General features: G+C 40.4%; 55 protein-coding genes (2 of these 55 only partly in view). 11 read left to right on the forward strand and 44 right to left on the reverse strand.

Going from position 1 to position 57,671, the window contains the following annotated elements; genetic code table 11:
- From NQ488_09570 to NQ488_09615, 10 genes are all read right to left on the reverse strand, one after another.
- Positions 1-240, reverse strand: partial view of a hypothetical protein gene (locus NQ488_09570; GenBank protein ID UWN94827.1) — the 5' portion only. The gene continues 102 nt to the left of window position 1, outside the view; 240 of the gene's 342 nt are visible here — the first part of the coding sequence; the start codon lies at positions 238-240; its stop codon lies off the left edge, out of view.
- Between the two features lie 14 nt (positions 241-254).
- Positions 255-446 carry a hypothetical protein gene (locus NQ488_09575; GenBank protein UWN94828.1) on the reverse strand — a complete coding sequence of 64 codons (192 nt, stop codon included), beginning with the start codon at positions 444-446 and terminating at the stop codon, positions 255-257.
- 10 nt (positions 447-456) lie between these two features.
- Complete coding sequence (locus NQ488_09580; protein ID UWN94829.1) at positions 457-855, reverse strand: DUF4406 domain-containing protein; 399 nt, start codon at positions 853-855, stop codon at positions 457-459.
- A 59-nt stretch (positions 856-914) separates the two neighbouring features.
- Positions 915-1,232, reverse strand: a complete 318-nt coding sequence (locus NQ488_09585; protein UWN97140.1) for an HTH domain-containing protein — start codon at positions 1,230-1,232, stop codon at positions 915-917.
- Positions 1,233-1,776: 544 nt separating this feature from the next.
- Positions 1,777-1,977, reverse strand: coding sequence for a hypothetical protein (locus tag NQ488_09590; GenBank protein UWN94830.1), 201 nt, complete (start codon positions 1,975-1,977; stop codon positions 1,777-1,779).
- A 16-nt stretch (positions 1,978-1,993) separates the two neighbouring features.
- Entirely contained in the window at positions 1,994-2,758 is a 765-nt protein-coding gene (locus NQ488_09595) for a helix-turn-helix domain-containing protein (protein ID UWN94831.1), read from the reverse strand.
- Positions 2,759-2,966: 208 nt separating this feature from the next.
- Positions 2,967-3,773 carry an ImmA/IrrE family metallo-endopeptidase gene (locus NQ488_09600; GenBank protein ID UWN94832.1) on the reverse strand — a complete coding sequence of 269 codons (807 nt, stop codon included), beginning with the start codon at positions 3,771-3,773 and terminating at the stop codon, positions 2,967-2,969.
- A gap of 9 nt (positions 3,774-3,782) precedes the next feature.
- Positions 3,783-4,169: a helix-turn-helix domain-containing protein gene (locus tag NQ488_09605; GenBank protein UWN94833.1), complete on the reverse strand. Its 387-nt coding sequence runs from the start codon at positions 4,167-4,169 to the stop codon at positions 3,783-3,785.
- A gap of 489 nt (positions 4,170-4,658) precedes the next feature.
- Entirely contained in the window at positions 4,659-5,954 is a 1,296-nt protein-coding gene (locus tag NQ488_09610; GenBank protein ID UWN94834.1) for a site-specific integrase, read from the reverse strand.
- Positions 5,955-6,114: 160 nt separating this feature from the next.
- Positions 6,115-6,732: a helix-turn-helix domain-containing protein gene (locus NQ488_09615; protein ID UWN94835.1), complete on the reverse strand. Its 618-nt coding sequence runs from the start codon at positions 6,730-6,732 to the stop codon at positions 6,115-6,117.
- 185 nt (positions 6,733-6,917) lie between these two features.
- On the opposite strand from NQ488_09615, the gene NQ488_09620 reads away from it, so the two are divergent.
- From NQ488_09620 to NQ488_09630, 3 genes are all read left to right on the forward strand, one after another.
- Positions 6,918-7,148, forward strand: coding sequence for a helix-turn-helix domain-containing protein (locus NQ488_09620; GenBank protein UWN94836.1), 231 nt, complete (start codon positions 6,918-6,920; stop codon positions 7,146-7,148).
- Between the two features lie 243 nt (positions 7,149-7,391).
- A complete protein-coding gene (locus NQ488_09625) occupies positions 7,392-9,110 on the forward strand; it encodes a MobA/MobL family protein (protein UWN94837.1) in 1,719 nt (572 codons plus the stop codon).
- A gap of 430 nt (positions 9,111-9,540) precedes the next feature.
- Positions 9,541-14,049, forward strand: a complete 4,509-nt coding sequence (locus NQ488_09630; protein UWN94838.1) for a bacterial Ig-like domain-containing protein — start codon at positions 9,541-9,543, stop codon at positions 14,047-14,049.
- 111 nt (positions 14,050-14,160) lie between these two features.
- On the opposite strand, the gene NQ488_09635 is transcribed toward NQ488_09630, so the two are convergent.
- The 15 genes from NQ488_09635 to NQ488_09705 all read right to left on the reverse strand — a co-directional run bounded on the left by NQ488_09635 (position 14,161) and on the right by NQ488_09705 (position 25,852).
- Positions 14,161-14,388, reverse strand: coding sequence for a DUF6061 family protein (locus tag NQ488_09635; GenBank protein UWN94839.1), 228 nt, complete (start codon positions 14,386-14,388; stop codon positions 14,161-14,163).
- Between the two features lie 247 nt (positions 14,389-14,635).
- Entirely contained in the window at positions 14,636-14,758 is a 123-nt protein-coding gene (locus NQ488_09640; protein UWN94840.1) for a hypothetical protein, read from the reverse strand.
- A gap of 157 nt (positions 14,759-14,915) precedes the next feature.
- Entirely contained in the window at positions 14,916-15,494 is a 579-nt protein-coding gene (locus tag NQ488_09645; protein ID UWN94841.1) for a hypothetical protein, read from the reverse strand.
- Between the two features lie 28 nt (positions 15,495-15,522).
- Positions 15,523-16,410 carry a GIY-YIG nuclease family protein gene (locus NQ488_09650; protein ID UWN94842.1) on the reverse strand — a complete coding sequence of 296 codons (888 nt, stop codon included), beginning with the start codon at positions 16,408-16,410 and terminating at the stop codon, positions 15,523-15,525.
- A gap of 67 nt (positions 16,411-16,477) precedes the next feature.
- A complete protein-coding gene (locus NQ488_09655) occupies positions 16,478-16,837 on the reverse strand; it encodes a hypothetical protein (GenBank protein ID UWN94843.1) in 360 nt (119 codons plus the stop codon).
- Positions 16,838-16,869: 32 nt separating this feature from the next.
- Positions 16,870-17,367 carry a hypothetical protein gene (locus NQ488_09660; GenBank protein ID UWN94844.1) on the reverse strand — a complete coding sequence of 166 codons (498 nt, stop codon included), beginning with the start codon at positions 17,365-17,367 and terminating at the stop codon, positions 16,870-16,872.
- On the reverse strand, positions 17,357-18,229 hold the full coding sequence (locus NQ488_09665; protein UWN94845.1) for a hypothetical protein: 873 nt from the start codon (positions 18,227-18,229) through the stop codon (positions 17,357-17,359). Before NQ488_09665 ends, NQ488_09660 begins: the two co-directional genes overlap by 11 nt.
- Positions 18,230-18,262: 33 nt before the next feature.
- Entirely contained in the window at positions 18,263-20,371 is a 2,109-nt protein-coding gene (dcm, locus tag NQ488_09670) for a DNA (cytosine-5-)-methyltransferase (protein UWN94846.1), read from the reverse strand.
- Positions 20,372-20,468: 97 nt separating this feature from the next.
- Positions 20,469-20,663 (reverse strand): helix-turn-helix domain-containing protein, encoded by a 195-nt coding sequence (locus tag NQ488_09675; GenBank protein UWN94847.1) that lies wholly within the window; start codon positions 20,661-20,663, stop codon positions 20,469-20,471.
- A 110-nt stretch (positions 20,664-20,773) separates the two neighbouring features.
- Entirely contained in the window at positions 20,774-20,968 is a 195-nt protein-coding gene (locus tag NQ488_09680; protein UWN94848.1) for a type I toxin-antitoxin system SymE family toxin, read from the reverse strand.
- Positions 20,969-21,043: 75 nt separating this feature from the next.
- Positions 21,044-22,018 carry a ComEC family competence protein gene (locus NQ488_09685; protein UWN94849.1) on the reverse strand — a complete coding sequence of 325 codons (975 nt, stop codon included), beginning with the start codon at positions 22,016-22,018 and terminating at the stop codon, positions 21,044-21,046.
- Between the two features lie 48 nt (positions 22,019-22,066).
- Entirely contained in the window at positions 22,067-23,011 is a 945-nt protein-coding gene (locus tag NQ488_09690; protein ID UWN94850.1) for a GerMN domain-containing protein, read from the reverse strand.
- Positions 23,012-23,027: 16 nt separating this feature from the next.
- A complete protein-coding gene (locus tag NQ488_09695; protein ID UWN94851.1) occupies positions 23,028-24,473 on the reverse strand; it encodes an ATP-binding protein in 1,446 nt (481 codons plus the stop codon).
- A complete protein-coding gene (locus tag NQ488_09700) occupies positions 24,460-25,164 on the reverse strand; it encodes a response regulator transcription factor (GenBank protein UWN94852.1) in 705 nt (234 codons plus the stop codon). The genes NQ488_09695 and NQ488_09700 overlap by 14 nt, the downstream gene beginning before the upstream one ends.
- A gap of 46 nt (positions 25,165-25,210) precedes the next feature.
- Positions 25,211-25,852, reverse strand: coding sequence for a helix-hairpin-helix domain-containing protein (locus NQ488_09705; GenBank protein UWN94853.1), 642 nt, complete (start codon positions 25,850-25,852; stop codon positions 25,211-25,213).
- A 191-nt stretch (positions 25,853-26,043) separates the two neighbouring features.
- Here NQ488_09705 and NQ488_09710 point away from each other — a divergent pair, with 191 nt between their 5' ends.
- The 5 genes from NQ488_09710 to NQ488_09730 all read left to right on the forward strand — a co-directional run bounded on the left by NQ488_09710 (position 26,044) and on the right by NQ488_09730 (position 34,125).
- The gene (locus NQ488_09710) at positions 26,044-26,484 is read left to right on the forward strand and encodes a GtrA family protein (GenBank protein ID UWN94854.1); all 441 of its coding nucleotides are present in this window, start codon (positions 26,044-26,046) and stop codon (positions 26,482-26,484) included.
- A gap of 17 nt (positions 26,485-26,501) precedes the next feature.
- Positions 26,502-29,084, forward strand: coding sequence for a YfhO family protein (locus tag NQ488_09715; GenBank protein UWN94855.1), 2,583 nt, complete (start codon positions 26,502-26,504; stop codon positions 29,082-29,084).
- Positions 29,085-29,176: 92 nt separating this feature from the next.
- Entirely contained in the window at positions 29,177-30,550 is a 1,374-nt protein-coding gene (gene argH / locus NQ488_09720; GenBank protein UWN94856.1) for an argininosuccinate lyase, read from the forward strand.
- Between the two features lie 51 nt (positions 30,551-30,601).
- Positions 30,602-32,359: an ABC transporter ATP-binding protein/permease gene (locus NQ488_09725; GenBank protein UWN94857.1), complete on the forward strand. Its 1,758-nt coding sequence runs from the start codon at positions 30,602-30,604 to the stop codon at positions 32,357-32,359.
- A complete protein-coding gene (locus tag NQ488_09730) occupies positions 32,359-34,125 on the forward strand; it encodes an ABC transporter ATP-binding protein/permease (GenBank protein UWN94858.1) in 1,767 nt (588 codons plus the stop codon). Before NQ488_09725 ends, NQ488_09730 begins: the two co-directional genes overlap by 1 nt.
- Before the next feature lie 119 nt (positions 34,126-34,244).
- On the opposite strand, the gene NQ488_09735 is transcribed toward NQ488_09730, so the two are convergent.
- From NQ488_09735 to NQ488_09790, 12 genes are all read right to left on the reverse strand, one after another.
- Positions 34,245-35,048 carry a hypothetical protein gene (locus tag NQ488_09735; GenBank protein UWN94859.1) on the reverse strand — a complete coding sequence of 268 codons (804 nt, stop codon included), beginning with the start codon at positions 35,046-35,048 and terminating at the stop codon, positions 34,245-34,247.
- A gap of 255 nt (positions 35,049-35,303) precedes the next feature.
- Positions 35,304-37,898, reverse strand: coding sequence for an ATP-dependent chaperone ClpB (gene clpB / locus NQ488_09740; protein ID UWN94860.1), 2,595 nt, complete (start codon positions 37,896-37,898; stop codon positions 35,304-35,306).
- A gap of 235 nt (positions 37,899-38,133) precedes the next feature.
- The gene (locus NQ488_09745) at positions 38,134-38,307 is read right to left on the reverse strand and encodes a hypothetical protein (GenBank protein ID UWN94861.1); all 174 of its coding nucleotides are present in this window, start codon (positions 38,305-38,307) and stop codon (positions 38,134-38,136) included.
- Positions 38,308-38,566: 259 nt separating this feature from the next.
- Positions 38,567-39,232: a DUF134 domain-containing protein gene (locus tag NQ488_09750; GenBank protein UWN94862.1), complete on the reverse strand. Its 666-nt coding sequence runs from the start codon at positions 39,230-39,232 to the stop codon at positions 38,567-38,569.
- A gap of 281 nt (positions 39,233-39,513) precedes the next feature.
- Positions 39,514-40,098 (reverse strand): cytidylate kinase-like family protein, encoded by a 585-nt coding sequence (locus tag NQ488_09755; protein ID UWN94863.1) that lies wholly within the window; start codon positions 40,096-40,098, stop codon positions 39,514-39,516.
- Between the two features lie 13 nt (positions 40,099-40,111).
- Positions 40,112-41,479 (reverse strand): MATE family efflux transporter, encoded by a 1,368-nt coding sequence (locus NQ488_09760; protein UWN94864.1) that lies wholly within the window; start codon positions 41,477-41,479, stop codon positions 40,112-40,114.
- A 262-nt stretch (positions 41,480-41,741) separates the two neighbouring features.
- Positions 41,742-43,208 (reverse strand): AAA family ATPase, encoded by a 1,467-nt coding sequence (locus NQ488_09765; GenBank protein ID UWN94865.1) that lies wholly within the window; start codon positions 43,206-43,208, stop codon positions 41,742-41,744.
- 30 nt (positions 43,209-43,238) lie between these two features.
- The gene (locus NQ488_09770; protein ID UWN94866.1) at positions 43,239-44,681 is read right to left on the reverse strand and encodes a VWA-like domain-containing protein; all 1,443 of its coding nucleotides are present in this window, start codon (positions 44,679-44,681) and stop codon (positions 43,239-43,241) included.
- Entirely contained in the window at positions 44,635-45,516 is an 882-nt protein-coding gene (locus NQ488_09775) for a leucine-rich repeat domain-containing protein (GenBank protein UWN94867.1), read from the reverse strand. The genes NQ488_09770 and NQ488_09775 overlap by 47 nt, the downstream gene beginning before the upstream one ends.
- Before the next feature lie 94 nt (positions 45,517-45,610).
- Entirely contained in the window at positions 45,611-46,249 is a 639-nt protein-coding gene (locus NQ488_09780; GenBank protein ID UWN94868.1) for an ABC-2 transporter permease, read from the reverse strand.
- Complete coding sequence (locus tag NQ488_09785; protein ID UWN94869.1) at positions 46,249-47,136, reverse strand: ABC transporter ATP-binding protein; 888 nt, start codon at positions 47,134-47,136, stop codon at positions 46,249-46,251. The genes NQ488_09780 and NQ488_09785 overlap by 1 nt, the downstream gene beginning before the upstream one ends.
- A 14-nt stretch (positions 47,137-47,150) precedes the next feature.
- Positions 47,151-47,522, reverse strand: a complete 372-nt coding sequence (locus NQ488_09790) for a GntR family transcriptional regulator (protein ID UWN94870.1) — start codon at positions 47,520-47,522, stop codon at positions 47,151-47,153.
- Positions 47,523-47,769: 247 nt separating this feature from the next.
- Here NQ488_09790 and NQ488_09795 point away from each other — a divergent pair, with 247 nt between their 5' ends.
- From NQ488_09795 to NQ488_09805, 3 genes are all read left to right on the forward strand, one after another.
- On the forward strand, positions 47,770-48,120 hold the full coding sequence (locus NQ488_09795) for a GntR family transcriptional regulator (GenBank protein UWN94871.1): 351 nt from the start codon (positions 47,770-47,772) through the stop codon (positions 48,118-48,120).
- Positions 48,121-48,191: 71 nt separating this feature from the next.
- The gene (locus tag NQ488_09800) at positions 48,192-48,569 is read left to right on the forward strand and encodes a hypothetical protein (GenBank protein ID UWN94872.1); all 378 of its coding nucleotides are present in this window, start codon (positions 48,192-48,194) and stop codon (positions 48,567-48,569) included.
- A gap of 54 nt (positions 48,570-48,623) precedes the next feature.
- Positions 48,624-49,619, forward strand: a complete 996-nt coding sequence (locus NQ488_09805; protein UWN94873.1) for a PH domain-containing protein — start codon at positions 48,624-48,626, stop codon at positions 49,617-49,619.
- On the opposite strand, the gene NQ488_09810 is transcribed toward NQ488_09805, so the two are convergent.
- The 7 genes from NQ488_09810 to ppk1 form a co-directional block, all read right to left on the reverse strand.
- Positions 49,537-50,907 (reverse strand): MATE family efflux transporter, encoded by a 1,371-nt coding sequence (locus tag NQ488_09810; protein UWN94874.1) that lies wholly within the window; start codon positions 50,905-50,907, stop codon positions 49,537-49,539. The genes NQ488_09805 and NQ488_09810 overlap by 83 nt on opposite strands.
- A gap of 145 nt (positions 50,908-51,052) precedes the next feature.
- Positions 51,053-52,102, reverse strand: a complete 1,050-nt coding sequence (locus NQ488_09815) for an FKBP-type peptidyl-prolyl cis-trans isomerase (protein ID UWN94875.1) — start codon at positions 52,100-52,102, stop codon at positions 51,053-51,055.
- An 89-nt stretch (positions 52,103-52,191) separates the two neighbouring features.
- Entirely contained in the window at positions 52,192-52,551 is a 360-nt protein-coding gene (gene rplT / locus NQ488_09820) for a 50S ribosomal protein L20 (protein ID UWN94876.1), read from the reverse strand.
- Positions 52,552-52,577: 26 nt separating this feature from the next.
- Entirely contained in the window at positions 52,578-52,775 is a 198-nt protein-coding gene (rpmI, locus tag NQ488_09825) for a 50S ribosomal protein L35 (protein ID UWN94877.1), read from the reverse strand.
- Positions 52,776-52,809: 34 nt separating this feature from the next.
- On the reverse strand, positions 52,810-53,304 hold the full coding sequence (gene infC / locus NQ488_09830; GenBank protein UWN94878.1) for a translation initiation factor IF-3: 495 nt from the start codon (positions 53,302-53,304) through the stop codon (positions 52,810-52,812).
- A 245-nt stretch (positions 53,305-53,549) separates the two neighbouring features.
- Entirely contained in the window at positions 53,550-55,676 is a 2,127-nt protein-coding gene (locus NQ488_09835) for a SulP family inorganic anion transporter (protein ID UWN94879.1), read from the reverse strand.
- Positions 55,648-57,671, reverse strand: the 3' portion of a protein-coding gene (gene ppk1, locus NQ488_09840) for a polyphosphate kinase 1 (GenBank protein ID UWN94880.1). It continues 64 nt past the right edge of the window; 2,024 of the gene's 2,088 nt are visible here — the last part of the coding sequence; its start codon lies beyond the right edge, outside the window — the gene reads right to left on this strand; it ends in the stop codon at positions 55,648-55,650. Before ppk1 ends, NQ488_09835 begins: the two co-directional genes overlap by 29 nt.

The raw sequence follows: 57,671 nt of genomic DNA on the forward strand, positions 1-57,671 counted from the left end.
GGTCTTTCCTGATCTGGACTTGTCCGCAAGGAAGGCACGGACTGTCTTTCTGTCAACGGCTGTCTCCTTCGGTGCAGCTTCTTCCTTCGGTGTATCTGCCACAGGAGTTTCCTTCTTTTCAGCCTTCTTCACAGGCTTCTCCTCTTTCTTTGGTGTATCTTTCTGTGCTGCAACCATCTTTCTGATTCCGGCAGCAATCTGCTCGTAGCCCTCGGCCACTAATAACAATGCCTCACTCATGGCGTTCTCTCCTTTCAAATGCGTGCCAGCTTCACATCACCTGTATACACATCGATCTTGTTTACGCTGGACTTGTACTTTCCCCAGTCCATCAGAATATGGAACGGGTACTCCTTTACTACGGTTGCTTTTTTCGTTTTCTTTCCTGCAGTGACCATAAGACGTTCACCCGGATACAGTCCGTAACGGACATTAACTACTGACATGGCGGACCTCCTATCTCATGAGCTTCTGCCCCTTGATCAGGGAACGGTACTCATCACTGGCACGGTCATCAATCGGAAGCGTTTTGACACAGATCTGTTCAAAATTTCTGTCATAAAGTCTTACAGGCTTCTTCATTTCCTTGGCATGTTCCAGTTCGAATCTCATGCCTTCCGTAATCTCAAAACCGAAAACATAGACCATATCGCATGTATCCATGAGTTCCAGTCCCATTTCAATTCCTGTCATTCTCTCGTTGGGATTCTTCTCATCAAGGAAGGTTGGAAAATAGATATGTGGTGCAACTGGGACATTCCCAGCTTTGGCAACGATCTTTGCGTAATATGCTGCCTTCTTTTTGTTCTCCTCGATGTTGCCCTGATACGGGCTACAGATAAAAATTTTCATCATAATAATTCATCCTTTCTCATTCGGCTCTCATGGCCGTGGGGTTCTCGTAAATATAGTTCTTACAAAGCAAAATCACGAAGGATACTGTTCATCACCTCAAGATCGTCACCCTGAAGGGTGCTTTGCAGCTTTTTGAGCAGTTCTTGCTGTTTCGGTTTCAGGTAATTGCGACCGACATAATATCCGTCTGCCACTTTTACACCTCCACCATATCTGCCTCGGACTGTTTCGATTGGGTAAGCGAGAGACAGCTCTTCGATATCGTTTTTTATAGTCCGGACTGAAACGTCAAACTCAAATGCCAGATTATCAATCTTGTCCTGTCTTCTCTGACACAGAACCTTTAAGATTGCTTCCCTGCGCTCACTTGGTGTCATGCTTTTCTTTGCCATCTCTCGCTCACCTCCTTTCTGTTCCCTTGCTTTGTGACTAAAGAATAATTTTTAAAGGTGCAGACTTTTTGCACGATTAAAAATAAATTTCAAAAATTTTTTCAGATACATCAAAACTTCATCTTTTTATGCCTAATGACTTATTCTCCTTGCCGTTTCATTTATTTCGCAAAATATAATCAGGCGAATGGAGAATATATAAGGGGGACTTTTTCATCATTAACGATTTGTTATTAGCAGCATAAAAAATGATCTGCTTAACCAACCTAATAATTTCTGACCGATTTATCTTGATACAAAATTTAAAATAGCCATTCGTGTTTCATAATCTGACGTGCATTTTCATCCTTCTGTGTAATGTAGAAACAACTCACGGTTTCAAAAACGATCTCAAAAAAGGACAAAAAAATAGCCAGGGCACATTACCAAGGGAAACAAGATCGTTCTTATTTCCTCTGGTAATCTGCTCTGGCTATGTGGTAGCTGTTTTTATTCAAACGCCCCTATTGCTCAGTCAGCAAATTGTTATTCAATTATTTACAACCATCTTATAGGCATTTTTACAGGCCTTATTTTCAACGGCTGTCATCTTATCCCAGTCAACCAACAGGTATCTTCCACAATTGTGACATCCTACTGATGATTTCCCTGATGCGCTTTCGTACGCTATTACTTTTCCTTTTTTACATATGGGGCAGGAAATTACCCCTTTTACTTTTTCTGTTACCATGTTCAGGCTGCACCTCCTAGTTAAATGGCAATTCTTCCGTATTATTACGATTTAAAAAGTCTCCAATTGCTTTTCGTGCTGATTCTCTTAACTGAATATCTTTATCGTGCCTTTGTACGCATTCATAAAAATCACTCAGAGCAAAAAATATCGCACCGTCTTTTTCCAATGTGGAACACAACGGAATAATATAGTTATTACTTGGTCCATTGTCCGTTGCAGAGTATAATTCATAAACCACTTTTTCTTCATTTTCAACTGTCTCTATGCACTTGAACAGAAGAACAATATGAAGTGTATCTACAAACGCATAAAAATTTTCTTTTGTTGCTTTAAGATTTCTTTGGGAATCAAATAAGGATACATATCTATCTGTAATATTTGATGTAACTATTTTTTCTTCAACATTGCATTCCAGATCATCCCATTCAGGTAAATCTAATGGATCCTTAACCGCATCGTAGCTGGAAAATTTACTCCATGTTATTTCATGAACATCTGTTTCCAGTTTCAATTCATGCAGGAATTTCACAAGATAAAACAAATTATCATTTGATTTGCTGAAATCACCGCCAACAAGCATATCTACACTTACACCAAGTTTTTCTGCAAGTTTCCATATTAAATCAATTCCCGGCATTGATTCATTTTCAGGCTTTGCCATTTTGGATAAATATCCAGTACTGATACCTACTGAATTTTCAAGCTCACCTATTTTTATATTTTTTTCTTTTATCAAAGTCGTTATATTGTTCATTAATCTGCTTCTGTCAAACTCCATTTTATCTACCTCCTGTTACATACTATTATACGTTATTTGAATTATATGTCAATATTTATTTATTTTAGGACTATATTTCTTGTATCGAAATATAATTCATATATTTTATTTATTTTCCTATTTTTCATGGTTTGTAGAATTATATTCGTCAACCCCTTGGTTGACACATTATTTATAATAGAAGCACCCCTTTTCGAGGTGCTTATGCTTACAGTGAGATAACACTACTCGGATAACCAATTGTAAAAAGCGTTTTCTGTTTAACTGGTGACTTTGCAAAATCAAATCCCAGCTGTTTAATTCTAATCTTTGCCGACTCTGATGATACATTAAAGATTTCTGCCACTTCTGTTGCCAGCATTTCCAACTCAAATCCCGGAAACTCTTCTCTGAGTCTTTTTCTTAATTCTTTATCACCACAGACCTGTCTCATTGCAGTTCTCGGCATAAGGATCGCTGCACTGAAATATTTAGCCTGATGTTCAAGCCAGTCATGATCTGAACATAACTGCTTGCGCCCATTGCTCTGCGCTGCTTCCCCACCTTCTATGTCTGTTTTTCTACAAGCAGTTGATGTTTGTTCCAAATTATCGAACAGAACCAGCTGATTCGGGTCTCTGTAAAAATACGACTGCTGATAAATCCAGTGTCCTGATTCGTGCCCCATCGTTGAACGGAAGCGGTGCTCGTCCGTCAGCAATGTGTTATCGATCATGACCGTTCCCCTTCCGGCAAATATATATTCTGCACGTTTTGCATCTGCATCATATACCGGAACCTTGTTGCTGTCATTGAAGACCATTCTTCCAAGAATGAGTCCGCAATGAGTCAGATTATTATACTCTGGTGTCAATCCCAGATAGAACTCTGCGAATTCCTCAATATTAACTTCTTTAGGATTGTTCAGTACATCCGGATCAAAATCTCGGATGAACATTTCTGCATCTGATTCAATATCCTCATGGGATAAAATGGGAACACCATTACTTCTGCATCTAAACTGTGGTTCATACATAGGCTGCTACTACCCCTTTCGAGCTCTTAATTCGTCAAGAAGTACCTGCCACTCTGCCTCCCCTGCTCCTGTTTCTTTAGATAATCTCAGTGCCTCAAGCACATAAGGATTTGATGCATAATCGACACAATCCTGTGGTATTAACACATCATTCGATGTTCTTGCTTCCGCTGCCATATCATAAAGTGTATAAGTCTGGGTTTCAGATAACATGAGGAATTTTGCCAGTTTCTCAATTCTCTCATTTGTCAGGGTACTTTTTCTACCCTTCTCCACTTCACTTAGGAATTGTGGAGATACTTCGATTGCTTTTGCTGTTTCTCTTAGTGATTTTCTTTTCTCTTTTCGTATCGTTTCAATATACTTTCCAAAACTTACCTTTTCGTTCTCATTCATACTATTCAACCGCACTTTCTAATTAATTTTAATATTCATTCTTATACATTGGTTTTCTTTACACTTTATTTGATTTAATGTGCGTCATCCATATTAATTATAATAATTTGGTAAGCTACATTTGGCATTGTAGAATGCTGTGTCAACTGTCAACTGAACGGTTGACACTATTAATATATCAAAAGGGGGTATTACTGTCAACCCCCTTTTGCGAATTTACATTTCAATGCCAGTAATCGTATGGAGAGTTAGCTTTTTTCTGAACTTTTTCTCCAGGCAGCGTTGCTTCTGCCTGTTCTCTTGTTGGAAAAATTCTGCCTTCTCTTAACTGGATGCCACCGCCTTCATCAAATCGTAATTTGTGGAGAGATTTCCTGAACTTTCCGTGTTTTTCAAGGCATGCAGAGCCTTGTATGATGAAATGATATGTATTTTCCCTTATTTTTGCCCTTGTGAGATAATCGTGAGGGAAATAAGGGAAATTTCTTTTTAGTCATTGCCTGCCACTTTGTCGAGAAGCCTTGCCGAATCTCGCTTAGCTTTTCTGGTGGAGTGAGCATAGACATTCATAGTGGTACTGACATCTGAGTGTCCTAACAGTTCCTGCACATCCTTTGGAGCAGCTCCGTTTGAAAGCAAGTTGCTTGTATAGGTGTGTCTTAACTGGTGAAAATGAAATCCTTCAAATCCCTCCAGCCTATTGGAAACTGACCGGCACACAAGACCAAGTGTGCTTGGTAATTCAAGGCAACCATCCGGTCTTAAGCAGACAAATGATATTTCCTTATATTCTTCAGGAACAGCCTGTGTTCCATCCAGATGATAATATTCATAATACACTCTGTTTTTGTCCTGTACTTCTTTGTAGTAATTGCGGTGATAGAGTTCACCATACTGCATCCGGTTTTTAAGCTGTTCTTTTCTTGCTTCTTTCAGTATGCCTGCTAGCGTATCTCCGAAATCAACAATTCTTACTTTTTTTCGTTTGGTAGGTCCAATGATGTTCTTGTGTCTAGCTCCATCATAACGGATACTTCTCTTGATAGTCAGGTATTGTTCCTCAAGATTAATATCCTGCCATGTAAGACCACAAACCTCACCGATGCGAAGCCCTGCGTAATATGCTATCTGAATTGGCAGTATTGCTGGGGGATTCTTTTCTTCAAGGTATTTTATTAACCTCTGGTAATCTTCGTGTGAAATTGGCTGAACACCTTCTTCAATGTCATCATCCGAAAATAAATCCACATCCTCCGCCTGTTTTTTCAGCTTGATATACTGCATTGGATTGAAAGTAATAAACTGCTTTGGAAATACTGCAAATCGGAAAGCCTGCTGTAATACAGCAGAAAATGAATGGATATAATCCTTGCTGTATCCCTTTTTGACAGTTCCATCCGGATATTCGCCACCAAATGTCAGTAAATCAAAGAATGACTGTAAATGTTCCGCAGTAACATTTTTTAACTTTCTGTCAGCAATAGGATGTTTCTTGATAACCCTTATTGCACCGAGATAGTTTTCAACAGTTCCATTGCTTAATGTCCCTGTCTTTAGTTCTTCCTCAGACCATAAATTAAGTAAATCACCTACAGTGAGATTATCTGTCTTAGCAACAAACTTTTTATTATCATAATCATCCATTGCCTGACGGAGCAGTTTTTCCGTTTCACTCTTGCTTTCTGTTCCAGCGTATTCTTTCTGAACCAGATTGCCGCTTTGATCTTCTACATAGAAGCGGTAGTACCATTTTTTTCCTTTTTTTCTTACAGATCCTTTTGCCATAATCGTGTTTCTCCTTTCGATATTCGACAATCGGAACTGATGAAATGCTTCTTGCGTGTAGGCATCTTATGGACAAGTCCATAAGCCAATTCGCCGCTCGTCAAATCTGTAAACAGCTTGACTCGCTTGTGCTCATTGTATCATAACTCCGGTTGTCGTTCTATACCGAATCGGAATTATCTTCTAAGAGATTGGATAGTCTCTGTGCCGCCACATCCGGATTCTTGGAATATGTTCTTATGATGTCAGCTATATCATTGAATGCGTTTACTGAGTGAGTAATCTCTCTCAGAAACATTATTTCGTTATATTCCTGATTGGATTCAAACCCCATCTTTGCTGCTACATCTGCATATTCTGTATTTCCCTTGAAATTATTGCAGGCATTGGTAAATGAATCAGCAAAGAGCTTGTATTCGTTTAATACTGCCAGCAACAGGTTCTTGGCAAAATCTCCTTCTGCGTTATCAAGGTTTGTTGGAAGGTTTTCGATAATACCTGTCATTGCGTCTTTTATAAGAAGTTCTTTCTTATCTGTTATATCTGTTTCGTAGCTGTCAGTTTCACCTTTGAGCCATTCCACAGATACATGAAGTGCTTCGGAAAGTCCTTCCAGTACCATCTTCTTGGTATTGTCGATTGTTCCGGCTTCATAACGCTGTATGGTGGAAGCGGTGACTCCCATCTTGTCTGCAACATAAGGTTGTGTAAGGTTTAATTCTGTTCTTCGGCTTTTAGCCCTCTCACCGATAATCCGGCGAAGTTCCTTATCCTTCATGTTGTCTGCCTCCTTTTTGATTATTCCTTTCGGTATGTTCATACTATATCATATAAAAATTAAAATTGCAATATGCAATACTATAATCATCTTTACAATTTCGTAACGCTTGACAATAAAATATAAATGCGATATACTGACAGAAAAAATAAATTGCATAATGCAATTTTAAAGGAGGCGGTTAAATGACGGAAAGAAAGATAGCTCTATCTATAGAAGATGCTGCCGACTATACAGGAATTGGAAGAAACACTCTGAGAAAACTTGTTGAGTGGGAAAAGCTTCCTGTTCTAAATGTCGGAAGAAAAGTTCTTATAAAAACGGATATGCTTGAAAAGTTCATGGAAGTAAACGAAGGTAGAGACTTGAGAGATAAGAGCAGCGTAAAACCGGTCACAAGAAAAGTGACAACTTAAGAGAGGCGGCTTCTAATGAAACCGCCTCTGATATATCAGACCGAAGCCATGATATACCTACACGCAAGAGGATTATAACATGTGCTTCTTCTGATATGCAACAACCAATTATTGGAATGGAAGGACAGGAAAATCACAAGATATCAAAGCCCTCGGCGTTTGAGAGCGAAATACACCCCTCGCACAAACCTGCGGTTTATGCTCAGCGTATTTCGCCCTTGCAGGGAGCAAAGCCACGCAGGCGTGACTTATACAAATGCTGTCGCATTTGGTTATGCCGGATACGGCAATAAGCCAACAACAATACCACTTATATTGTCTGTTCGTACTCCATTCCCACTAGCAGAGGAAGGAGAAGAAAGCACATTGACAACAAGACATTCATTTATACAGATGACCAAGCTGTCGAATGTCCGGGGAAGAATAACCTATATATCAAGCCATGCAAAGCAGGAACATCTGTATGCTGTCTATGAAACTACGGAAAGAAGTTACTGGACAGAACTTGCACGATGCAGCCAGCAGGAATTTAAGAAAAGCGGTGTTGAGGGAAATTGTATCGAGGCAAGAGAACTTATCATTGCCCTGCCTGAATCACTTTATGAACAGGGAATGCCCGATATGCTGCTAAAATCGTTTACGGATAAATTCAAAGAAAAGTATGGTGTGGAATGTGTTGCAGCACTTCACCACAATAAGCGTATGACAAATTTCCATATCCATCTTATCTTTTCCGAAAGGCAGTTATTAGCGGAGCCTGTTATAAAGATTGCCACAAGAAATATGTTCTATGATGAGCATGGTAATCATGTAAGGACTAAGAAAGAAATCCTTGATGAAGCTGGCAATATCCGCAAAAGATGTAAGGTTATAGGGAAAGGCGAGGTTTATGAGAAGAAGCTGTTTACCTCAAAGAATACGAGGTTCAAGCAGGAAGATTTTCTGGATGAGGTAAAACTATTCTATACCAGAATGATAAACCATTGGGTAACGGACGAAAAAGACAGATTAACAGTATTTGACCGCAATGGTCCATATCTTGCTACCAAGAAGATTGGTAGGAATAATCCAAAGGCAGAACAGATTGAGCAGGATAATAAGTTGCGGATGGACTGGAATCGGGAGGTTGACAGGGCAATCATAAGCAATGTTCCTATGGATGATATTTTACAGATAAAAAGGGAACATATCACAGAACCGATAAAAAGGTCGATTGAAATATATGGGAACAAACCTCAACGATTAGCATTGATACTTAATATGGCGATTACGGAACTGGTACTGCTGATATCGAAGGTGCTTGAAGCAGCCAGAGCTATTCGGAATAAGATACTGCATACAGATGTTACAAATGCCGAAAAAACAGATTTTACAAGCAATATAGTGGTAGATAACACAGATAATACTTCTGCTATTGAAGAATCTACAAAAGTTGAGAATAAAATAACAACGCAAGAAGAAACAATCAAGGAAGTTAATGTTACAAAACCAGACAAGCCTGTAATGACACCAGAGGCAGCCACATATCCAAAGCTTAAAAAAATAAAAGCAGAGCTTGATAATCAGAATAATCTTATCTTTCAGGCTGAACAGCAACGGGGTAATCTTGAGATTGAATTATCTGATTTGAAGGGATTGGCAAAGCTTACAAGAAAAGCTGAATTACAGAGAAAGATTGATGAAAAGACTGATTATATCAATCGATTGAAGATAGGACTTTCAAATATGGTTCGTAACTACGGATTTGAGAACATGAATGAATTTTATCTAAGCTACAAGGAATCTCAAAATGCATATGCAGAGTATCAGCAGGAAGTTGATGACTGGAAGAAATCCAATGACAATGCAGAAACACCAATGAATAAGACAGAAATGATGTCAGAGAAACTTGCCCGATTGCAGAAAGATGTTGGAAAGTTTAGACAAAACAATAGAAGAACATTTGACAAAGAGATGAGGTAATACTCCGCTTCTTTAGAAATGATGTCCAGCCAATATTACTATAATATCAGATTTAAATGATTGATAAATCCTGACATTTTTGCTATTCTAATTATTATAGAAATATTGCAACGGAGGTAGACAGGCATGGCGGTCAGAGAGATAATCTTAACAGCACAGCACAGCACAGCACAGCACAGCACAGCACAGCACAGCACAGCACAGCACAGCACTCTGACTGCGCCTTTTTTTCGACTGTTCATATTCATAAAAGGAAACGGATAAAAGCATCAATAAATATGTACATGGATAAGATGTATGTATTTAGTGGTGCTTTTTCTGTCTGATAAGGGGGGATCATTTGATTTGAATTTAAAGCATGGTCATACATGGAAATTAAGAAAACGTATCTATTTTAATACTATATTTACAAAAACAAAGGAGGATTCAGATGAGAAGATTAAAGCATAATTTTAAGAAAGGAATGGCGTTTGTTCTTACCTTTGCCATGATAGCAGGACTGGTTCCTGCTATGTCAGGCGGAGCAAATAAGGTGCAGGCAGCATCCGGTTCGGGAACGGAACCAAGTGTGTCAGCCTATGCCACAAAGACACAGTTGATGGATAATACATTTGCCCCGAATGCAGATGGAACTGCAGAAAATTATGGAATGATTGTATTTGGTAAAAAATCAGATGGAATAACAGCACAGGAATGGTATATCTTAGGAGAGGATAAGGGTGTATCAGGGGATAATACCATCATCTTTGCCACAAGCCCCATAGCAACAGGGCAGAAGTTTAATTCAAGCTATGACAATAAGTCTTTTGCTTCAAGTTTTGGTGTATATGAAAGTAATCCATCAGAAGTATATGCAAACCACTACGGAGCAAGTGACCTTCGAAAGGCATTGCAGGGTATGGCTGCGGATATAAACTATTTCACCAAAGCCGAGCAGCGCTTGATGAATGATACCGCAGTGAAAACGATGGACACGAAGAACAGTAATGTGACCTATACCACCAAAGACAAGCTGTATGCATTACAGGGAGATTTTAATGATAATAAACTGCAGGCAGGAACCAGTGACAGTACAGTACTTGCCAGGTATAGTTACTGGAACAGCTATTCTTCGAGCTACGATTTTTGGTTCTGGTCGCGCTCGCCTTACGCTGATGATGTTAGCATTGCGTTGATAGGTATTCCGGGTCTGATTGTCGGCAACCGCTATGTTGACTACGATTTAGCTGTTCAGCCCGCTTCCAATCTGAATCTGTCATCTGTTCTCTTCGCATCTGCTGCGACAGCAGCATCATCTGATCAAGCAAAGTTAGGAACAATCGCATTGGGTAAGGCGATGACTTTAAGACTTGACGGAACAGGTAAGAATATTGGTACAGTAACCTATAGTGCCACAACAGGTGATATTAAGGTGGTGAGGGGTGATACATCACAACCCGTGTCACTTGTCGTACAGGGCAATGATGGAACAAACGATTGGTATTACAGTAAACAGATTACAGGAACAGAGACGATAAATGTATCTGCTATTGAGGCAGAATCAAATACACCGGCATCAATCAATTTATCAGCCTGCAAAATCTGGCTGGAAATAACCGAGGATAATGTTTCATATGCAGTAAACGCAGAAAAAGAGATTGAAAAAATCAATACCACCTATGTAACCAAAGAACAGTTGATGAATTCATTTAAACCATACAGTAATGGAACTGCAGTAAATTACGGCAAGCTGGTATTTGGTAAGAAATCAGATGGAACAACAGCACAGGAATGGTACATCTTAGGAAAGGATGAGGGTGTATCAGGGGATAATACCATCATCGTTGCCGCAAGCCCGATTGCAAGAGGGCAGAAGTTTAATTCAGACATAAGCAATAAGAATGATGAAAATCTATGGTCAGATTGTGTTTATAGTGAAGCGACTATAACAGAAGTATACGCAAATCACTACGGAGCAAGTGAACTTCGTGATACACTGCAGGGTATGGCTACGAATACATCCTACTTCACCTCAGCCGAGCAGGGCTTGATGAATGCCACCACAGTGACAACGAAGGATACGAAGAATAGTAGTGTAACCTATACCACCACAGACAAACTGTATGCGTTACAGGGAGATTATGATAATGACCAATACTTGTGGGCAGGAACCGATGACAGTACAGTACTTGCCATGAGTAGTTACTTGAGGAACGGAGAGTGGTTCTGGCTGCGCTCGCCTTACGGTCGTAGTGGTGACACTGCGTTGTGCGCGGATCGGGGCTATTATGTCATCCTCGGCCGTGTCGACATCGACTCCGGGAGCCCTGTTCAGCCCGCTTCCAATCTGGATCTGTCATCTGTTCTCTTCGCATCTGCTGCGACAGCAGCATCATCTGGTACAGAATCGGGAACGATTGCAGAACGTACGGCGATGACTTTAAGACTTGATGGAAAAGATAAGAATATTGGTACAGTAACCTATAACACCACAACAGGTGATATTAAGGCGGTGAAGGGTGGTGCTACCTCACAAACCGTGGCACTTGTTGTGCAAGGCAAAGATGAAACAAATGATTGGTATTACAGTAAGAAGATTACAGGAACAGATGTTGTGAACGTATCTGCTATTGAGGCAGAATCATATACACCGGCATCAATCGATTTATCAACCTGCAAAATTTGGCTGGAAATAACCGAGGATAATGTGGCTTATGCGGTCAATGCAACTGAGACAAATATTAAAATAATTCATTCAATAGCAATTACAGATATTGATACTCCGATGCCTGATACTGCATTGGATACCGAAGCATCATGTACAACAGAAGGTGTAAAAAGCACCACACCACAGATTACATGGACACCAAGTGATACCACAGCGGGATATAATATGAGATACACGGCAAGCATTACACTTACAGCAGATACAGGCTATGAATTTGCAGATAATGTGACAGCTACCGTATCAGGCAATACCGCAACGAGTGTTACAAAGAATGCTGCAGATGATACATTGACAGTAACCAAAGAATTTACAACAGACAAGAGAAAGATAGAAAGTGTAGCTGCGCCGACAGTACCGGAAAATAATACATTTACAGCTTACTATGGCTATGATGGATATGATACAACGCCTATAAGCGGAACGAACACGGAGCTTGGAAAGACGGCAACAGTAACATTTGAAGGAACAACGTCACCAACTACAGAAGATATGGCTGTGACATGGACCATTGAGAGTGACGGAGGAGTTTATGACAAAACGCCGGAAGCAGAGAACATCTTTAGGTGGACAATCCCTGAATCTGCATTGACGAATTATAACGCTGCTAACTGTCAGGGCTATGATACAAGTACAGGCAATATCACAGGCACGATTACGGTTAAGAATAAAGCCGCAACCCCTGTCGCCATCACCGGAACAGACAGCAGTATAACATATACAGGTGAAACCGTTGATGTATCACAGTATTTTAGCATCGACAATAATGCAGGAGCTGCAATGTATACACTTGTTACTGGAACGAATGGCGGAACCGGAAAAGGCACGCTTTCGGGTACAACACTTACCGTAACCCAGACAGGAACCTTTAAGATTAAGGTAAGTACTGTAGCAAACGGAATCTTTGCGGCAGGAGAGAAAACAGTTACTCTTACGGTAGATAACGGAACCATCCTGTATACGGCAACGGATTACAGCACAACCTATGACGGACAGCCACACAGCATCAGCGTGAGCGTGACCAATCCTGAAGGAGCAGCCGTAACCTACAGCACCGATGGCATAACCTACGGCAGTGATAATCCTTCTTTTAGCAATGAAGGTACGTATACCGTATACTATCGGATTACGAAGGATAACTATACTACCGTTGAGGGTTCAAAGACAGTAACCATAAATAAAAAGCCTGTTACCATAACAGCACAGGAACAGGATATTGTCTGGGGTAAAGATATTAACCAAAGTCTGTATACCGTATCAGAGGATGGACTCATTACAGGTGACAGCATTAAAGAAATAACCCTTACACCAAGCACAACAGATCGTACAGAGAATGGAACAATCTCCGTAAGTGGTGTGAAGATTGAAAATGCTGCAGGTGTGGATGTGACAGCCAACTATGATATCACAATGGCTAATGGTAATTTGAAGATTACCCACAATACAGCCCTTGCTCCTGAGCGGATTGAAGCATCAAAGACAAAGACCACGTATACAGCAGGCGATACCCTGAATGTGGATGACCTTGCAGTCACTGTGTACTATGCAGACGGATACAGTGAACCTGTGCAGGATTATACAACCAATGTATTCGCAATAGATATGTCAGCGGATGGAGATAAGATACTGACAGTATCATATACTAAGAATGGCGTAACAAAGACAAAGGATATTACAATAAAGGTAAATGCAGCTCTGGCATCTTATAAAATTATATCTGGTGCAGACAGTGAGTGGAAGCAGAATACAGACAGAACCATCACTATCGGAGGAAATGGAGAATTTTCTAAATTTGAAAGCGTAAAAGTTGATGGAAGCATAATTGATGCAAAGAACTACATCGCAAAAGAAGGTTCAACGATTATTATCTTAAAGGCAGATTACCTGAAAACACTTTCTGTCGGAACACATTCATTTGAAATCGTATGGGCAGATGGCTCAGCAGTTACAAGCTTTAAGGTAAGCAAGAATACATCAGATAATGAAGGTAGTAAAGACAACAACGGTAATAAGGACAACAGCAATGATAATCCAAATAGTAATCCGGCAGCTGTACCTGATGACAAGAAAACTAATGACAGTAACAGTGGAAATAATACAGACGACAGCCAGCAGATAACAGCACCTCAGACTGGCGATAACAGCCATCTAATGCTCTGGGTGACATTATTGGCTGCTTCACTTGCAGGTCTGCTTGCATTGTTAAGTGTACGCATGAAAAAAGATGATGAATAATATGCAGCGTTAAGACTTACGGCATATATATTCAGTAAAGGGGATAGTTAGCACGAAAGAAATGCTGGCTATCCCCTCTGTATATATGGTGGTATATGCAGAGTGTTATTCTTATGCGTCTTCTGCATCTACCCACATCTGCATAGTTCCATCAAGATATAGCTTAACATACTCTAGTGGCTCATCAATCGCAAGAGCATTTAACGAACATTGTGAGCAGGGAGTAGTTTTTAGTCCATCCTCTGCCTTATTACAGTCAATGCGTAACATATATCCGGCAGATGTGTAGATATCAATGCTGTTGTGATACATATTGTATTCTGCGTAAATGGTATTCATGTTGTGTCTCCTTAAAATCAAAAAATATTGAAGCATTTCAATCAGTTCACCATGTCAGTTTTATTTTGTGTTATACTGTTTTATAAGATTTTCTTTCCCTTACTTTTTCCCTTATCAGAGTTCGTAAAAACCTGTGGGAAGATATAACACAAGGGAAAGTCTAAGGGAAAGTTCACCTACCACAAACTTAGTGTTTTCAATGGCTCGTGAGAAATTTAGTAACAAAATATAACAGTTATTAAATTCCTTAGAATAGGTGAAATCTCAATCGTGATATGTAAAAATCACCGCTTCTTCTGACCACGGTTGCCTTACGGATTATACGGTTGCTCTCAATGAAGAAAACTTCTGTACCTGTTTCGTATGTCATATTAAACGTGCCTCCTGCGATATAAGTTCGACCAAGGGAAATAGTCTGCCAAACACCATATCTCTGTAGACTGTTCAACACTCCTAATGTAGCGATGAGATAATTATACGAACATATGTTTGTTTTGTCAATAGAGACTTCCGCTATATAATCATTTTTATTCTGGGAACACGCTGTGGACGAATTTCTCCAGTATGGAATCAAACGTACCCCCGGCAACATCACCATTTATTATTTCTTTCCGCTTATCAGCATAAGTTATCTGAAGTTCATAACTGCATCCATCGCACACTTGACCTTCTACAATGTTCTTTTCCCACAATGGAGCACCTATGATTTTCTGTAGGGAGCATGCAAGTCTGTATGCCTTCTTTTCGGAGACCTTTTCATCAGTTTTAAACTGATATTTCCGGCTCTGCCCTTGATAGATATATTCTTTACATCTTCCATCCGGATATATTTCATACACCCATGACTGTTGGGAATCTATCGTACACGGACCATTCTCCACAACCTTATATCGTATTTTGGTAATCTGAGTAGCTGGAAGAAGTTCCTTTGACCATCGGTATCTGCAGTCAAGGCAGCCATAATCCTCGTGTGGCATTCCGTCTATCATCTCACATCCACCCAGGATAAGTTCTCCCTGTTCCTCTGCTTCAAAGGCTTCATGGGACGGATAACCATATAATATTGGTGCAGTCCTGTCCGATCTGCATTTTGGACAAATAACCATAATGTCATTACGCTCCGCTTACAAAATATTATTTTTCATTCATCATTTCATGATTTTCAATTTCTTTTAAAGTGCGACCATTTTCATCCTTCCATCGTGTCAAACCATTATCACTTTTACCGACAACAAACATTGCCGCACCTGATGGACTTGAAAAAAGCATATCTTCTTGTAATATACCATCTATGATATTACTGGTACACCTTTGTTCTTTTATTGTGTCAGGAACTGTATTGTCATCCACGGGAGATATCTGGCTTCCTTTTAATACAATAAATCCTTCAGATGTGATTGTACCCTGTGCCTCTATTTTTCCTACATTTTTTATGACACGCTCCAAATACAACTTTATATCTTCTTTTTTCTCCGTATCTCCAACTGGATTTTCTTTTGGAATAGCATTAGTATATGCATCCAAAACCTTATAGCCAAGTGCATTAATCAGTATCCTTACATTATCAACAAATTCTTCCATACTTGCAACTTGGGATTCCTTTAGCACAGTATTTTTATATGTATTTTTTGTAAGAACCTCATATCTATTACACTGTCGTGCAATTTCTACAAAACGGTTTTCAAGATATCTAATCAACGCTTTATTAAGGTCTCTCCCTATAAATATAACTGCAGTATTCCAGTAATATTTTTCCTTCTCAGCCTGTGCATCTCTTAGGTGCTGAATCAACCGCTCTTTTACATTCTCTGCCTCTCCTATATACACAGAATCTTTCCCGTTATCTTCTTTACAGAACAAAAAATAAACACCCGCTTGCTTTATATCTTCTCTACTGCATGTAGGCACTTCAATCCGTGGAATTTTAATAGCTTTACCATTCCAATTTGACAATTCTGCCGTTATTAAGCTATCAGCAGTGCCATTAACCAGAAATAATTCTATTGATTTACCATATGCCATATCTTAATGCCTCCGTAATTTTCGTTCTGTAACAGGAGATGAATCACCGATGTCAAAATGCTTTTGTCTAGTATTTCTTCAGTTCTTTAATCAAATCGGTCTCTGTAACTTTAGAATTTAAAACCTGCTTTCCTAAATATATAACATCCTTATCGCATGTATCAAAACATGATTTGACCCAGTTAGCCTTTTTATTCAATTTCAAATAATATAATACATGGGTATTGTCATCTTCACACAAAATAACATATGGAATAGAATTTCCGTCTATATACTCAAAGAAATCCCTTTCCACTTGAAATTGATTTCCTTTATTATGTATATAAAGCATATGTAATTTCCCATTTATTTTTATAATAGTTGTATTGCCCTCTCCATCAATAACCTTATATGCTATATTATTTTTATCTAAAATTTTTTCTATCATCTTCTACCTCTTGATATATATATTATAAATACCTACATTTTCGGAACAAGACTGTGATAATCAATTGAATTTTTCCCCACATCCCATTTACCAATTTGCATCTTTTTGATTTTCTTTCCGTCTCCAAACTCTAGTAAATCTGTTCTGTGCAAATTATTCATTATTTTATTTAGGCTACCAAGCCCTGCAGAGGATAACAGAAATGCTTCCATTGGATCACACAATTTACAGTAAGCCCATAACTGTCCTAAATCATGCAAATTCAACTGCGTCTTTTTAGCCTCGATAAAAAATATTTGTGGTTTTCCATTTTTCTTTACAATTCCAAGCACATCTATCTGTATATCGAGTCCTATTGTCTGTGGATAATAATCTATCACATCGTATTGTTCAAGAAATAAATCTAAAGTTCTTGCATGAGAATCTACTGTAATTACCGTTGCGTTTTTATATTTGTCTTCCAAATACTGCTGAAGCCATAATCTCATAGGCTCATATAATTCAAATTCTTTTTTTACATTATTCGCCATATCCTAAGAACCCCGCTAAATCAGTCCACGAGTCAAAATGCTTTCCTCTGATTTCTTCTGGCAATGACGGATCATTTTCGCCGGGATGGATAGGTTTGTTCGCCCTGCGTACTCTTTTTTCCCAATAGAATTTATGTGTTTTAACAGGATCAATGAATTCCAGCAACTCATCCGCATACTTCTCCAAAGCATCCTGCTTATGCTTAATGTTAAATCCCACAGGTAAAAACTCATTTGCAAATATCTTTACCTGATGTTCTTTCTTCCAGAAATTTGGCTTTCCGGCGTTATACTTAACCAAATTTCCATCTCTAAAATTCGGATGACCGAAATCAATTGTCTGGACTGGAACATCAACATCTTTTAGCATATTGGCAATATCAATTACCATATACCAATTTCCCGGAATCTCTATATAGACTCTATGTGCTCCATCCTGACCAAAAGCAATATTACTTTTTCTTATATATCCTGTTACATCTGCGATACCACGCAATAAAGCCTTCTTTTGATCTGTAGTAATAGAAAAAAGTTCGGCATTCATTTTCATAGTAGAATGGTGACGTCCACCGCCAATAAGTCTCAGCATTTCTCTTACTACATATTCTTCATTCGGCTTTGTAAATGACATTTTGGTAGAATGCGGTGCTTCAGTAATGTTTAACGCATGTCCTATTAAGGGTTCTACAATAGATCTAATATCTACTATACTTGCCTTAACATAAACAGCTACATCTTTTAAATCATCAGTATACAAATTTTTATATGGAATATCTATGGTCACTGTTGTTTCGGTAGCATTCTGCTGTATCTCACCATTTCCAAGAATCATTCCAAGCATATAAGCCATTTCAATATTCATAAAAGTCTCCTTTCATCCCAATACATTCGTGTACTATTTTTGCAAAATATTGTCTATTTGATCTGCAATTGCTTTTGCCATTAAAGGTGGCACTGCATTTCCAATCTGCTGCCTAATATATAACTTTTGTCCGATAAATACGAATTTATCATCAAATGATTGTATTCTTGCAGCTTCTCTTGGCGTAATTGCTCGATGCAGAAACGGATGATTATTCGTTCCATTTGAAGATGCATCAAATCTAGTATCTATAGTCGGTGACACTGCATCCCACTTTAGTCTTCCCCATGTTCCTGAAAACTGCTGATTACCAACCATATCCGATGGAAGATGTTCTTTCCCACACTCTGGCGGAATCATCTCAAGTTTTTTTATTGCAATCGCCGCATGATTTGATGCCTTGTGATTATATAATTTCTTACTTCCTCTTCGCATCTGTTTTTGATACTCGCTACTTGGTTCTGTGATATAATCCTGTTCAAATTCTCCCTCGCCTGAATTTAAATAAGCCAAGTCGTATATCGCATCTCTAACTGTAACAGGAGTTTCACATGTAGCTGCCGGAAGTGGAATACTTTTATTTTTTGAACAAATGAAAATTGCCCTTTGTCTCGCCTGTGGCACACCAAAATCTGACGCTGTTAATACTCCATATTCGACATGGTATCCCATTTCTGTTACTTTTTTAATTATCTGATCTTTAAACCACCCGGCTGATGTAGATAATAATGCTTTCACATTTTCTATCACAAACACCTCTGGCTTTAATATTTCTACAAAACGTAAATATTCATTGAAAAGAAAATTCCTTGGATCATCCAGTCCTAATTTTTTACCCTTTAATGAAAATCCTTGGCATGGCGGACCACCAATAATCATATTCACTTTTTTTGCTTTACACAATTCTATGACCTTGGCTTTTATTTTTTCATCTGTAATATCCCCGCATACAGTTTCTGTATCTGGCATATTGTGCTTAAATGTCTGAAGTGCCTTTTCATTAAAATCCAATGCGACTTCAGTTGTGAAATGCTCATTTTTTTCCATTCCATATGACATTCCACCTGCTCCGCTAAACAAATCTAGTATTCTAAACATTGGAGTTTCCTCTTTCATTGGTTGCTTATTTTTTATCAGTATTCTTTTAAACAGTAATTTTCCATTAATCGTAGGCTTAAACAAATCATACTCATTATCCGAGCCGTGGTTCGCTTCCCCTACAATTTCAAACTGCTCACTATTATACCTATTAATTATTGTTATTGGCACTCCCATAATTCCGGGATAATCATATGGGATATCCGTTATCCTTCTGACATTGATTGCATCATAGTCATCATATTTTGGATATTCTTCTGGTGTATATTTTTTCGTTAAATTCAGTCTTTCATGCCTTCTATCATTATCAAGATTGGTAAGCCACATTGCATTACCTAGGCTTCTCCACTTTTGCCCCGTCTCATCAACCCAATATCTGGTTGACCGTGGTTCAGAAGAATCTGGAACTCTAAATTTCATCTCTCCAAATTGATATCCAGTCCATACTTCATTATTTTGAATCAACGGAAATATTTCTTTGTATGTTAATGCATTCTGATTTCCTATAATCAGAAAATTCTTCTTGTATTTAACAATCTCTGCAACAATTTCTTTAAACAGCGAGAAAGGGGGATTCGTAACTACTATATCGCATTCTGCCAAATACTGGAGACATTCATCACTTCTAAAATCCCCATTCCCTTTTAATTTTTTTATAACTTTAGACTGCAGCAAAAATTGAGTAACATACTCATCCGACAACTCACCCTGTCCCTCGCATATTCCGGTAATATCCAGAACATATCCATTTCCTTTAGTCAGCACTTTGCTATCATCATCCATAAGAGCGACCTGAGTACCCATAACTTTTGATGAACTAAAGGAAGTACATATCAACCTTTTCAGTTTTAGGACATTAAAATTTTTCAAAAAGAACTTGCAAAAATTTGATTCAAATGGATCATCACAATTACACAAGACCGTTTTTCTTTCAAAATGTTGCACATAATGTGCCATCTCCTTTTCGACAGTCTCATATGTTGTGTAAAACTCATCGTCCTTGGCATTTTTGGCCATTTGCAAGTTTGTATTTTTGTTTCCCATCTTCGATTATGCTCCTTTGTCATATTTTATGTAACTCTCAGCATAAATCGTTTAAATATCAATGTGCATATCTACCCGTAGAGTTCCTATTCGCATATTATCTCATGCCCTTTTGGTGTTCTATTTTATGAATGCGTCTAGGATCCTCTGGTTTTGTTGCATCCGAAGGAATCATCCACATTCGTCCCTTTAAGACTGCACCATCAATTCTTCCCTCTTTACAGTATATAGCGACTCTTCGCTGTGATATATTCCATTTTTCTGCTACTTCTGCTGATGTTAAGTAATCCATTTTTAGCCCTCCGTGGACAGGAAAAATTACAATTCAACACTCTTATTATATTCGAGATTGCGAACAGTTTCAAGCTCTTTTTCTTTCTGCTTTGAATATATAAAACGCTCCTATTCGCATTGCCATATTTCGTTTGCTTTAGTTATAATCAGGCGTCCATCCTCGCACTTCACTTCAATCTGCTCCCCAATGTCAAATCCTAGTTCCGAGAGCCATTTCCCTTTCAACACAATGCTCGGTGTCCGCTTGTACTGATATCCACTTGCTTCATAAACCTTCATTTCTCTATATTTTTTATATGCCATATTCATCTTCTCCTTTTGCCATTTTTTAGACTTCTGCCATAAGATTAAACTTACGCTGAATTATTGCTTCTTTTGCTAATTTATACATTTTGTGAAATACCCCCTTGAACAAGGAAAACGACAACGGGGAATAATTTCCTCGTCTAAGCACAGTTTTAGAATGTAAATTATAGCGATATGTAGTGGCACAAATGCCCAGTTTATGCGGGTTTCAGGCACTAGGGGGATATCCAACTTTAGAGTCTTAACACCGCTTATTGCAAGTATATGTGCTATTCCACTTCTTTGGTACAGGACATTAATCGCGCTGTCAAGTTCTGACTTGTCTCCCAGAATCATCGACATGACTATTCCTGCATCTTCCGCCTCCGAGCATTTTGTTATTGACTGCTGCATCACAGCCTTCACGGCGAATATCAGCCCAAGTAACCTGTTTTCATTATGCCGTATTACACTAATGCTATCTGCATTTACTTTCCCATTTACATTAAGTGAAGCATAGTATTTTTTTGCATCAAATTCTCCCGGATTCATTGCACTGTCAAAATCCGAAAGCCTGCCTGACACAATTATGGTATCTCCTTCGCCACACTCTTCCGTACCATATGGCACATATACAATGAGATTATAATGCGTGCCCGCTCTGCATATTGTTTTTCTTCTGTCTGCATAACTGCATGAAATCTGAATCTGTTTTCCTGAGGATTTGTTGCGGATTTTGGTGACTTTACCCGAAATCTGTGATATATCTTCCGGATATGTTGTGTTCATACGCCTTTGCGCTGTATGCGCTCCGGCAAAGATAAATATTAGAATTAAGACTGTTGTAATAATATTGCCGCAATGACTATTGCCGAAGTGACCGGCAACATCGCTTTTTTCGGCCATGCTGCGCCGTCCTGATAAATGCAAATCATGGCACTGACGCATTACCGCTGATATAATTACCATGATTGCAAATGCTGATGGAAGCCACATCATGTCAAAGACAGCACCCGCTATTCCGGTAATCTGTGCGAGTGCCATCCATACAAGCGGGCGTTTTATCATTAACATTCCCCCTTTTTATGTGCAGGCAGTTATGTATATGCTGCAGATCTACTCCCCTGTCTTCTGCACTATATCTTCATTATTTGTAAACTTTGTCTCAAGCGAAATGCTCTCCCTGTACATTCTGTTGGATTCCCCGTTAATCAGAATCTGTACGCGGTCAATCTGCGGAATGTCACACAGTGAATTCACGATTGAATATACCGGAACCATCTCTGCTGCGTTAACCATACCGTCTATGAATGTAGAATCAAGATTAACATAGCATGTTCCGTCGGTAACAGATATTCCAAGAAGCTTTACATTGGCAGGAAGTGTCCTGTAATATCCGGAAATCCCCGGTCCGTTTATGAGCTGCTCGACCACTACTCTTTCAATCGGAACATTCTTATTATATGTTACGTTCATATCCATCGGTATAAGCTTATCGCCCTTAGCATTAGCAAAATAAAGCTTTATATCGGCTGACTGTATATCTGCCGAGTTACTCCCTGATGCTTCAACAAAATCATCTGCGCTCATCATTCCTATCACAGTTCCATCAGCATATGTTGCAGGTGCACCATCTACATAGAACGTAACATGGTCAACTTCCGGAAGCTGCGTAAGTGTCTTAACAACTGCTGCACGGTAAAGCACTTCCGTTGCATTATCCATTGACTTATATGTATCCGTATAATATATATATACATTCTGACCATCTGTCTGTACATGATCCACTTTGACATATGCAGGTCTTGCCGGAATAAATGTACTTTTCTTTCTTGCCTTATCCATCTCATTAACAAGCGCCTGTGCATCTGCAGATTCGTCAAGCTTTGTCTTGTATTCGGCCAATGCCGTGCGTTCCTGATTAACATAGTATATTGTGAACTGATTCTTTGACGATGATGCCCCGCAGCCTGTCAATGATACTGTAATAAACACACATACCGACAGAACGGCCAGCATTTTTTTGCATGTATTCAATATATTAATATTATGACTTTTCACAACTGCCTCCTGCCATCTATTCGGGTACGTAATTTAGCGGTATTCTCACCGTAAATGTAGTTCCCACGTCTTCTTCACTGTGAAGCCTTATTGCCCCATGGTGCATAAGAACCGCATTACGTACAATCGAAAGTCCGAGTCCTGTCCCGCCTGTCTGTCTTGAACGTGCCTTATCAACACGGTAGAATCTCTCAAACACCATCTTCTGGCTCTCCTGAGGGATACCTATTCCGTTATCCTCCACACGCACATAAAAATATCTGTGATCCGCATTCAGTGATACATGCACCCAGCCGTTGTCACGATTGTATTTGATTGCATTCTCCACAAGATTGGATATGGCAATCGTAAACTTAACCTCATCAATCTCGGCAACAACGGGCCTGAAGCTTTCAAAAAGGAGCTCTATATTCTTCTTCTGGGCAATCGGCTTAAGTCTCTTAAGTATAAGCTCAAGAAGCTCATTAATATTAACCGAAGAAATATTAAGCGTCATTGAAGACTTATCCATCTTAACAAGCGATAGGAGATCATCAATTATCTTACTCTCTCTGTCAATCTCTTCAACAATATCTGCCATAAATTCCCGGTAAAGTTCAACAGGGACATCTTCCTGCGTATTAAGTGAATCTGCCAGTACCTTCATTGATGTGATAGGTGTCTTAAGTTCATGTGATACATTAGACACAAATTCCTGCCGTGACTCGTCAAGATTATTCATCTTATCAAGTATGTCGTTAAAGCCCGATGTCATGTCCGAAAGCTCGCTATACGCTCCCTTCCTGATTCTGCGGTCATAATGTCCCATCGCTATATCGTTGACCTGGTGCGTAACATTGCCTATGGGACGCACAAGTATCCCGGATATGATAAATGCAATAATAATGAGCATTGTTATTGCCGAAACCTTGATTATGTATATCTTCTGCAGCACATCATCAGTATAATTAAGAGCTTCACTTACATCTGTTGACATAACAACAACTGCATATGCATTCTTATTGTCATCCAGAACAGGAGTCATTATCTCTATGCTTCCTGCTGCTTTGTTATACGCAGAAATAGTTTTTTTCGTTGTAAACGCTTTGATAACATTCTCAGATACAATTGTCTTGCCGCTCTCAAAAGCATATGAATCATATGCAATAACATATCCGTAATTAACAAGAAGAATCCGTGAATCACTGAATGTAGAATACTGTCTTATGACAGCCTCATAAGAACCGGTTGATGTAAATGTCTTATCCTGATACTTGCCAATCTCTCCGGCCAGTGCAACAGCCTGTACCTGAAGCTGTGCCTGCGTATTATTAATCATCGCTGACCTGTAATAAGCATGCATGGAATGTTCAAGTACAGTCATCGGTATAGAACCAAGTATGAGTATCACAGCAAATATGCCAAATCTCATACTATGGATAAACTTTTTGATTTTACCAATAATGGTCTTAATTCTGCCCAAAATAATAGCCTACTCCCCACTTTGTCTGTATATATTTAGGATCGCTTGCGTTAGGTTCAACCTTCTCGCGCAGTCTTCTTACATGTACATCAACCGTTCTTACATCTCCCGGATAATCATACCCCCAGACTGTATTAAGAAGCGACTCTCTTGAATACACTTTGCCGGGATTAGATGCAAGCAGTTCCATAAGGTCAAATTCCTTGGCTGTAAGATATATCTCTCTTCCGCTTATCTGAAGCGTTCTTGCATCGCAATCAAGCTTAAGACTTCCTGAACTGATTACCTTACGTGCGGCCTCGCTTTGTCTGCCCTCGCTCTCACTTCCACCGCTTCTTCTGAATATTGCCTTCATTCTTGCTTTAACCTCGAGAATGTTAAACGGCTTCGTTATATAATCATCGGCACCATATTCCAATCCGAGAATCTTATCCATATCATCGCCCTTAGCCGTAAGCATAATTATCGGTACATTGGAGAACTCCCTTACCTGCTGGCATACTGCAATTCCGTCTATCTTTGGCAGCATCAGATCAAGCAGCACCATGTCATATGTGTTGGTTTTGATCATCTCAAGTGCTTCCTCGCCATCATAAGCACAGTCAACTTCCATTCCATCCTGTAAAAGGCTGAAGCGTATTCCTTTTACGATTAATTTTTCATCATCTACTACCAAAATCTTCCTTGCCATCTGATTCTCCAATTTTCATAATTAAATATATAATTCCGAATTCCGGTCACTTTACACAGATATCATCTTTAATCTTTGAGTACGCGGCTTCCTTTATTCCGCTTACTTTCATGACATCCTCCGTCTTCTTGAAACTTCCGTTGCGCGTTCTGTAATCTACTATATCTCTTGCCCTTGACTCCCCAATTCCCTTAAGTGTCATCAGCTGTTCAACAGACGCCGTGTTAATGTTAATCTTTGTCTTCTGTCCATAAATGTCATCATCACCGGTTACACTTCCGGATAATCTGCTTCCTGCCACATCGTCTTCTGCTTCATCCAGATGAGGAACATACAAGGTCTGTCCGTCAGTGACAGTCTTAGCCATTGAAACCGACAGAGTGTACGCGTCCTCTGCAAAGCCTCCTGCAAGTGCTATCAGTTCATGCACCCTTGAGCCTTCCCTCACTTCATAGACGCCCGGTTCATTGACACTTCCGCACACATAAACATATATAAGTTCCGGCTGTGATTCCTGCAAGGCCGTATCGTTCTTACCGTTCTGCAGCTCAGCGTCCGTTGTGCCAGCATCCGGCATTTCAGTCATGCTCTCCGGTCTGTAGTCCGGCATATAATCTGACATATAGTATATGCTTCCGCATATAAGAACTGCCAGTGCAAAAATTATTAATTTGTTAGTTTTATGCATATTCTCCCACCTTCTCCGGTAGAAGCCCCTTTATGCTTATTTCATTTTATATGAATCAGCTTCATATTACAAGTGATTTTGCAAGAGATTTACAACAGATTTTGCCTGCAAAACCCAAAAAAATATTTACACTAAGTTAGCGATATAGTACAATGGAAAGCATGTATTGGAAAGGCATGGTTATATAAAATATGAATGATAAAATCAACAATCTTATCAAAAAATTTCTGAACAAAGAAACTATAAGCTATTTAATTTTCGGTGTACTCACAACAATAATCAATATTGTTGTCTTCTGGTTTGCCGAACGCGAACTTGCATTTATAATGTCTGAAGATGCCGCATCCCTTGTAGGCAATGTTATAGCATGGGTTATTTCTGTTGCATTTGCTTTTGTAACTAACAAGCTTTTTGTCTTTGAAAGCAAAAGCATGGCTTTTAAAGTAGTAATGGCAGAACTTACAGGATTTGTAATCGCAAGACTTCTCTCACTTGCTTTCGATGAAGGGTTTATGTTCGTTGCAATTGTACTCCTTGGCATGAACAGTCTTCTTGCGAAGATTATAAGCAATGTATTTGTGGTAATAATCAATTATGTACTCAGCAAGTTCTTTATATTCAAGAATAAATAATCTATAAGGAGGCATCGATGAAGAAGTTTTCATTTCATTTTAATCTCATAGACGAGGATGACGAGAGGATTCCACATGGCAACCTTACATATATAGTTGCCTTTTTAATTCCTCTTATAATGTTCATGGCACTTTATTATGTACGTGAGATATACCCTTTCGGAGATAACTGCTATCTGCGTTCGGACATGTACCACCAGTACGCGCCATTCTTCAAGGAACTCTGGCGCAAGCTTGCCCATGGTGAAAGTCTCTCATATTCATGGGACATAGGAATGGGCACCAACTTCACTGCATTGTATGCATACTATCTTGCAAGTCCCGTTAACTGGCTCATAGTTCTTTTCCCGCAAAAATATATCATCGAGATAATGAATGCAATTATTATCATAAAAGCTTCTCTCGCAAGTGTTGCATTCACATATTATATCAGCAGGCATTTTAACAATAAAAGCTGCACTATTGCTCTTTTCGGTATGTTCTACGGAATGTCCGGCTTCATTGCCGCATACAGCTGGAATATCATGTGGCTTGACTGTATTGTCATGCTTCCGCTGGTCATGCTTGGTCTTGAGCGCCTCGTTAATGAAAACAAATGTCTTCTTTACTGCATAAGTCTCGGCTTCTGCATTTACACTAATTATTATATTGCAATTATGATATGTATATCCGTTGTTCTGTATTTTGTTGTGCTCATGTTCGTGTATAACAGGAACAGAAGCTTTAAGATATACCTTAAAAAGTTTTTTAACTTCTGCCTTTACTCACTCCTTGCAGGTGGTCTGGCAGCGTGTCTCCTGCTTCCTGTAATGTATGCCTTCTCACTTTCGGCATCAAGCAGTTCGACATTTCCTGAGACTCTTACAAACTATTTTTCAATAGTAAGCATGCTGTGCAGGCATCTCATCAATATACCTGTACATCTCGGACTTGAGCATTATCCTAACATCTACTGCGGTGTGATGGTCTTTATGCTTGTTCCGCTGTATCTCATGAATAAAAATGCAAAGACAGGTGAGAAGGTTGGCAAATGTCTCCTTCTGCTTATCTTCCTTACGGCATATAATCTCAATATTCCTAATTATATCTGGCATGGATTCCATTATCCAAACAGCCTTCCTGCCAGACAGTCATTTATATATATCTTTTTCCTTCTGACGATGTGCTATGAAGGCTTTAAAGACATAAAACAATACTCAAAGAAACAGATTGGCACTGCATTTGCAATAGCCTTTGCAATAATGCTTTTTATTGAAGAATGCGGTCTGAACGAGATGTATGAATGGAAGTCCGTATATATCAGTGCGGCATTTATAATTGTATATGCGCTGCTTGCGCTCTTCTATAACCGCAACAGACTGAAGGCTCCAATACTTCTTTTTGTACTCTTTGCATCAACAATCATAGAATGCACCATTAATATGGAGAATACAGGCTTAAGCACAACCGGCAGAAGCGCTTATCTTCTAGACAACGCTGCTGTTGATAATCTTCTTGAGAAGGTAAGAGCTGATGATACCGGTTTCTACAGAATTGAGAAGACTTTTGGTCTTAAGACTAAGAACGATGCGGCATGGCATGGTTATCCAAGTATATCAACATTCTCTTCCACTGCTCCGTCAGGAATAACAGACCTTCTCGGAAGCTTGGGCTGCGAGCACTCAATGAATGCTTACTCATACCATGGTTCAACACTTGCAACTGCTTCTATATTTAATGTAAAATATATAATCAGCAATAAGCTGCTTCCTGAGAGTAATCTTTTTAACTTCTATTACGGAAGTGACGGCGAATTTCTCTACGAGAACAAATATACTCTTCCTGTAGGATTCATGGTTGATTCCGCTATTGAAGACAGATGGATTACTAATTCGCCTTATAACGGAATTGAGGTTCAGAACAGTTTTTATAAGACTAATACAGGAATTGAAGACGTGTTTGAGCAGGTATATGAATTCCGTACAGATACTGAGGTTAATTTTACACCTTATACTAATGCACATATGTATGCTGTCGTTCGCAATGTTAACTGTGATACGGTTACAGTAACGATTAACGGTAAGATGTACACATATTCAGGTCTTAAGAACGGTAACAGAATCATCGATATCGGATATGTGACAACCGAGGACAGTGTTATTCTTGCCGGAGACACAAGCATGAACGCCCTTGTGTATGCAATGGATTCTGATAAGTTCGTAAGAGCCTGCAACATATTAAGTTCAGGCGGACTTAATGTTACAAAGCACAGTGACACAGCAATAAGCGGAACCGTCAATACAGCAAGAGATGGAGTAATGTTCTTTTCAATACCTTATGACAACGGCTGGACTGTTAAAGTAGACGGTAAAAAGGTGTCTGCATTTGCAATAAAGGATGCCGTACTTGGAATTAACCTCTCAGCAGGTGAACACACAATTGAGCTGAAGTACCGCCCGGTTAATCTTATACCGGGAATTATGATAACACTGGCAAGCATTCTCATACTTGCAGCACTTACACTATTTGGAAAGTATGTACGCGAAGGACGCATAGATTCTTCTAAGCTTCCGGGATTTGTACAGGATTATCTCAGAGATGATGACAGCCTTCACAACTAATACAGCAATCATCTTATTGCATAATTAAAAGGCCGTTGATTCAATATTATAAAATTTATACAGGCTTCATAACAGCCGGAATGGAGGATAACATGAAACTTTGGGGAGGACGATTCACCAAGGAAACAGACAAGCTTGTCTACAACTTCAATGCATCAATATCATTTGACCAGAAGTTCTTCAGACAGGATATTCAGGGAAGTATTGCACACGCTACAATGCTCGGTGCACAGGGAATTATATCTAAGGATGATTCAGAAAAAATCGTAGCAGGCCTTAAGAGCATTCTTGAAGATATAGAGAGTGGAAAGCTTGAGATTACTGACGAGTATGAAGATATTCATACATTTGTCGAAGCTAATCTTATTGAGCGCATCGGCGATGCCGGCAAGCGTCTCCACACCGGACGCAGCCGCAATGATCAGGTTGCACTTGATATGAAGCTTTATACACGCGACGAGATCGGCAATGTCGACGAAGAACTCAGGGAGCTTCTTCAGGTAATCTTACGAATAATGAAGGAAAATGTTGAGACATATATGCCGGGCTTTACACATATGCAGAAGGCTCAGCCTGTTACAGTAGCACATCACTTTGGTGCTTATTTTGAGATGTTTAAGCGTGACAGAAGCCGTCTTTCTGATATATTTGCCAGAATGAACTACTGCCCTCTCGGCTCAGGTGCCCTCGCAGGAACTACATATCCGCTCGACAGAGAGATGACTGCAAGGCTTCTTGGCTTTACTGGTCCCACACTCAACAGCATGGATTCAGTTTCTGACAGGGATTACCTTATTGAATTCCTTGATGCACTTTCAATTATAATGATGCACCTCAGCCGTTTTTCAGAAGAGATCATAATCTGGAATTCAAATGAGTACAAGTTTGTTGAACTTGATGATGCATACAGCACAGGAAGCAGTATCATGCCTCAGAAGAAGAATCCTGATATTGCTGAGCTTGTGCGTGGTAAGACCGGCCGTGTATACGGTGCACTTATGTCACTTCTTACAACTATGAAAGGAATTCCTCTCGCTTACGATAAGGATATCCAGGAAGATAAGGAACTTACATTTGACGCAATTGATACTGCCAAGGGATGCATCTCTTTATTCAAGGGCATGATTGATACAATGACTCTTAACAAAGACATAATGGAAGCAAGTGCAAAGCATGGTTTCACTAATGCTACTGATGCTGCTGATTACCTTGTTCGTAAGGGTGTCCCATTCCGCGATGCTCATGGAATTATCGGTCAGCTCGTACTCTACGGAATTGAGCATCACAAGGCTCTCGATGACTTTACGCTTGATGAATACAAAGCTGTATGCGATGTATTTGATGATGATATCTACGATGCAATCTCTCTTAAGACATGCGTTGAGAAGCGCCTTACAATCGGTGCTCCGGGCAAATCTGCAATGGATGCCGTCATAGCACAGTATGAGCAGTATCTCGCAGAATAATCCGCATGATTTGCAGTATACCCTTACTTTTTTAGAAATGGAGATGTTTCGATGTCCAGATTATTAGTTTACCTTAAGGACTATAAAAAGGAATGTATATTTGCTCCGCTCTTTAAGATGCTCGAAGCATTGTTTGAACTTTTTGTTCCGCTTGTCATGGCTGCCGTAATTGATACCGGTATCGCCAATTCAGACAAGCCATATATCATTAAGATGTGCCTTGTTCTTGTTCTTCTTGCAGTTGTCGGACTTACCAGTTCGATAACTGCACAGTTTTTTGCTGCCAAAGCTGCGACCGGTTTTGCAACAAAACTTCGCCATGCCCTGTTTGAGCACATTCAGGGCCTTTCCTTCTCTGAACTTGATACTGTCGGCACATCAACACTTATAACAAGAATAACCAGTGATATTAACCAGACACAGTCAGGTGTCAACATGGTTCTGAGACTGTTCCTGCGTTCACCTTTTATCGTATTCGGTGCTATGGTAATGGCATTTACGATAAATGTTAAGGCAGCTCTTATATTTGTTGTGACGATTCCTCTTCTCTCAATCGTTGTATTCGGAATCATGAAAATTACGATGCCTCTGTATAAAAAAGTTCAGGGGCTTCTCGACAATGTCCTTGGCATAACCCGTGAGAATCTTACAGGTGCCCGTGTTATCAGGGCTTTCAACAAAGAAGCAGATGAGCGTAAGCATTTTGAAGAAACCAACGAATCACTTACGTCAATGCAGAAGTTTGTCGGCAAGATATCTGCTCTTACCAATCCGGTTACTTATGTAATCATCAATGCAGCAACCCTTGTACTTCTGTGGACAGGTGCAATCCAGGTAGATGGCGGCATTATTACTCAGGGTGCTGTTGTTGCCCTTGTTAATTACATGTCACAGATTCTTGTGGAGCTCATAAAGCTTGCCAACCTTATAATCACAATAACCAAGGCGCTTGCATGCGCCAACCGTATAGAAGCTGTATTTGAGATTAAGTCAAGCCAGGAGATTGCTGAACCTGCCGAGTCAGCATATGACGGTCATCCAGGTAATGCCGGAAGTAGTTCATCAGATGCAGTTGTTGAGTTCAGGCATGTAGACCTTGCGTACAACTCAACAGGCGAAAGTGCATTGTCAGATATAAGCTTTAAGATTCTTCATGGACAGACTGTCGGTATCATCGGAGGTACCGGTTCAGGTAAATCTTCGGTTGTCAACATGATTCCGCGTTTTTACGATGCAACCGGCGGTACAGTTCTTGTTGACGGACGCGATGTCAAGACTTATGAATTCGATGAACTCCGCAGCAAGATAGGCATGGTTCTCCAGAAGGCCATCCTCTTCAAGGGAACTATCCGCGAGAATCTTCTCTGGGGCAAGAAGGATGCCACAGATGCTGAGATTATGGATGCGCTGAAGATATCACAGGCACTTGAATTTGTTAATAAAAAAGAAGAAAAGCTTGACTATATGGTTGAGCAGGGAGGCAGGAATCTCTCAGGCGGCCAGAAGCAGCGTCTTACAATTGCCCGTGCTCTTGTAAAGCGTCCTGAGATTCTTATTCTTGATGACAGTGCATCAGCGCTTGACTTTGCTACTGATGCGGCACTCCGCCAGTCGATAGCCGCTATGCCTGATGCGCCAACAACATTTATCGTATCACAGCGTGCAGCTTCAATGATGCAGGCCGACCAGATAATTGTTCTTGATGACGGACATATTGCAGGCATCGGAAGGCATGAAGAGCTGCTTGAAAACTGCCATGTATATCAGGAGATTTACTACTCACAGTTTCCTAAGGAGGTGGCAGAATAATGAGCATGGAAAATAAATCATCGCAGACAGCTACACTTCTTAAGGTTCTGTCATATATTAAAAAATATAAGCTGTACATTATTCTTTCTCTTGTAACAGCCGCCGTAACCGTTGCTTCATCACTGTACATTCCCATTCTTACAGGTGATGCAATTGATTATATTATAGGTCCGGGAAAAGTCGATTACAGCGCAATACTTAAGATTATAATTGAAGCATGCGTTGTAATGGGCATAACAGCCATTTCACAGTGGATAATGAATACCTGTAACAACAGGATAACATTTCATGTAGTACGTGATATAAGAGATGAAGCATTCAAAAAAATCGAGATTCTTCCTCTCAAATATATTGACGCCAATTCATATGGTGATATTGTAAGCCGTGTCATTGCCGATACCGATCAGTTTGCAGATGGTCTTCTCATGGGATTTACACAGCTTTTCACAGGTGTTCTTACAATTGTAGGTACACTCGGATTTATGCTTTCAATCAATGCCGGAATAACATTAATAGTTGTTCTTATTACTCCTCTTTCACTGTTTGTGGCAAGCTTTATTGCCAAGCACACATTTTCAATGTTCAAACTTCAGTCGCAGACAAGAGGTGAGCAGACGGCACTTATTGATGAGATGATCGGTAACCAGAAGGTTGTTCAGGCATTTGGATATCAGGATGATTCACTTGCACGCTTTGATGTGATTAATGATAAGCTCCAGCACTATTCTCTGCGTGCCATATTTTTCTCATCAATCACCAATCCTGCAACAAGATTTGTAAACAGCCTTGTATATGCGGGTGTGGGAATATTCGGTGCATTCTTTGCAATCAACGGAAGGCTTACTGTAGGACAGCTTTCATGCTTCTTAAGCTATGCCAACCAGTACACAAAGCCATTTAACGAAATCTCAGGTGTCATTACGGAGATTCAGAATGCAATTGCATGTGCCGCAAGAATATTTGAGCTTATCGAAGAAGAACCACAGATACCTGACAGTGACAACGCCATAACAATGCCTGCCGTCAAAGGCAACATTGACATCGAACATGTATATTTTTCATATGTTCCCGACCGTCCGCTCATTGAGGACTTCAACCTTAAAGTTAAGCCGGGCCAGCGCGTTGCAATAGTAGGTCCTACCGGCTGTGGTAAGACAACTCTTATTAATCTGCTTATGCGCTTCTACGATGTAAACAGCGGAACAATATCTGTTGACGGAACATCGATAATGAATATGACACGTCATTCACTTCGCCAGAACATCGGCATGGTTCTTCAGGACACATGGCTTAAGGCAGGTACTATCCGTGATAACATAGTTATGGGTAAGCCTGATGCCACAGACGATGAGGTTATTGCCGCTGCAAAGGCTTCGCATGCTGACAGTTTCATAAAGCGTCTTCCTGACGGCTACAACACATGGATTACTGAGGATGGCGGAAGCCTTTCACAGGGACAAAAGCAGCTTCTGTGCATCACACGTGTCATGCTCTGCCTGCCGCCTATGCTTATTCTTGACGAGGCTACTTCATCTATTGATACAAGAACTGAGCTTAAGATACAGCACGCATTTGCACAGATGATGCAGGGCAGGACAAGCTTTATCGTTGCACACCGTCTGTCGACAATCCGTGAGGCTGACATAATCCTTGTTATGAAGGACGGAAAGATTATTGAGCAGGGCAGGCACGAAGAGCTTCTTGCAAAGGGCGGCTTCTACGCTACACTTTACAACAGCCAGTTTGTTCAGGTAAAACAGTCTTAAAGCAGCAATCAAATGTATAATAAATTCTATAGAGCATAAAATAAAATCTCCGGTGCCGGGACATTATCAGTTCCGGCACCGGAGATTTTGTTATCATATTATCAGAAACACTTTACATGCTAATTCATGTACTGCGCCCACTTAATCTTGCTTTCATCTATTCTCATGTTATATTCATCACCGATTACGTAGTCAGGGATTCCATTATTGGTTGTTGCCAGAAAATCCTTAAATGCCTCTATGTCTATATTCCCACCAAGATAGTCCTGCCAGAAATTCTCATTGGCTGCAAAAAGATAATTATCCATCTCTTCCGATGCCCAGTCAATAATATCCATAGCTTGTCTGTACTGAATAGAATTGGCAAATAAAAGTTCCCAGTCATACTCTTCGGAATCCTGTGAAATACATCTGATTCCATCCTCGCTGACCGCCGTTATATACATTCTCGGAACAGCTCCCAACATAGCATCCTCCGGTGATACAGGGTATACTGCCTTCAAAAGCTCTGACGTAAGTAATGTAAGCTTTCTGTCATCTTCCTGCTTCTGAAGTAATTCCTTAAGTATCTTTTCGTTCAGTTCCTTTGACAGCTTTCTTGACTCATCAGCCTCTTCCTTAAGCTTATTGCCCTGCTCTTTGACCGCTTTCTTTATATCATCCTGAGCACTGTCAAAGTTCTCCAACAGCCTGTCCCACTGTCGGTCAGTAAAAGTCTGGCTGCCGGTCTGAAAAGAAGGCTCTGCCGTGCCATTATCTATATCATCGCGCATCTTCTCCTTATAAAGGCTGATAAATTCCATGTAATCCTTATTCTTCAATGCCGCCTTCATATGGTCTGATGCAGTATTAGCGTCTGTTATTGTGCCGATTCCTGTTGCGGCATTAGTACCGGCTTTGCTGTCTACACTGCTGATTGCCATATATTCTGTCCCTCCGTTCACAATGGTATATATTAATATATCGGCAGCCAATTAAAAAATATTACTTCTTTTCTTCAAGGTAATCAATATCTTCCCATGTAATGTGAATATCCAATGCTCCTATCAAAGAAATTAATTCCAAGATTCAACGAATGCTTTATTACAGCTTCAACATAAAAAATCCCCTGAAGAATTACATTCTAATTAAAGGAAATGCAACTCCACAGGGGACATCTTAAAAATCGTCGTGACAGATTATTTTTCTGCTCTTGCCGTGAGCTTACCATCCTCTACATCTATGAGGATTACGCTCTGCGCATCAATGTTGCCTGCCAGAATAAGCTTTGCTGCAAGTGTCTCGACTGTCTTCTGTACATATCTCTTAAGAGGTCTTGCACCATACATTGGATCAAATCCATTATCAACAATAAAGTCTCTTGCTGCATCCGTAAGCTTAACAGTCAGCTCCTTATCCGCCAGTCTCTTGTTGACATCCTTAATAAGCAGATCAATAATCGAAGAAATGTTACTCTTGGTAAGAGGCTTAAACATTATAATCTCATCAAGCCTGTTAAGGAATTCAGGTCTGAAATGATTACGAAGATCTCCCATTACGGCATTCTCCGCATCACTGCTTATATTGCCATCCGCATCAATACCGTCAAGCAGGTACTGCGAGCCTATATTAGACGTCATAATTATGATTGTATTCTTAAAGTCAACCGTACGTCCCTGCGAATCAGTTATACGTCCGTCATCAAGCACCTGAAGAAGTACATTAAATACATCCGGATGTGCCTTTTCAACCTCATCAAACAGGACTACTGAATATGGCTTACGGCGCACAGCCTCTGTAAGCTGACCGCCCTCATCATATCCTACATATCCCGGAGGCGCTCCTATAAGACGTGACACTGAGTATTTCTCCATATACTCACTCATATCAAGACGTACAATGTTGCTCTCATCATCAAACAGACTCTCTGCAAGTGCCTTGGCAAGTTCTGTCTTACCTACACCTGTAGGTCCGAGGAACAGAAATGAGCCAATTGGCTTTGTAGGATCCTTAATACCTGCCTTAGAACGGATTATCGCTTCCGTCACCTTAGTAACGCCCTCATCCTGTCCTACAACTCTTCTGTGGAGCAATTCATCAAGCTTAAGTGTCTTCTGGCGTTCTGTCTCACTGAGTCTTGCTACAGGTATGCCGGTCCATCTGGATACAATCTTGGCAATCTCATCCTCTGTAACACTCTCATGTATAAGCTGCATGTCCTTTGAATGAGCCTTTTCCTCAGCCTCATTCAGCTGCTTTGTAAGCTCCGGCAGTCTGCCATACTGCAGTTCTGCAGCTTTTTCAAGATTATAATCACTCTTTGCATTCTGAATCTCCTGATTGACATGGTCAATCTCTTCCTTCAGTTTGCTTATCTTGTCAACAGAACTCTTCTCACTGTCCCACTTCTGCTTCTGCTGTGAGAATTCTTCGCGAAGCTGTGCCAGCTCTTTCTGAAGGCTATCGAGACGCTCACGGCTCAGGTTATCCTCTTCCTTCTTAAGCGCCTGCTCCTCAATCTCAAGCTGCATAATCTTACGCTGCATCTCGTCAAGCTCTGCCGGCATTGAATCAAGCTCTGTTTTAATCATTGCACATGCCTCATCTACGAGGTCGATTGCTTTGTCAGGAAGATATCTGTCTGAAATATATCTGTCTGACAATGTAGCTGCACTCACAAGTGCGCCATCAGTTATCTTCACGCCATGATATACTTCATATCTGTCCTTAAGTCCACGAAGTATTGAGATTGTATCCTCAACAGAAGGCTCATCAACCATTACAGGCTGGAAACGCCTTTCGAGTGCCGGATCCTTCTCAATATATTCTCTGTGTTCATCAAGAGTTGTTGCACCGATACAATGCAGTTCACCTCTTGCAAGCATAGGTTTCAGCATATTGCCTGCATCCATTGCACCCTCAGTCTTACCTGCGCCTACTATTGTATGAATCTCATCAATGAAAAGAATTATCTGACCTTCACTCTTCTTAACTTCGTCAAGCACAGCCTTAAGACGCTCTTCAAATTCACCACGATACTTGGCACCTGCAACAAGTGCACCCATATCAAGTGCAAAAAGCTTCTTATCCTTAAGTCCTTCAGGAACATCACCGCGTACTATACGCTGCGCAAGACCTTCTACAACTGCTGTCTTACCTACACCGGGCTCACCAATGAGAACCGGATTATTCTTTGTCTTACGTGACAGGATTCTTATGACATTACGAATCTCGTTGTCTCGTCCGATAACAGGATCCATCTTGCCATCCCTTGCTTTCTCGACAAGATCCTGACCATATTTCTTAAGTGTATCATATGTTGCTTCAGGATTATCTGTTGTAACTTTCTGATTACCTCTTACTGTTGAAAGCGCCTTAAGGAATCCATCCTTCGTTACATTGTAGCGCTTGAACAGTTCCTTCACATCTCTGTTAGGCTCATTAAGCAATGCTATAAACAGATGCTCAACAGACACATATGAATCGCCCATCTGCTTAGCAACATCCTCTGCGCTTATAAGTACTTTATTAAGTGCATTGCTTACATATACCTGACCTGCACCTGAGCCTGATACCTTTGGCTTCTTCTGTATAAGAGCTTCTACATCCCTTGTAAATGCATTGCGGTCAATTCCCATCTTCTCAATCAGTCCCGCAATCAGACTGTCCTCTATATTAAGAAGGCTGTAGAGAAAATGTTCCTGATCTATCTCCTGGTTGCCGTATTCATATGCAAGCTTCTCGCATCCCTGAACAGCTTCCATGGATTTCTGAGTAAATTTATTAATATTCATGGCACCCTCCTATAATGTTTCATTTGTTTTGTTTGTTCTATATGTTATATATCACAGAATATTATGGGTGTCAATATATTTTTTAAATTTTTTTGTACTTATTTTCTTTCCATATTTTTGCATCCGATAACCTGCAGTAAAGATTGTCATCTCCATCCTCTCTGCGGAGCATCCCACAAATGCGGCATAATTAGTGCTATACATATCCTTATGCTCAGAATCTGCCTCTGCCAGATTATCTGCTATCTGTGTTCCCGGCAATTTCTTTACCCCAGTCATACTCAGAGAAAATAGTTGTAACAACTTTTATCTTTTTATTATTGGAATTATCTGATGATAAACTGCCGCACACAGCAAGTCCGATGCTTGCCATGACAACAATTAAAAGAACTGATATATATTTTTTCATAAACAAAACCTTCTCTTTCCTGATTTTATATCTAAAAATAGGTACAAAAAAAGAAGGATACATCCATCCTGTTGATAAACGACATCCTTCTGTTTTAAGGTTTAAATCCATGATGTAATTTTATCTTGCCAACTATTTTAACGCAAGCCTCAATTGCCGGCACATCCATGCTTATCCTCTCCGCACTGATGCTCACCACATGTATGATCATGGTCATGATGTGTGCAATGTACATCCGGATTGTAATCCAATTGTCCGCTTATATATTTTTAACCGCTTCATCTGCATCTCCGCTTACACCACCAAGCAGCTGAATTCCTGCCTCAGCAAGTGCACTCTGGGCTCCGCCGCCAATACCACCGCATATAAGCACATCAGCTCCGGCGTTAGTCAGGAATGATGCTAATGCACCATGTCCCTGTCCATTGGTATCTACGACCTGTACCTTTTTAATTTCTCCATTTTCAACATCATATAACTTAAACTGTTCTGTATGTCCAAAATGTTGAAAAATCTTTCCATCTTCATAAGTTACCGCAATTCTCATCTGTTGTTCTCCTTTTCCTTCAAAGTTTCCGGCGGAAATGAACCTGCTCATTCTTATGCATGTCTGGTCACAGCAAAAATCATCCTTGCCTTTACAAAACCGATAGTTTCCTCCAATAATATTCAGTACCTTACCATGTACTATGCTGTATGCAAGCTTATAGCGGGCAGATTCATAGATCTCTGTAACTGTTGTTCTGGAAATTTCCATCTGCCGTGCGCATTGTTCATGCGTACATCTATCCAGGTCTATCAGGCGTATTGCCTCATATTCATCCACAGTCATATTAACCTGCCCATCTGTTGGTATTCCTTCCGGTCTGAAAATATCATAAGCAGGTTCTGAACATATTCTTCTGCATTTCGTTGGTCTAGCCATATTTCACTCATCCATTTCCGTCATATGTCAGTAATAATCATATTACATTCTTTTATGAGTTACAAGTACCTATTTAATTTAATAGCAATAAGACTACATCTTTCCGCCGTACACAGGGAACACTCCGCTCTCACCATAACTTTCAATCTTCTTGAAATTCTAAATATGCTGCAATCTTGCTCCTTCGCCAACTCAACGCTTATTGACAATTGTCAATATCTATTATCCTTCCTGTCTACGTCCTATCTCCTATAGATAATTATGGATTATTCATGATAAAATCACATACAATCCATAATTATCTTCTCACACCTGTCATATCCAATCTGTGAGCTGTTCAGGCACAACGTATAATTACTGGCTTTTCCCCATTTCTGCTCCGTGTAAAAATTATAATTTGTCATACGTCTTTTGTCTGTGTCCGCCATCATTTTGACAGCTTCCTTCTCCGCAACATTATATAAGTGTGTGATACGCTGTGTTTTTTCCGGCATATCCCCATGTATAAACACATTCAGCACGTCATTCCTGTCCCTTAAGATAAAATCTGCATTTCTTCCTATAATCACGCAGCTTTCCTTCTCAGCTATTTCTAAAATCACTTTTATTTGTGATTCATATACCATATCTTCTACTGATTTTCCTGTAATGTCGCGCCCGGAAAAAGCATACGCAAACAATCCTTTCTTTGGAGATAATTCAGCATTTTCCTGAATATATTCCGGTGATAATCCAGACTGTTCTGCAATCTGCCCAATGATTTCCCTGTCATAATATGCAATTCCTAATTTCTTTGCCACTTCTTCACCGATAAAACGTCCACCGCTTCCAAATTCCCTGCTGATTGTAATAATTCTCTTTGTCATAACCGTTTCCTCCTTAACTTAAACTTTCCACTTTGTTCTTTTTTATTTTCTTTAAAAACACATAGCCTACCTCACATGCAATAAGCTCAGTTATTGGGAATGCCCACCAGATCATTGAAACTCCCACCTGCCCGTTTCTTGCAAAAATAGAGAAAATACCTGCCAGCGGTAATATGATTACAAGCTGCCTGAGCAGTGAAATTACCAGTGATTCCATACCACCAGCTAATGCCTGATAAATACCCTGATATGCTACATTGATTCCGGCAAAAATAAAGCTGATTGAGATAATTCTCATTGCTCCGATAAAATATTCCCTTGACTGTCCTGCATTGAACAAAGTTGCAAAAGCTCCAGGGAAAATTTCTGTAATTGCCACACCAATAATCATAAGTGCAATCGTATAGAGCAATCCGTATTTGATTCCATCCTGAATCCTCTTTTTGCTATGCATTCCATATGCAAATGCAATAATCGGAGTGATTGCATCCCTAAGTCCAAAGGCTAGGAACAATACAAACTGCTGAACTTTATAGAACAATCCATATGCTGTCTGTGCAGAAGGACTGAATTTCAAAATCAGATTCATCACATATACCATGATAGACATAAGTGCCTGTGCAATAATTGCAGGAAGTCCAATTGCATATATTTCCTTGATTATTCCGCTATCCGGCTTCATATACTTTACATCATGTTCAAATTCCTTATTCAGTTTCATATGAAATACAAACAATAATATTGCAGACGCAACCTGTCCAATAACAGTTGCATATGCAGCTCCCTTCACTCCCATTTCAGGAACCGGTCCGATACCATAAATCATAATCGGATCTAGAATAATATTCACCACTGCACCTACAACCTGACCTATTGTAGAATATAGTGAACGTCCTGTTGCCTGTAAGAGTTTTTCAAATAATGAAAAGAAAATAATTCCAAATGAAATTACGCAGCATATTCTTAAGTAGTCTGTTCCCATTGCAACAACTTCCGGATCAATGGTCTGCGATGAAATATATGCTCTTACTCCCAAAATTCCAAACAACAGGCACACTGCATAAATAATCGCCCCAAGGAACAAACTGTTTCCTGCAACTTTTGCTGCTTTTTTACAATTTCCCTGTCCAAGTGTTCTTGCAAGAAGTGCATTGGTTCCCACACCGGTTCCGATTCCAACTGCTACCATGAGCATCTGAACCGGAAACACCAGTGTCAGCGCATTAAGTGCCGCCTCACTTCCTGATTTCATGTTTCCAACAAAGGCACTGTCTACAATGTTGTAAACCGCCTGCAATGCCATAGATAAGATCATCGGTATTCCCATCTGAACCATGAGCTTATTTACCGGCATCTCCTTCATCTTGTTACTTTCTGCCATTTTATAATCCTCCTTGTTTTGCGTAAAAAAAAGTGCGTACTTACCCCATAAGCCGGACTTACGCTGATAAGCTACACACTTTTAACTGCATTATATATTTTCATAATGTGCGACGTCAGGTGCACAAAAAAACGAGCAGCAAAACTGGATTTACGCTAGTCTGCTACTCGTTCGAAAGTTATTATATTTTACTTTTTTGAAAAAGTCAAACAAAAATTTTTAATAATTCCCAAGCCTGATTCCTTAGCTGCAAAACACCTTATTAAGCCCTGATAAGCCCCTTATTATTCCTGTAGAAAGCATCACAGCCGTTCTCTTCGATAAAATGCATGCTATGGGAACCTGCTGCCAGCTCAGTTGTAAACAGTACAAGCTGCGGGCTTTCACCGAATGCATTTTCCACAAATGCATATGTATTATTAAGCTCTGCACTTACCCTGTCACACATCTTCTCACGCTGACCGTTAAGCTGCTCAAACTCCGTCCTCACAAGCTCAAATGCACTGCCGGCATCCGCAGTCCCGTCCCCGGCAAGCTTTCGTGACATCTCCTCAAGTACATTTATCGTCTTAACCATGCTCTTATCATCATCAGAAGCATACAGGCCTGCCTCCTTCTTTCGTGTATAAGCAGCATTAACTGACTGTATGATATCTGCAAATATACTGATAGGCGGTCTGTCCGCAGTCTGCATATTTTTTCTGAATGTCTTAAGTGCATCAAAAACATTGTCGACTGTATTCTCAAGGATTGCATAATCCCTGAAACCTCTCGAAAGCCGTCCGAGCAGTATGCTTATAACACTCACCTTCTCATCAAACGGAGCCTCTGAAAGTCTCCTGTTAAGCATAGGATCAGCATGCCCTGCAAATATGCTTTCCATGTTATATGTCTTTTCGTATACATAATAAAGCTCAAGATAGTTGGCAAAGTCTGTTGCTGTTGCCGGGTCACATATGTACTCCCCGACTATCTCTTTATCAACCGCAAGTCCAAGCCTCTCATATGCATAGATCAGACACGACAGATCCTCCCAGCCTCTGGCTGTGACAAAATGCTTTCCGTCAACAGTTGTCTCTATCTTGTAAAAATTATCTCTTCTTGCGTCCAGATAAGATACGATGGCTCCGTGTATCCCCTGCATACGAGCATATTCACGCCACACATCATAATCAGGCTCAACATTAATCATCTTCACGCGGTCAAGCGTAACAACATCGAATTCCCGCACTGAGCGGTTATATTCCGCAGGGTTGCCTGCCGCAGCTATTATCCAGCCGGCAGGAACCTTTGCATTGCCAAAAGACTTTCCCTGAAGGAACTGAAGCATAACAGGTGCAAGAGTCTCCGACACACAGTTAATCTCGTCAATAAACAGAATACCTTCCTTAAGTCCGGTGCTCTCCATCCTGTCATATACAGCGGCAATAATCTCACTCATTGTATATTCAGTTACAGACTTTTCCTCTCCGCCATACATTTTCTTACTGATAAACGGAAGTCCCATCGCGCTCTGTCTTGTATGATGTGTCATCGTGTATGCCACAAGTCCGATATTGCATTCTCTTGCTGCCTGCTCCATAATCGCAGTTTTACCGATTCCGGGCGCTCCTATCAGAAGAACCGGGCGCTGTCTTATCGCAGGTATCAGGTACTCTCCCTCTTCGTCCTTCTGCAAATACGCTTTTACAGTGTTAACAATCTCTTCCTTAGCTCTTTTTATGTTCATAACTGCTCCAATCTCAACATTAAATCTCTTTTACAGTTCAACCTTTATTGCCCACGCCGGGACTGCCGGTCGCGCATCATCCTCTCCCGGGAATACGAATGCCGTCTTGTATGCCGGGCGTGCCTTCGGATATATTCCGTGCCCATCGGTAAAATACAGCATTCCCTGAAGATTATTAATCTCCTTTGAAGCAATAAGTCCTGCAACATATTCAAATGCAGGTCTGAAATCTGTTCCGCCGAAGCCCTTCACCTCAAAATTATCTTTAAACCTTGCCATGTCATTTCTGTTATTAATAACCGTATCCGACTGAATCCTGTTGTCACATTGTATTATATGAAGCCTTGTCCGGTCTGCAAATATGCCCTCTGTCATCAGCACCTCGAATGTCTCATCAAGGAATCTCTGGACTATACGCCCTGAGCATGAGCCTGATGTATCTATTACGATTACAAATTCTTCTATACGCAGCTCTTCCCTGTATTCAAGTTCTTCTATAAGCGGCATATTGTCGTACATCATCAGTCCGTAATTATAAAAGCCATAATCAAATGCATCCATGTCTATATGCATCTGTTCTTTTGCCGATGCAAATTTGCGGAGGAAGTCCCTGTATGACTGCTTATTCACAGTTCCCGGCTTCAGTGCCTTAATTATCCCCGCCATTCCGGTTCCCGCTGATGCAATAAGTCCTTCCATCTCACTGCCTGCCTGCCTTGCTGCCTTATCCCAGCGAATCTTCATCTGGCGGCACAATTCTGCAGTCAGCCGCTGCACGCTGCTGTTCTTATCCGAATTGTCATCACTACCCGTATCGCCAGTATCGCCAGTATCGCCAGTATCGTCAGTATCGTTGCTCCCATCGCGGTTATCATGCTTATCATCGCTATTATCACGATTTTCGTTATCATTATGTGAATACCAGTATTTGTGATCATCAACAGTAAATGTCCCTGCTGCTTCCCACACAGCCTGCTCCCCCCTGTCAAGGCTGTTCAGGTATTCATACACGTTGTTTGCGTCAAGAAGCGTCATATTATCGTTAAGCTTTTTGTATGCCTCCTCGCGCTGCAATGGCATAACCTGCATAACACATTTTAATGAAAGCGAATCAATTATTGATTCGACAGCCACGTCACATGCTATGTCCCACAATTCTTCGTTAAGCCCGGCCGGTCTTACAAACGGGTGGCTGAACATGCAGTGAAGAACCGTATGCAGATAAGCCCTGTTCAGCACAACCGGGCTTATCATGCTCTTCTGCCGGGTTATTACCGGATTATACAGAATATAGCTTCCGTCTGTCGCAATAAAATAATTGCTTCTGTCCTCTTTTGGCACAAGGCTGTTAAGCGGGAGGAACAGATATCTCATTGCAAGATATAATTCATTGCGCGCATCTGATATAAGTTCTCTGCTTACATCATCAGAATTCATATTTTTTTCTGCTCTGCTGCCATCTTCCCTTTTCATACTCAAGAAGTACTCCTACTGCTTTTATCATTCCCAAATCACGTGCCGTCTCAACTATTGCGCTGACCTCTTTGCGTTCACTGACAGCTATATCAAGAAGTGCCGTAAGATCCTCATAATCCTCAGCGCGCATCATTGACTTTGCTATATCCTCAAGTGCTGAATGTACATATGTCTTATACATATCATATGATTCTTCTGACAGCATATATGGATATCTGAGCCGCCAATAGGCAACTTTCCACGCTGATTCATTGACATCAATATTCTTTTCCACATTGAAAATGCGGTCGTACTGCACATAGTTGATATCACTGCCTCCTATGCATTCCCTGTAATGCACACCGGACCCGATTGTTACCTGATTAATAATCCTTCCGGGCGTATTCTCTTCATACTCATACATATAATACGGGAATACAATAACTGCACTCTTATTATTATCATAATTAATCGTAATCCTGAGTTCCTGATTAAGCTCTTCCATGAGTGCCTTCAGGCATTTCATGTTTCCCTTCACGCGGGTTATCTCCGCCTTATATACCATCGCACAGTTTTTGAATGCCCCGTCACCCATATCGGTTATACCGTCATAAAGCTTTATCATACGGAGACTTCTGCAGTTATAAAATGCATGCGCACCTATAGCTGCAAGCTCTTTTGGTAATGACACACTTACAAGCTCTCTGTGCTCACTGAAAGCATATTTTGCAATCCCGGTTACCGGAGCGTCATCTATCATATCAGGAATTATACACTCTGCCACATCATCCACTCTGTAACCCATAATAGTGCAGGTGCCGTCTTTTATCTCATATTTAAAAATATCATTCATATCAATCTCCACTTCCAGACGCAAAGTGTCTGAGAAATTACAATCTGAACATCAGATTTTATTATACACTTATTCTGTCTGATGGAGCAATAGATTACAGGTCTCTTTTGCCATAAAAATGAATCGAAAGCAGCACTGATATTGTTACAAGGACAGCCGACAGCACAATCACACATGCAGCAATACCTGTATATGGTGTAATATCCGATACTGTAATACTAACGTCTAATTCATCCTTGATTGACAGGAAAATGCCGCTCACTCCGGAAATAACCATTATAGCCAGCATATACAGTACTCTTCCCTTTTCCATGCCAAATCTGAACAATACCGGATATAACAATGCAACCATAAATCCCCATGATGACCACAGAATAAGTGACATTGACAGCATATGTGCTGATACTCCTGTTCCACTGCATACATCTGCTATCGTCTGCCCAGCCAGATATAAAATCCATACAATAAGCATCGCAATAAATGAAAGAATATATTTACTCAGAACAACCTGTGTCCTGCTTACAGGAAGTGAGTCTGCATATGTATCCCAGTGTCCTCTCTCATCGTATGACATAGTGTTGATTGAAATCATTGCTGAATATAATGCAGTCAGCATAAGAAAAGCATAAGACCCATTCATTATACCTATTGCAATAAACAAGGCACTTATTAATATTATGCTTGTTCCGTAACCCTTAACCAAATATAAATCTTTAATAAGAAGTCCCTTCATTATCTGCCAACCTCCTTACTGTTATCAATTCCTCTTGCTATATATACAATAATATCATCAAGGCTCACCGGGCTTATGTCAAATGTATCCGGCACCTTTGACCTTACGACAAGTGCTTCCGCTCCATAATCAGATGATTTGCTTCCGGCAACCGCACCGTCTTCAAGTTCTGCAAGCACATCATCCGTGCAGTGCAGGATTCCGTATTTATCAAGGATTGCATCTTTCGTATCACACATAACAATTCTTCCTTCATGTATAAATGCAATATAGTCGCATATTTTCTCCAGGTCGCTTGTGATATGTGACGATATAAGTATCGAATGATTCTCGTCTCTTGTAAATTCATTGAACTCATCAAGAAGCTGATCTCTTACAACCGGGTCCAGTCCGCTTGTTGCTTCATCAAGCAGGAGCAGTTTCGCATTGTGCGACATTGCTACAGCGATTGACAATTTCATCTTCATTCCTCTTGAATATTCCTTGTACTTTTTCTTACTGTCAAGTCCGAATTTTTCAAGGTATCTGTTATAGCATGCACTATCCCAGTTAATGTAAATAGATTTCATGACATTGCCAATCATACCTGCCGTCATTATCTCCGGAAATGAATCTTCTGCAAGCACAGTTCCGATATCCTGTCTGAATCTGTCATCTGTTTTATTCTGTGATGCAGCATCAATATCATGTCCTAATACTTCAATACTTCCGCTGTCAAACTTAACACTCCCTGTTATTGCCTTAATAAGCGTTGTCTTTCCTGCACCATTCTCTCCGACAAGTCCAAGCACACAGCCTTGCGGCAGGTCTAATGATACATTATCCAGTGACGGCCTGCTGCTCTTTTTATATCTCTTGCCCAGATTACTTACTTTTATTGCTTCCATTCCATCCCCCAATTCTACACATTCTGTAATGTGTCAATCATAATTTTTAACTGTTCCTTTGTTAGCCCACACTCACCGGCAAGCTTAAGTGCCTCTTCAAGATGCTTCTCTATCTCAGCCATAACTGATTCCCTGACCGCATCAATATTCTTATCTGCCACAAAGCATCCCTTGCCTGCAACTGTGTATATAAAGCCCGAACGCTCAAGCTCCTCATATGCCCTCTTCGTTGTTATGACGCTTATCCTCAGGTCCTTGGCCAGATTCCTGATAGATGGCAGAGGTGCATCTTCTTCAAGCTCCCCCGATATAATCTGTGATTTAATCTGTGTATATATCTGATCATATATCGGCACGCCGCTGCGGTTATCGATGAACAGGCGCATGTGAATACCTCCTTTACAATTATGCTGTTATTACTGAATTGCAGGATATTGCATCCTATATTCCGCAAGTCGCATCATCCGTATATACACACTATATACAGTATGTACGCAAATGTCAATAAGAAAAATTTCTCTTCATTGACATTGTCCTCTTTCTGTATTACTATATATAATACAAATAATACAGGATTTATAATTGATTTTATTTTATCGATTTATATTTTATACGAATGGAGGTCATCCCTACATGATAATTGAACTAGATATGTCCAGTGATATCCCGATATATGTGCAGCTACGCAACCAGATTGTAAAGGGTATCGGAAAGGGTGAGCTGAAAGCTGACGAGAAGCTGCCAACCGTAAGACAGCTTGCTGCAGATGCAGGAGTCAATACAATGACAGTCAGCAAAGCCTACCAGATTCTTAAAAACGAAGGTTTTATACGCACTGACAGACGGCTTGGTGCATTTGTTGCAGACAATATAGATATGAATAAAGATTTTTGTGAGAAGCTTGAAGCAGAGCTTGAGTTGCTGTCCGCAGAAGCATGCATAACAGGTATGGATAAAGAGACATTTTTAAATATGTGCAGTTAAGTATATTCAAGGATGAATCCGTGTACTGCATAGTCAGTGGGCATTTGTGCCTGCCGAAGGGAGGTTAATTTATGGAGATATTTATGTTTATAATGTTTATGTCCACCAATCTTTTTATGATTCTCATATTAAAATATTCTTGCGACGGAAACTATCACTACAATAACGGCATGATTCTTGGTGTACATATTCCTTCAGAGCATTCAGGGGACGAAGCAGTAATATCACTTGCGCAGAAGGAATATAAGAATTTTAAACGTTTTCTCATAATAAATATTATCCTATCCACTGCATCATGCCTATTAATCTTCCTGAATATGATAATATCTCTATTCGTCTATATTATATGGATTCTCGGTTTCTGTGCTGCCATAAGTATATTATCAGTGTCTTCACACCGCCGGATGTATTCTGTTAAGGAAAAGAACGGATGGATAATAGAATCCTAGAAAAAGAAGGTATTTATAGATACACGCGTATCAGCAGAAGCCGGGAAAAGTGAATTGAGCTACCGGTACCATATCGCAATAATAATAGCTGAAATTGCATGCTTTTTACCGTTTATCAGCAGGCGTGCCTATGGTTATTTTGAGACGATAGCAATATTCTTCGTCTGCTCATTACTCATATCTGCCGTATCATGGCTGATGCATATATATGTCAATCACAATGAACGCACAGTTTACAGCGAAAATAGTGAATTAAACCGGATTGTGAACAGGACAGTCAAGTGCTACAAAGGTGCATCAATGCTGGTGCTGAGTGCATCCAATGCAGCCGCATGGATATACGCCGCAATCGCCGTATTAATCAGCAGACGTCTTACAGGCACAACTGTATGTGTTTATATATTGATTGAATTATTTGCTGCATTTGCATTTATCCCAATACTTATCGCGGGTATACGCAGAAAAAGTGAATTACTTTCCGCCAACCCTGCTCCTATATATGTTGATGATGATGAATATTGGAAAAGCGGTTTTTATTATAATCCGGATGACCCACACATGTTAGTGCCTAACAGACTGCAAAGCGGCAATTATGCTTTTAACTACGCCAACAGGGGCGCACGCATAATTACCGCAGGTCTTACAGTATTTATCGCAGCATCATTTATATTTACAATTGCTGTCCTTGTTCCGTTTGTTAACGTAAAAGTTGATATAAGGACAGACAATAGCCGCCTTCACGTTGATGCCGCCGGCTATTCCTCCGACATAGACATGAACAGTATAACTGATGTACAGATTCTTAACGAACTTCCCGATGACGGATTTTCCAAGATAAACGGCGGTGCAACAGATACATATCTTGTAGGCCGCTTTAAAGGAAATACCTACGGCTACTGCAATCTGTACATATATACCGGACATACGCCGGTTCTCATGGTTAAGACGGACGGCGAAACAGTATTTTTCAACTCAGACGTTGACGGGAAGCTTCAGGAAATATATGATGAACTATTACATAATATGCAATCATCATCGCAATTCCGGTAACAACCCATGATATAGGATATATTATTAATAACATCCAGAATTCATGGACAATACGGCATGCCGTTGATATCCATACAAGTCTTAATACGCATGACCCAATAAATGTTATAATTGCCGGGAGCAGTGAATGGCCAAGCCCTCTCATTGCACCGGCACTTATCTCATATACTGATGTCAGGCATTCAAGTGTTGTTGCAATAAGCAGCCTCTGTGCTGCAAATTCGAGCACTGCAGGGTCTGTTGAATACAGTCTCAGAAACATTCCTCTTCCGGCAACGAATACAGCAGACAATGCTCCACATGATATAAAAGAGAATATCATCGCTATTCTGAATATCTTACGGCATCTTCCGTATTCTCCGGCACCGTAGTTCTGGCTTGTAAATGTTACCGTAGCCTGTGCAAATGCATTTACAAGAAAATACGCAAAAAATTCAAAATTAAGTGAAGCAGCGGAGCCTGCAATTGCACTTGAACCAAAGCTGTTAATCGTACTCTGTATACACACATTGGCAATAGAGAACATCATTCCCTGAATTCCTGCCGGCAAACCTATTGACAGAATTTTCTTTAACTCCCCGCCGCTTATCGAAAGCTTGCGCAGATCAAGCTTTATCGGTGCTGCTTCATGTGTAAGCACATATATAACTATTCCCGAACTTACAACATTGGATATTACTGTTGCAATCGCAACACCGGCAACTCCGAGTCCAAATACTATAACAAGCACAAGATTAAGCGCCGTGTTAATTATTCCGGCTGCAATAAGACTGTACAGCGGTCTTTTGCTGTCCCCCATACTTCTAAGGATTGATGAGCCAAAGTCATACAGCATTATAAACGGCATCCCAATGAGATATATCCTCAGATAAAGAACTGCCAGCTCTATTACATCTTCTGGTGTTCCCATAAGAAGCAGTACCGGTCTTGCAATGAACTGTCCAAGAATCATTACAAAAAATCCACTTATTATCGCAACAAGAATTGCCGTATGTACCGCCGCATGTATATTATCTTCCGACTTCTGCCCTATATAATGTGCAATAACAACATTAGAGCCAAGTGATATACCGATAAAAAGATTAATCATCAGCGATATAAGCGAACTGTTGCTTCCAACTGCTGCAAGCGCCTGACTGCTTGCAAATCTTCCGACCACCGCAGTATCTACAGAATTAAAAAGCTGTTGAAGTATGCTGCTGGCTGCAAGCGGTATTGCAAATATAAGTATCTTGTCCCACAATGACCCCTGTGTCATATCCATCTTCTTACTATTCATCACAGCCATGTCTGCCTCCATCTGATTGTGTTCCGTGTATCAAAATTTCAATCTTAATCATAATATCTGTTACTGTGCTGACAAAACCGTCCGGTCCATATGCTCCGACTTACATATCAGTTCATCGTTCGCATACAGACCGGACGGCCTTAAATTACTTCTCATTAATAACAGCACTGCCCATAACAACATCAACTGCTTTCTGAAGAAGCATATTTTTAACTATCTTATCCTTGCCAAAATCATTAACGAACTTCTCTTCGTCTGAGTATCCGTTATCCTTGGCAAATGAAGCAAGATTGCCCTTGTACTCATATTCCGTTACGCTCAGATCTTCTTTCTGCGCTATAAGCTGCATAATAAGCTCCTGCGTAACTGACCTTTTAACGTATTCATCAAATGAGATTCCGTATCTGTCCTGACAATACTCATCAACACTCATTCCATACATTGTCGAGTAGAACTTTATCGATCTTTCAAGATCTTCCGACTTGGAATTAACGATATCTTCAGGATATCCTTTAACTTCTGCATTATCCTGCAGCTTTTCAAGTACTGCCTGTTTCTTTGCATTCTGGATATTCTCATCAATTGTATCCTTCATGTCATTGGCAAGTGCTTCCCTGTATTCCGCTACAGTATCGTATCCAAAATTCTCTTTTGCATACGCATCGGTAATCATAGGCACTATAGGCTGTTCAACCTTCTCCATCTTAATCTCATACACGATACGCTTATTGGCATAGTCTTCTGCATCCTTTATTCCTTCCGGTATAGTAAGTGTGATTATCTTCTGCTCCCCGGCTTTCATATTATATAATGCATCAGTGAAGCCCGGAATTACAAAGCTATCCTTACCAAGTACAAGTGTGTAAGAATCGCTGCTGAATCCATCCACGGAATTCCCCCCGATTGTTCCGGTAAATGAAAGTGTTAACTGATCATCATCCTGGGCACCTCTGCTTACCCCGCTGTATTCCGTAACCTCATCAAGATCATTCTGTACTTTCTCGTTAACAAGCGAATCCCTGATTGCTGTTGTATCTACAGTAACCTCTATTCCCTTATATTGGCCGAGTGTAACATAATCTTCCGCATTACAGTCAAAAGATACTTTTATCTTACTGTTACATGCCACAAGGCTTGTAGCCGTAACGGCTACAAGAGCTAATGATGACAGTCTCTTTAACATTCTACTTTTCATATATTAATCCTCATTATTGCCTATAAATTATTGCATATAATAAAATGGACAGGCATAAGCCTGTCCACCGATATTTGTCCAAAAAACAATTAAGCAGCAAGCTTTGACTTTGCAACCTCTGCGAGCTTTGCAAAACCTTCTGCATCGTTGATTGCCATCTCTGAAAGAACCTTTCTGTTAAGGTCTACATTAGCGAGCTTAAGGCCATACATGAACTTGCTGTATGAAAGTCCGTTCATTCTTGCAGCTGCATTGATTCTTGCGATCCACAGTCTTCTGAACTGTCTCTTTCTCTCTTTTCTGCCAGCGTATGATGATGTAAGTGCTCTCATTACAGACTGCTTAGCAACTCTGTACTGCTTAGATCTGGCTCCTCTGTAACCCTTTGCCAGCTTTAAAACTCTGTTATGCTTCTTCTTTGCGTTTAAACCGCCTTTAATTCTTGCCATTTCAGTTCATTCCTCCTAAATTACGATTACAGATATGGTAAAATCTTCTTCATTGTCTTTACATTAGTTGCATCAGTAAGAGTAGAGTGTCTTAAGTTTCTCTTTCTCTTTGTTGTCTTCTTAGTAAGAATGTGGCTCTTATATGCCTTCATTCTCTTAAGTTCACCTGTTCCAGTCTTCTTAAAGCGCTTAGCTGCAGCTCTTTTTGTCTTTACCTTTGGCATAATAATCCTCCTTAAATATGAACTATATATTATTTTAACGTTTTTCAGTTAAAAACATCGTCATGCTTCTTCCTTCTAACTTAGGAAGCTTCTCTACAACAGCGACATCTTCAAGCTTCTGTGCAAACTCGATAAGTATATGCTTGCTTGCCTCTACATGAGCCATCTCACGTCCTCTGAATCTTAAGGTAACCTTAACTCTGTTGCCCTTCTCAAGGAACTTTCTGGCTGCACTGATCTTAGTATTGAGATCGTTAGCATCAATATTAGGTGAAAGTCTTACTTCCTTAATCTCTACGACCTTCTGCTTCTTCTTTGCTTCCTTCTCTCTCTTAGCCTGCTCATACTTGAACTTGCTGTAATTAACAAGCTTACATACAGGCGGATTAGCATTCGGCACGAACTTAACAAGGTCTACGCCCTGCTCCTTTGCAATCTTCAATGCATCCTTAGGTGACATAATTCCTACAAGTTCACCGTTCTCACCAAGAACACGTACTTCTTTGTCCCTGATCTGTTCGTTAATCATTAACTCGCTAATGTCAGTATACCTCCAAATTCTAAAAAAAGTGGATGACAGAAGCCATCCACATCAATTCAAGTACACATCTCCGGAAATCTATCCGGTATATCAATCATACGATTGCATGCATATTCTTAAATATTAACCCAAGTCGCCTATGCGCTGAGGTGAGAGTGGATACTCTGCTTCTTTCCTAAACAACTACTATATATTATCATTAGTTCAATGTTATGTCAACTATATTTTTATGACTAATTATTTTTCTTTTTATTCTCTTCCTCAAGCCTCTCCTCAAGCATCTTCTGGTGCTCACGAAGCCTTCTTGCAGCCTGCGGGTTGACCTCCATAAGGTGTTCGGCTATCTCATGACGCCTCTGTTCGATAATATGTGCAATTGTTGTCTCGTTATTATGCACACGCTTTGCAAGCTCTGATGCATGAAGCTCCAATCTTCTCAACAGCTCATCTTCATCTATTGAACCAAGTCCTCCCCAGATATGGGCATGTCCGATTGCCTCATTAATAAGCTCTCTCGTTCCTGCTTCAATCTCCGTAACATCTGTAATATTTTCAATTATTTCTTTAACATCCTCTTCCATACGCGCAGGTGCAAATTCACCAAATGCCCACTCATATTCATCAAGCGATTCTTCCTGCTCTGACTTAAAATGTCCTGACATCTGCGGCTGGCGTACATTCTGGTCAACACCTTCAAGATGGTACGGCTTTTCATATCCTGCATCCAGAAGGGCAAGTGTTATTGTTCTTCTTACAAATCCTTCCTCTATGAGCTCCGAATATCCCAGCTGGCGCAGCTGGTCATTCACTGCCGCAATATGTTCTGCCATATACAGCTTAATTCCACGCTTTGCAAGGCTTCTGTACAATGATTCAAGTCTGTCCGCAGCAGTTATATCTATACTGCTTACTCCTGACGCATCTATTATAACACACTTTGTATCCGGTTTGACGGCATCCTCTATATCCTGCTGAAGCACACTTACATTGGCAAAAAACAGGTTACTGCTGAATTTGTATATAACTACGTTAGCAACCGGATATGCATTGCTGTTCCTTTTCAAATCATAGAAATTACGATGTCCCGGAACCATTCCAAGAAATGTTCTCGGCGGTTTGGATGCTCTAAGCACAACCTGTGCAAAAGACAAAACTATCCCAACAACAACTCCGTATATAGTTCCGAGCAGCAGAACACTTCCGAATGCCGCCATGAATATCCAGAATTCCGAACGGCTCACCTTAAAAAGGCGTATGGCAAGCTCTCCTTCAACAACACTCATAAGTGCACTTATAACTATCGCAGTAAGAACAGGCACCGGAAGGAACCCGATAAATCCCGTTCCAAACATCAAAAGAATAGCAAGCAGTGCCGCCGCAATAAGTGACATCATCTGTGTTCTGCCACCGAACTGTTCTCCCATCGCAGTTCTCGATACGCTTCCGTTAACAGGACAGCATCCCATTAATGACGCAGTAATATTCCCCGCTGCACATGCAAGTATCTCACTGTTATCATCAAGCTTATATCCGTTACGGAATGCGAAGTTATTCTCCGCAAGCAAAGTCTCCGCCATAACAACTACCGCAACCGTTATACTTGTTCCAAGACATGATATAACATCCACAGATGCAAAATCAGGCAGTGAAGGAGCAGGAATACCCGGCTCCACCGAAGCCAGCAGTGCAACTCCATAATCCGTAATATTGGTATAATATGTAAGCAATGCACCTGCTGCCATCATTACTATCGCCATTGGAAATCTTGGAAACAGCTTCTTGGATACCAGTATTATTGCAAGCGTCATACATCCAAGCAGCACCGACATCCAGCTTATATTCTGTGCTGCCTTAATAATGTATCCTAAAAGTTCAAACAGCTCTCCGTGTCCTGCGCTTCCTCCCATAATCTTAGGAATCTGCATAAGAATAATCGTAACCGCAATTCCGCTTATAAATCCCCCCATTACAGGTGTCGATATAAAGCCAACTACCCTGCCTGCCTTAATTATATAGAATAAAAGCAGCCACATTCCCGTAAGGAAGGCAATCACAGGCACAACAGCCGCAGCTTCTTTGGAGCCGGACATTATCCCCATCGCAGTAACAGAGCTGCCTACAATTGCCGCAGGTGCGGCATCCACGCCAAAGATAAACTGCTTTGATGTAGAGAACATTGCAAACATAATAAGCGGCAGTATAGAACCATACAGTCCGTATACTGCGCTTAAGCCTGATATCTGTGCATATCCCATTGATATCGGGATTGTCATTGCCGCGATAATAAGCCCGGCAAATGCATCCTTTTTTAAATATTCTGCTTTGTAACCTTTAATTGTTGGAAATATTGATATTTTCATTAAGCTCCCTATGATTTGCATTATCATAGGCCATTCTGAAGAGCTCCTCCTGAGAATTATAAGCAGTATCTCCCGTTGTTACATGATGATAGCTTCCGTCAGGCATCTGCTCCCTCGCCTTGACATTGTCACTCAAAAGGCTTATGAACAGTTCCCTGATTCTTAACTTTATCATGTCATCAATAATCGGGACCGCGACTTCTACCCTCCTGACGGTATTACGCGTCATGAAATCTGCGGAAGCTATATATATCTGCTCTCTCTCTCCTTCGCCGAATATATATATTCTTGAATGTTCAAGATAACGCCCCACTATACTTATAACTCTTATATTATCCGTATATCCGGGAACACCTGCATTAAGACAGCATATACCGCGTATTACCATCTCGACTGTTACACCTGCCTGTGATGCCTCAATCAGCTTGTCTATTATCTTTCTATCAGTAAGAGAATTCAGCTTCAGCCCTATATATGCTTTTCTGCCGCTTTTTGCAATCTCTGTCTCTCTGTCTATCAGTGCAATTACCTTGTTCTGAAGACAATTCGGAGCAACCATGAGGACTGACGTCTCATCAACCGTATCGCCAAGCGCCAGTGCCTGGAATACATTGGCAGCGTCCCTTGCTATATCCTCATTCGTCGTGACCAGTGATAAATCTGTATATATTCTTGATGTTGTCTCGTTATAATTACCTGTGCCTATCTGTGTAATGTATGTTATCTTACCATTACATCTTCTTGTTATCTGGCAGAGCTTTGAATGTACCTTAAGCCCGTCCAGCCCATATATCACATGGCATCCTGCATCTTCAAGCCTTCTTGACCATTCGATATTGTTCTCTTCATCAAAGCGGGCCTTAAGTTCAACAAGCACATCTACCTGCTTGCCGTTCTCTGCTGCCTCTATAAGGCTTTCTACAACTTTGCTGTGTTTTGCAAGTCTGTATAATGTCATCCTGATTGACACTACATCCGGACTCTCCGCAGCCTCATGCAGCATGTTAAGAAACGGTGTTATGCTCTCAAACGGAAAAGACAGTAGCACATCCTGGTTCATAACCTTATCAAGCAGCCTTTCTCCCGGTTCAAGAGCCTGAGGCCTCTGCGGAACACGCTTCGGATAAAACAGTTCAGGTCTGCTGTGCAGCCTGTCCTTAATTATTGAGAAAAATGAGAAGTCGAGCGGACTCTTATATAAAAATACCTGTTTTTCATTTATTCCAAGCTGCTCACATACGCTCTGAATACATTTTTCGTCCATTTCCCTGCTTATCTCAAGCCTTACAGGACATAGCTTTCTTCTGAGCTTAACAACCTCTGCCATATGCTCTCGATAATTAAGATCCTCGTCATATATGCTGTCTGCGTCTATATCAGCATTACGTGTTACTCTTATCAGTGCCTTGGACTGAATTTTATATTTTTCAAATACCTTTGGAAGAAAATGCAGTATACACTCCTCAGTAAGCATAAAGCTGTCCGGTCTTGACGGTATCTCTATCATTCTCTCAAAGACGCCCGAATTACATGGAATTATTCCTATCTTGCCTTTGTCATTCTTCGTGCCAAGAAGCGCAATTGCATACAATCCTTTATTGACGAGGAAAGGAAATGGCTGCTTTTTACCTACTACAATCGTAGAAAGAAGCGGCAGTATCTCCTGTGTAAAGTACCTTTCAAGGAAATCCTGCTCCTGCTCTGTAAGCTCCTGATATCTTACGAGTGTAATTCCTTCACGGCGTACCACATCCATCAGGTCAGCATATATCATATCCTTCTTTGCCGTAAGACGTCTTGTCTCATCCAGGACAGCATTAATCTGTTCCTTAGCCGTCATCTGCGTCTTATTCTCGCGCACCTCATTCTTAAGAAGTGTCATATCATGAAGAGATCCTACTCTCACCATATAGAATTCATCCAGATTGCTCTGGAATATTGACAGGAAGCCCAGCCTCTCACACAATGGATTGTCTGTATCCTCAGCTTCCTCAA

Origin of the sequence: [Bacteroides] pectinophilus (assembly GCA_025146925.1) — a bacterium.
In the GTDB taxonomy this organism is placed as follows: Bacteria; Bacillota; Clostridia; order Lachnospirales; family Lachnospiraceae; genus Bacteroides_F; species Bacteroides_F pectinophilus.

Coding starts and splice junctions, on each gene's coding strand:
- argH (UWN94856.1), top strand. CDS start 29,177: ATGAAACTTTGGGGAGGACGATTCACCAAGGAAACAGACAAGCTTGTC.
- NQ488_09650 (UWN94842.1), bottom strand. CDS start 16,410: ATGGCATATGGTAAATCAATAGAATTATTTCTGGTTAATGGCACTGCT.
- NQ488_09655 (UWN94843.1), bottom strand. CDS start 16,837: ATGATAGAAAAAATTTTAGATAAAAATAATATAGCATATAAGGTTATT.
- NQ488_09575 (UWN94828.1), bottom strand. CDS start 446: ATGTCAGTAGTTAATGTCCGTTACGGACTGTATCCGGGTGAACGTCTT.
- NQ488_09725 (UWN94857.1), top strand. CDS start 30,602: ATGTCCAGATTATTAGTTTACCTTAAGGACTATAAAAAGGAATGTATA.
- NQ488_09750 (UWN94862.1), bottom strand. CDS start 39,232: ATGGCTAGACCAACGAAATGCAGAAGAATATGTTCAGAACCTGCTTAT.
- NQ488_09735 (UWN94859.1), bottom strand. CDS start 35,048: ATGGCAATCAGCAGTGTAGACAGCAAAGCCGGTACTAATGCCGCAACA.
- NQ488_09810 (UWN94874.1), bottom strand. CDS start 50,907: ATGGCTGTGATGAATAGTAAGAAGATGGATATGACACAGGGGTCATTG.
- NQ488_09800 (UWN94872.1), top strand. CDS start 48,192: ATGGAGATATTTATGTTTATAATGTTTATGTCCACCAATCTTTTTATG.
- NQ488_09620 (UWN94836.1), top strand. CDS start 6,918: ATGACGGAAAGAAAGATAGCTCTATCTATAGAAGATGCTGCCGACTAT.
- NQ488_09795 (UWN94871.1), top strand. CDS start 47,770: ATGATAATTGAACTAGATATGTCCAGTGATATCCCGATATATGTGCAG.
- NQ488_09775 (UWN94867.1), bottom strand. CDS start 45,516: ATGAATGATATTTTTAAATATGAGATAAAAGACGGCACCTGCACTATT.
- NQ488_09610 (UWN94834.1), bottom strand. CDS start 5,954: ATGGCAAAAGGATCTGTAAGAAAAAAAGGAAAAAAATGGTACTACCGC.
- NQ488_09815 (UWN94875.1), bottom strand. CDS start 52,102: ATGAAAAGTAGAATGTTAAAGAGACTGTCATCATTAGCTCTTGTAGCC.
- NQ488_09710 (UWN94854.1), top strand. CDS start 26,044: ATGAATGATAAAATCAACAATCTTATCAAAAAATTTCTGAACAAAGAA.
- NQ488_09770 (UWN94866.1), bottom strand. CDS start 44,681: ATGAAAAGGGAAGATGGCAGCAGAGCAGAAAAAAATATGAATTCTGAT.
- NQ488_09605 (UWN94833.1), bottom strand. CDS start 4,169: ATGAATGAGAACGAAAAGGTAAGTTTTGGAAAGTATATTGAAACGATA.
- NQ488_09785 (UWN94869.1), bottom strand. CDS start 47,136: ATGGAAGCAATAAAAGTAAGTAATCTGGGCAAGAGATATAAAAAGAGC.
- NQ488_09780 (UWN94868.1), bottom strand. CDS start 46,249: ATGAAGGGACTTCTTATTAAAGATTTATATTTGGTTAAGGGTTACGGA.
- NQ488_09645 (UWN94841.1), bottom strand. CDS start 15,494: ATGGTTATTTGTCCAAAATGCAGATCGGACAGGACTGCACCAATATTA.
- NQ488_09685 (UWN94849.1), bottom strand. CDS start 22,018: ATGATAAAACGCCCGCTTGTATGGATGGCACTCGCACAGATTACCGGA.
- rplT (UWN94876.1), bottom strand. CDS start 52,551: ATGGCAAGAATTAAAGGCGGTTTAAACGCAAAGAAGAAGCATAACAGA.
- NQ488_09765 (UWN94865.1), bottom strand. CDS start 43,208: ATGAACATAAAAAGAGCTAAGGAAGAGATTGTTAACACTGTAAAAGCG.
- NQ488_09595 (UWN94831.1), bottom strand. CDS start 2,758: ATGGAGTTTGACAGAAGCAGATTAATGAACAATATAACGACTTTGATA.
- rpmI (UWN94877.1), bottom strand. CDS start 52,775: ATGCCAAAGGTAAAGACAAAAAGAGCTGCAGCTAAGCGCTTTAAGAAG.
- NQ488_09600 (UWN94832.1), bottom strand. CDS start 3,773: ATGTATGAACCACAGTTTAGATGCAGAAGTAATGGTGTTCCCATTTTA.
- NQ488_09790 (UWN94870.1), bottom strand. CDS start 47,522: ATGCGCCTGTTCATCGATAACCGCAGCGGCGTGCCGATATATGATCAG.
- NQ488_09705 (UWN94853.1), bottom strand. CDS start 25,852: ATGCATAAAACTAACAAATTAATAATTTTTGCACTGGCAGTTCTTATA.
- NQ488_09665 (UWN94845.1), bottom strand. CDS start 18,229: ATGAATATTGAAATGGCTTATATGCTTGGAATGATTCTTGGAAATGGT.
- NQ488_09660 (UWN94844.1), bottom strand. CDS start 17,367: ATGGCGAATAATGTAAAAAAAGAATTTGAATTATATGAGCCTATGAGA.
- NQ488_09745 (UWN94861.1), bottom strand. CDS start 38,307: ATGAAAAAATATATATCAGTTCTTTTAATTGTTGTCATGGCAAGCATC.
- NQ488_09755 (UWN94863.1), bottom strand. CDS start 40,098: ATGACAAAGAGAATTATTACAATCAGCAGGGAATTTGGAAGCGGTGGA.
- NQ488_09640 (UWN94840.1), bottom strand. CDS start 14,758: ATGACATACGAAACAGGTACAGAAGTTTTCTTCATTGAGAGCAACCGT.
- NQ488_09590 (UWN94830.1), bottom strand. CDS start 1,977: ATGGTAACAGAAAAAGTAAAAGGGGTAATTTCCTGCCCCATATGTAAA.
- NQ488_09585 (UWN97140.1), bottom strand. CDS start 1,232: ATGACACCAAGTGAGCGCAGGGAAGCAATCTTAAAGGTTCTGTGTCAG.
- NQ488_09615 (UWN94835.1), bottom strand. CDS start 6,732: ATGAAGGATAAGGAACTTCGCCGGATTATCGGTGAGAGGGCTAAAAGC.
- NQ488_09715 (UWN94855.1), top strand. CDS start 26,502: ATGAAGAAGTTTTCATTTCATTTTAATCTCATAGACGAGGATGACGAG.
- NQ488_09580 (UWN94829.1), bottom strand. CDS start 855: ATGATGAAAATTTTTATCTGTAGCCCGTATCAGGGCAACATCGAGGAG.
- NQ488_09700 (UWN94852.1), bottom strand. CDS start 25,164: ATGGCAAGGAAGATTTTGGTAGTAGATGATGAAAAATTAATCGTAAAA.
- NQ488_09630 (UWN94838.1), top strand. CDS start 9,541: ATGAGAAGATTAAAGCATAATTTTAAGAAAGGAATGGCGTTTGTTCTT.
- dcm (UWN94846.1), bottom strand. CDS start 20,371: ATGGGAAACAAAAATACAAACTTGCAAATGGCCAAAAATGCCAAGGAC.
- NQ488_09680 (UWN94848.1), bottom strand. CDS start 20,968: ATGGCATATAAAAAATATAGAGAAATGAAGGTTTATGAAGCAAGTGGA.
- NQ488_09730 (UWN94858.1), top strand. CDS start 32,359: ATGAGCATGGAAAATAAATCATCGCAGACAGCTACACTTCTTAAGGTT.
- NQ488_09635 (UWN94839.1), bottom strand. CDS start 14,388: ATGAATACCATTTACGCAGAATACAATATGTATCACAACAGCATTGAT.
- infC (UWN94878.1), bottom strand. CDS start 53,304: ATGATTAACGAACAGATCAGGGACAAAGAAGTACGTGTTCTTGGTGAG.
- NQ488_09675 (UWN94847.1), bottom strand. CDS start 20,663: ATGGATTACTTAACATCAGCAGAAGTAGCAGAAAAATGGAATATATCA.
- clpB (UWN94860.1), bottom strand. CDS start 37,898: ATGAATATTAATAAATTTACTCAGAAATCCATGGAAGCTGTTCAGGGA.
- NQ488_09760 (UWN94864.1), bottom strand. CDS start 41,479: ATGGCAGAAAGTAACAAGATGAAGGAGATGCCGGTAAATAAGCTCATG.
- NQ488_09835 (UWN94879.1), bottom strand. CDS start 55,676: ATGAAAATATCAATATTTCCAACAATTAAAGGTTACAAAGCAGAATAT.